Consider the following 54,506-nt stretch of genomic DNA (forward strand, 5'->3'; position numbering starts at 1 on the left):
GGAAAAATATTTGATCCGACCTTGCACGCCGCTTGACGGGGATAACAGTATCTACGCTTCAGCCTTACCCTGCGCAAACACCCAGCACAGCAAACTCACCAGCAGTCCCGCCATCACCCCATACGCCAGGTTCAGCGCGCTGTCGAACAGCAGCGGCGCCACCAGGCCCGATACCAGCGCGAACAGCAGCATCTGGATGAACGATTGCATTGACGAGGCCAGGCCGCTGTTGTTGGGGAAGTGGTTCAGCGCCATCAGGGTCATCGGCGGCATGGCGATGGACAGGGCGAACGAGTAGAAGAACAGGGGCAGCACGGCCCACGGCACTTCGGCGGCAAAGAAGTAGTTATAGCCGATGTTGGCCAGCGCGGCGATGAGCATCAGGATGAAGCCGGCCCAGATCATCTGACGCTGGCTGTAGCGGTGGGCGATCTTCGCCGACAGGGCCGAGCCAAACACCATGCCGCTAATTAAGGGAATGAACAGCCAGGCGAATGCCGTTTCCGGCAAGTGCAGGATGTTGATGATGAAGTAGGCGGCCGAGCCGATGTACAGGGCGAAGCCGCCAAAGGCGGCGCCGATGGCCGTCGACAGCAGCAGGAACTGGCGGTGGCACAGCACTTTCCAGTAATTGACGGCGATGTCGCCCAGGTGGAAGGCGTGGCGCTGCTCTTTCGGCAGGCTTTCCGGCAGCGCGCGCCAGACGACGATGAACATCAGCACGCCGAAGGCCGTGAGGAACCAGAAAATCCAGCGCCAGCCCAGGCCCACCTGCAGCCAGCCGCCCAGCACGGGCGCAATCGCCGGCGCCAGCGCGAACACCATCATGATATGCGAGAGGATTTTCTGCGCGGCGGCGCCCGAATAGCGGTCTTGCACGATGGCGCGGCCGATGACGGAGCCGGCGCCCGCCGAGAGGCCCTGCAGCACGCGCCAGGCCAGCAGCCAGCCCAGCGACGGCGCCAGCGCGGCGCCCACGGAGGCGATCACATACAGCACCAGCGAGACGAGAATCACGGGACGGCGGCCGAAGGAGTCGGACAGGGTGCCGTAAAACAGCATCATGAAGGCGAACGTGAACAGGAAAAAGCTCAGGGTTTGCTGCACCAGCAGGGGGCTGGCATTGAAATCGTGCGCGATGGCGGGGAAAGACGGCAGATAGGTGTCAATTGCAAGCGGTCCGACCATCGCCAGGCCCGCCAAAATCCAGGTTAATAATTTAGTCATGTTGAAGAGTGTTTTTGTTAGTCCGTCATTTTACGCTAGCGGCGGGAATCGGGTCTGGCGCCGCCACTGTTTGTCATTCATATGCGTTTTTCGCATATGAAAACTTGGAATTCTTCGTTTGCATCGCGTGCCGTCACCGTTATGCTTGGGCGACCCGGCCTGTTTGCCGTTTTCTGGAAGTGATACGCCATGCATAGTATTGATCCCGCGGCGCCCGCCGACGACACGGCCCAATGGAACCTGGGGCCCGTGATCCAGGCCTTGCGCAGCTCGCGCGAAGACAAGCACAAGATCCGCCATAACGGCAGGGTGCGCGAACTGCCGTCGCGCGAAGCGCTCACCACCATCGTCAACGGCCTGTCGGCTGCCCTGTTCCCCACGCATTACGGGCGGCCCAATCTGACGGACGAAAGCATCGATTATTTTGTCGGCGATACGCTCAACACCACCCTGAACCGCCTCAGCGAGCAGGTGCGGCGCGGCCTGCTGTTCTCGGCTCCGGCTCACGCCGTGCCGGCCGGCGATGAGGGCGATGGCGCCAGCGACGACGCGGCCCTGGCGCAGCAGGCGCGCGACATCACGCGTGCCTTCGCCGCCAGCCTGCCCGACATCCGCGCCCTGCTGGTGTCGGACGTGCAGGCCGCCTACGCGGGCGACCCGGCCGCCACCTCGGTGGCCGAAATCATGCTGTGCTATCCGGGCACCATCGCCATCTTGTACCACCGCCTGGCGCACCGCCTGCACGCGCTGGGCGCGCCGTTCCTGGCGCGCCTGATCGCCGACATCGCGCACACCCTGACGGGCATCGACATCCATCCGGGCGCGCACATCGGCGCATCCTTCTTTATCGACCATGGCACGGGCGTGGTGATCGGCGAGACGGCCATCATCGGCCAGCGGGTGCGCCTGTACCAGGCCGTCACCCTGGGCGCCAAGCGTTTTCCGGCCGATGCTTCCGGCGCGCTGATCAAGGGCACGCCGCGCCATCCCATCGTCGAGGATGACGTGGTGATCTACGCGGGCGCGACCGTGCTGGGGCGCATCACCATCGGCGCGGGATCGACCATCGGGGGGAATGTGTGGCTGACGCAGAGCGTGCCGCCTGAGAGTAACGTATCGCAGGCGCAGATGCGCAACGACTGAAGCGTGGCCGAGAAAACGTCCATGGCGGCGTTGCAGCGCCTGGCCCTGAACGTTTTTCGGGCACGCTTCACATGCGGGAGTGCGGGTTTTACTTCACCGCCAGCGCTTCATAGCGCGCCACGGGCACGCCATCCTTCAGCAGCAGCAATTCCTGGTCGGCGTAGCGGTAGCCATTGACTTCGCCCAGGGTGGCGAGGAGCAGGCGCTCGAGTTCCATGTCCTGCGGCTGGCACATCATCATGGTGCCGGCCAGCTGCGAGAAGGCCAGGGTGCTGACGCCATCGCTGGTATAGCCGCCCATCATCTGGTTGCAGCCGCTGTTGCCGCTGGCGCGGCCTTCGGCCAGCATCAAGGTCACTTCGCGCTGCTCGGGCGCCTTGCGCACCACTTGCTTGCCCTTCAATTCTTTCAGCTTCCACTGCGTGCCCGCCAGCTTCGGTGCCGGCTTGGCGGGCGACGTGGCGCCGGGCGCGGCGGCGGCAGCGTCGCTGCGCACGGGCGTTTGCGCGCAGCCGGCGGTGATGGCGACGATGGCGGCGAGGGGAATCAGTCTGGCGAGTGTGAACATGGCATTTCCTTCTTTAAATGAATGGCGCCAGCGTAGCAGATCGGCGCCACGCCAGCGTGCACGGTTGACAAGCTCATTCTTGTTTTTCCTGTTCCAGGCGCGCCTCGAGCACGGTGCGCGCCGCCGCTGCGTAGGCGCGGCAGGCCTGCGGGTCGATGAACGCTTCGCTGCCGGCCGTGGCGCTCGCTTCCAGCCTTTCCCACAATTGCGACGCTTCCGGGTGGGCCGAAACGAGTACGTCGCACGGCAGTTTTTCCAGGGTCTCGAAGCTGTGGCGCAAGTCCGCCACCGCGTTCGGATACTCGCTGCTGGCGCTGAACTTGAAGCCGGGACGCGAGACGGCGGTGATGCTGTCCGCGTAGACCATGTTCAGGCAGCGGGGGCCGTCGCACGATTGCCACGTCCAGCTCAGGCCTCCGGGCGTGTGGCCCGGCGTGGCATGCGCCGTCAGGTTGACGGGGCCGACATTGAACTGGCCACCGTCGCGCGCCAGGCGCATGTCCTTGACGGGCGGGTACTTGGGCAGCGCGTGGTATTGCGGATCGTCCGGCCCCACTTCGCCCGAGGCCAGGTCCAGCGCGGCCGACGGACTGGCGGCCACCAGCGCATTGCTGCGCCGCTGCAGTTCGGCCAGGCCGCCCGCATGGTCGATATGGCCGTGCGAATTGAGGATCAGTTTCACGTCTTCGATGCGAAAGCCCAGGGCGGCGATACTGGCGATGATCTTGGGCGCCGATTCCGGCAAGCCGCCATCGATCAGCACGTGGCCCTGCGGCGACGTCACCAGCACGGAACCGAGGCCTTTCACGCCCACGTAATAGGTATTGCCGAAGATGCGGAACGGCGCCTGGTCTGCGTTCCAGGCGGCGCAGGCATCGCAGTTTGGCGTCGGCGGCGTTGCCAGCGCCGGTGAACCATGACCGGCCAGCAGCAGGCCCAGGGCCAGCGCGCGTAGGGGAGTGAGGGGCATTGCGTTCCTTATCCGTGTTGCCAGGGTGGCGTATGCTGACACGGAACGGGGTTGGACGCAAACGCCTACGGGGACGCGGGCGGCGGGCCGGCGCGGACCATGGCCGAAGCCCCTGTGGCGCAAGCTGCCTTCCTCGCAACGGGGGCGATAGCGGCCGCGCTGGAGCAGGCTATCTTGTCGCGGGTGCTGCAACCGACTCCGCCAGCACGATGAAACCATCCGCATCGACGGTTGCCACGATGCTCTCGTAGCTGGCTATGGCGGGGTGGCGCGTGGCCAGCGGGTGGGCATGCGTGGCGGTGACGACGATGACCTTCGCGCCGGCCGCCTCGCCCGCCTCGATGCCGACGGACGCATCCTCGAACACCAGGCACTCAAAGGGCGCCACGCCCAGTTTTTGCGCCGCCAGCAGGTAGCAATCGGGTTTGGGCTTGCCTGCCTTGACGTCTTCCGCCGTCACCATGATGGCGGGAATGGGCATGCCGGCCGCCTTCAGGCGCGCCGTGGCCAATGCACGCGGCGCCGAGGTGACGATGGCCCATTGCGCGGGCGGCAGCGACTGCAAAAAGCGCAGCGCGCCCGCGATTTCAATAATCCCTTCCACATCGATGATCTCCGCATCCGTGATGCCCTGCGACTCGCGCTGCGCGTCGACGCCGGGCAAGCGCAGTTTGGCGATGGTGTCGACCGAACGGGCGCCGTGGATGGTGGGCAGGAAGGCCGCCACGTCGAGGCCCTGGCGCTGTGCCCACGTGCCCCAGATGCGCTCGGCGGCGGCGATGGAATTGATGACGGTGCCGTCCATGTCAAACAGAAAAGCCCGATAGCGGCCGGCGGCCGATGGCAGTGGTGAAGACGACGGCGAGGGCAGTGCGGACATGGCTTCCTTCCAGATGATGGGCTGGAAGCCATTGTAACGGCAGTCGATTTTTATTTCACAGGTAGACCGATTCAAACCTGGCCACGGGCGCGCCATCCTTGAGCAGGACCAGGAACCCGCCTTCGAAGCGGTAGCCCGTCACGCTGTTCAAATTGGCCAATACGGCGTTTTCCAGCTGCATCAGCGGCGGCGGGCAGGCCATGCGCGTGCCGGCCAGCTGTGTGAAGCGCAGGGCCGTGCCGGCCAGCGTGTAGCCGCCCATCACGCGGTTGCAGCCCGTGAAACCATGGACCTTGCCATCGTCGGTAAGAGTGATGCGCACTTCGCGTTCCTGCTGCGGCGCCATCGTCACGGCGGCGCCATCGAGCTGCGTCAGCTTCCAGTAGGTATTCGTCAGGCTGTAGCTGGGCGTGAGGCCAGTGTCCTGCGTGGCGGCGCAGCCGCCGGCCATGGCGATGGCGGCGGCGAGGGACAGGTATTTCAGGCGATGCAGCATGGGATGCTCCTGTGAGGGGGGGAATGTCCGCAGACTAGCAGGTTTTGCGCGCCGCTCAGCGCACGGCAGCGGCGATTGTTTCCATTTTGCCAGTGCTGGCATTACACTCATGCTTTCTGCTGTTTCAACCTTGATCGGGGAGCCGGGCCGATGCTGCAAGCGCAAGCGCTGGATAATCGACTGGTCGCCACCAGTGCCGACGATGTGCTGGTCGACCGCATCGTGCCGGGCGCGCCGCTGGTGATCGCCTTCGGCTTCGTTTCGTGGACCACGCGTCCCGCCTTCGATTTTTACGGCCGCTTGCGCAAGCTGGAGCAGGCCAGCGGGCAGCACCTGAACAAGATCCTCGTGCGCGATTCGGGCAATGCCTGGTACCACCGCCGCATCGCTGGCCTGGGCAACCACGTGGATGAATCGGCGCAAGCCTTGCGCGAGCTGGTGCGCCGCATCGCGCCCAGTCAAACCACCACCGTCGGCCAGTCCATGGGCGCGTACGCGGCCGTCATGTATGGCTTGCTGCTCGAGGCGCAGCAGATCGTCGCCTTCGGGCCGCTGTCCTTCCTCGACGTGCAGCAGGCGCGCTTGTACCACGAGCTGCGCTGGCTGCCCGTGATGGAATCGCTGGCGCAAGACCCGCCGCTTTCTGGCTACTATGACCTGGCGGCCCTGTGCCGCGCCAGGGCGACGGAGCATACGCAGCTGCACCTGGTGTTCGGCACGCGGCCGGACGCGGCCAACGCCGGCGCCAGTGCCAGCGAGTCGGTCAACCTCGACGCCATGCACGCGCAGCGCCTGGCCGCCTTCGGCCGCTGCACCCTGCATCCGTTTCCCCAGTCGGGCCACGCGGTGGTGCAGCACCTGATCGACACGCAACGCATCAATGGTTTACTGGCCGCATGCATACTCGGTCTCACGTTGGCGCCGGAACCGATGCCGGACATCAGCCGCGAGTGGCGCGACTGGGTGGCGGAAAACCTGCGCCTCGGTTGCGCCGGCGAGCAGCTGGTGGCGGTGCTGCAGCAGCACGGCTTTTCGCTGGCCAGCAGCATGGCTGCCGTGGATGCCGCCCGCGCCGCGCCGACAGCGACATGACGCCGCAGTTCGAACTCGACACCCTGAAAATACGCATCGCCGCGCCTGAACTGGCGGCGCTCGACTTGCGCGTGCGGGTGCAGCGCGCGCTGCGCCAGCTGATACTCGATGGCGTGCTGGCGCCCGGCCTGCGCCTGCCGGCCACGCGCGCGCTGGCGCAATCGCTGGGCGTGTCGCGCGACACGGTGGAAATGGCGTACGCGCAGCTGCGCCTCGATGGCTATCTGCGGCGGCAGGCAGGATCGGGCAGTTTTGTCTCGCCGACGATAGGCGCGAGCTTGCTGGGCAAGCCTGCGGCTGCGCTGCCGGCCTTGCCCGCGCAGCCCGTGGCGCTCAGCGCGCGTGGCGCGCACATCCTCGCCAGCGGTGGCGTGGCCGACCAGCAAAGCGTCAACGCTTTCGCCACGGGCTTGCCGGAAACGCGGGCCTTGCCGCTCGACGTGTGGGAGCGCTTGCGGCGCCAGGCGGCCAGCGAACACCATGTGCTGCTGCATGGCGACCCGCAAGGCGTCGAGCCTTTGCGCCAGGCCATCGCCGACTATGTCAATCTGGAACGGGGCGCGCGGGCCACGGCCGGCCAGGTGCTGGTGCTGAGCAGCACGCGCCAGGCCCTGTACCTGTGCGCGCAGGTGCTGGCAGACGCGCATGGCCCGATATTGATGGAGGATCCCGGCTATTTCGGCGCGCGCAAGGCGTTCGAGATGGCGCAATTGCAGGTCGTGCCCGTGCCGGTCGACGCCGATGGCCTGTCGATCGAACACCTGCGGGCGGACCGCAGCGGGGCCAACACGATCTACGTCACGCCGTCGCATCAATACCCGACGGGCGCCACCCTGGCGCTCGGGCGCCGCCTGGCCCTGACTGCCTGGGCCGCCGAGCGCCAGGGCTGGATCATCGAAGACGATTACGACAGCCAGTTTCACTACGCGGGCTTGCCGACGGCGTGCGTGCAGGGGCTGGACACGCAGCAGCGCACGATCTACCTGGGTACCTTCGCCAAGTCGCTGTACCCGGGGCTGCGTATCGGCTACATGGTGCTGCCGCCCGCGCTGGTGAAACCGATGACGTATGCGCGCAGCATCCTTGATGGCCACACGCCGCAGCTGGACCAGCTGACGTTGGCCCGTTTCATCGCCGACGGCCATTTCGCTGCCCATGTGCGCGCCATGCGCAAGGTCTACGCCGTGCGCCGCGATGCGATGGCGCACGCCGTCCACCGGCACTTGCCGCACGTGGTGACGGCGCAGCTGCCGCCGGGCGGCTTGCAGATGCCGTGTCTGCTGCACGAGGGCAGGGACGAGCTGGACACGATACGGCTGGCGGCGCAGGCCGGCATCGTGCTGCCGGGCCTGAGCAGGCTGTACGCGACGCCGCCGGCGCGGGGCGGCTGGCTGCTGGGCTTTGCGGCGCTCACGCCGCACGAGATCGACAGCGGCATCGTCCGCCTGGCCCGCGCGCTGGGGTGACCGCTCAAGTGGTCTGTTAGATGTGTGAAAATTGGCCTGCCTGAGCAGTCCATGTGGGCGCTAAGATGCCCCTTTTGAACCTCAGGCAAGGGCACACGCATGCAGACAAGTTCCACATCCTCGGCGGCAATCGGCAACGGGCGCCAGGCGCGCTGGCGCGACCTGGCGTCCCCCGCCATGGCGGCCTTCATTTCCGTCCTCGTCAACTATGGCGGCACCTTCGTGCTGGTATTCCAGGCGGCCCAGCTGGCCCAGCTCAGCGCCGCGCAGACGGCATCCTGGGTCTGGTCGCTGAGCATCGGTGTGGGCGTGACGGGCATCTGGCTCAGCTACCGCTACCGCGCGCCCATCATCACGGCCTGGTCCACGCCCGGCGTGGCCTTCCTGGCCACCGTCATGCCGCACACGCCGTATGCCGAGGTGATCGGCGCCTACATCGTGTCCGCCATCGCCTTCATTCTGCTGGGCATGTCGGGCGCCTTCGAGCGTCTGGTGCGGCTGATACCGGGCGGCATCGCGGCTGGCTTGCTGGCCGGCATCTTGCTGCAGTTTGGCGTGAACGCGTTCGGTGGCGCCAGTGCCGATCCGCTGCTGGTGGTGGTGCTGCTGCTGTCTTACGCCGTGCTGCGCCGTTTCACGGCACGCTTTGCCGTGGTCGGCATCATGCTGATCGGGCTGGGCCTGCTGCTGGCGCAGGGGCGCATCGATGCGCAAGGCATCGAACTGGCCCTGGCCGCGCCCGTGTTCGAGATGCCGCGCTTTTCCTTGGCGTCGCTGCTGGGCGTGGCGCTGCCGCTGTTCCTGATCACCCTGACGGGGCAATACATGCCCGGCATGCTGGTGCTGCGCAATGACGGTTACCAGGTCAGCGCCAACCCGATTTTGACGGTGACGGGCCTCGGTTCGCTGCTCATGGCCCCGTTCGGCGCGCACGCGTTCAATGTGGCCGCCATCACGGCCGCCATCTGCACGGGCAAGGATGCCCATGCGGACCCGTCGAAGCGCTATGTCGCGGGGCTGGCCTGCGGCGTGCTGTATATCCTGGTGGGCATCTTCGGCGTCACCCTGGCCAGCCTGTTCATGGTCTTGCCGCGCCCCTTCATCACGGCGCTGGCGGGCCTGGCCCTGCTGGGCGCCATCGGCAACAGCCTGGCGCAGGCCATGGCGGACGTGCGCATGCGTGAAACGGCCTTGATTACTTTCCTGGCGACGGCGGCGAACGTGACCTTGCTGGGCGTGGGCGGCGCCCTGTGGGGGCTGGCGGCCGGGCTGGCGGCGCATGGGCTGATGCATGGATGGCGCAAGGCGGCCTGACGGCGGCATCGCCAGACAGCTTGCCCATGGTGCCAGCCGGCGCATACAATTGCTGCGCCCGTGCCCGTTGGCACCGTAATCCGACTTGACCCGAACGATGCCCGAGATCACTTCCCTGGCGCGGTATCTGCTGGCGATCACGCCCGCCTTCCTCGTCTGCGCCGCCTTGTTGCTGGCGTTGCCACGGACAATTCCGCTGCTGCGCGTGCTCGTGCATATGCTGTTTTTCGTGCTGGCGCGCGACGCGATGACGGCGCATGGCTACTGGCAAGTGGCGGCGGGCGGCTTGCGCTTCACGGCGCCGCCGCTGGTCTTGCTGGCGCTGGGCGCCATGTCGCTGGGGCTGGTGGCAAGCACGTGCTGGCTGGAAAGCGAGGCGCGCCGCCAGATCCGCTGGTTCGGCGTGCGGCCGGCCCTGTCCGTGCTGCTGGGCGTGGCGGGCGCCGCGCTGATCATCGCGCTGGTGACGGGCTTGAAAGCCGTGTTTGGCTTGCCCTCGCTGGCGCCCGTCGCGTCATCCGCGCTGCCCTTGCTGCTGGGTTTTGCGCTGGCGGCCAACTGTTATGAGGAATTGCTGTTTCGCGGCTTGCTGCAGCAGCAATTGCGCGCCTGGCTGCCGGCCTGGCGCGCGGCGCTGGTGTCGGGCTTGCTGTTTGGCCTGTGCCACGCTTTTCTCGCCACCACCGTCACGCAGGTGGGCGCGCCCATCCTCGTGTTCACCGTGATCGAAGGCGTGGTGGCGGGACTGGTATATTGCCGTGCCGGCTTGTTGGGTGCGTCCCTGGCCCATGGCCTGGCGATTTTTGCGCTGGCCGCCGGCTGGGTGTGAATGTTTACTATTAATGAAGAGTGAGAAAGCGATGCCAGTCAGTTCCTACCTGAATACCCGCCCCGTCGTGGGCGAGCGCGTCTACCTGCATGACACGGCGCAAGTGATCGGCGATGTGCAGATCGGCGACGACTGCTCCATCTGGTGCAACAGCGTGCTGCGCGGCGACGTCAACCGCATCGTCATCGGCGAGGGCAGCAATATCCAGGACTTTTCCATGGGCCACGTGTCGCACAGGAATGCGGCCAGGCCCGATGGTTCACCGCTGACCATCGGCAAGTACGTGACCATCGGCCATTCCGTGATCTTGCACGGCTGCACCATCGGCGATGAATGCCTGATCGGCATGGGCAGCATCGTCATGGACGATGTCGTGGTGGAAAAACACGTGATGCTGGGCGCGGGCAGCCTGGTGTCGCCGGGCAAGGTGCTGGAAAGCGGGCACCTGTACGTGGGCCGGCCCGCCGCCAAGGTGCGCGCACTGACCGAAGCGGAGATCGCCTACCTGCGCTATTCGGCCGAGCACTACGTGCGCGTCAAAAACAATTACCTGGCCGGCGGCGACGACGCCTGAGCGGCGGCGCCGTCAAGGCGGCGCAGTTCCGGCCGCGGCGCCAGGTCTTGCGGCAGGCGCAGGCCGGACACGAGGCCCAGGCGCTGCAAGAGCAGCAGCATCCACCAGCCCGGGTCCCACTCGCCCGGCAGCAGGCCCAGCTTGGCCGAGCCCGGATAGGCGTGGTGGTTATTGTGCCAGCATTCGCCCATGGTCAGCAGCGACGTCAGGCGGATATTCCTGCCTTGCACGGCGGCGCCATCGACATGAAAATGCATCTGCCCATGCTTGTGGGCGAAGTGGCCGACCAGCCAATGGCCGAGCACGCCGGCGCTGACCCTGGCGCAGACGCCCCAGCAGACCAGACCCCAGCCGCCCCAGGCATAGAACAGCAGCGCCCACGGCAATTGCTGCAGCATCCAGGTTCTTTCCAGAAAACGGTAAAAGCGGGCGTGCGCGATGCGCGGCTCGATGGCGATGTGCGGCGGGTGGTCGAGGTCGAGGCGGCAGTGTAGTTGCCACCATGCATCGCGCCAGAGCCCGGCGCCGTGGCGCAGATAGGGGTGGCAGTCGGGCAGGCGCTGGGCATAGTCGCGCAGCTCGTGCTGGCGCAGCAGGCCCAGCGGGCCGCTGAGGCCCACCAGCACGCCCAGGTAGACGAGCAGGTATTCCAGCCATCGCGGGCATGCAAAGCTGTCGTGGATCAGTTTGCGGTGGCTGCCCAGCGAATGGCCAAACAGCAAGACGATGGCCGTGCCGGCCGCAAACAGCAGCAGGCCGGTCCAGCTGAAGTAGAGCAGGGCGCCAGTCACGGCGCCGGCCAGCATGGCCAGCAGCCACAGCGATTGCAAAGGCGCATAGCGTACTGAACCTTTCAGCACGCTGCCGGCGTGCGTGGCGCGGACGCGGTGGTTGTCCAGGCTGGCTGCGGACATCAACCCTGGGGGGCCGACGACGGTTGCGTGTACTTGTCGAAGTTGGTGATGTAGTCGTTGAAGTTGTCGGTCAGCATGCGCTTGTACTGTTCCGTGAAGAACGCCACGGCGCCTTCTTTCTCTTCCTGCATCTTGGCCACATCGTTGCTCTTGCTGGCGACGAGGAAGGCGTTGAAGCGGGCGGCCGCGTACAGCAGCGAGGTGGCTACCTCATTGCCGCCGCTGTGCATGCATTGTTCGTTGGCCAGGGCGATGACCTGGTCGGCGCGTTCCCAGAATTCCGGGCCCGGTGCCGGTTTTGTCGTTGGTGTGGTCATAAACATCCTTCATGAAAGTGCGCGCCAGTCTACACAGGGGTGCGCGGGCTGTCCAGCCGCGCGCCTGTCACGGCGCTTGCAGGATCTGTTCGACCAGCACGGCCAGCGGCTGGCGGATGTCGAGCACGATGCCGGCCTCGTCCGCCTGCAGGGGCTGCAGCGTGGCCAGCTGGCTGTCGAGCAGGCTGGCTGGCATGAAATGGCTGGGGCGCTGCAAACGACTTTCCAGCACGGCGCGCGGGCCGTCCAGGTGGGCAAAGTGCAAGCCCGGGTCGCCTTCGCGCAGCAGGTCGCGGTAGGCGCGTTTCAGGGCCGAGCAGGAGACGACGAGGCCGCTGTCCTGGGCGCGGGCCGTGGCGATCTGCTGGCGCAGGGCGGCCAGCCAGCCGGCCCGGTCGGCATCGTCGAGCGCAATGCCGGCGGCCATCTTGGCCACGTTTTCCGGGGCATGCACGTCGTCGCCTTCCACGTAGGGTACGCGCAGGGCGTCGGCCAGCAGGCTGCCGACGGCGCTCTTGCCGCAGCCGGATACGCCCATCACGACCCAGCGCGCGGCGGGCACGCCCACCTCAAGGCGCCGAAACGATGACGGTGACGCGGCGGTTTTCCGCCTTGCCCGTCTTGCTGGCGTTCGAGGCCACGGGCTTGCTCATGCCCAGGCCCTTGACACTGATGTTGTCGCGTGGAATGCCCGATGCGCTCATGGCGTCGGCCACCACGTTGGCGCGCGCCAGCGACAGTTTGTTGTTGTACGCTTCCGTGCCTTCGTTATCCGTATGGCCTTCCACGCGCATGTGGGTGATGCCCACTTTCAGCAGGGCGGCGCTGATTTTCTGGATGGCGTTGCGGCTCGGTGGCGTCAGCTTGGCGGCGTCGAATTCGAACAGCAGCTTGTCGGTAAAGCTCAGTTCCCAGCCTTCGTCCGTCTGGTTGAAGCCTTGCTCCTTCAGGGTGGCGACTTGCTCGGCGCTGAACAGCGGTTTGCTCTCTGGCGTGCTCTGGCAGGCGGCCAGCAGCCCCAGCATAAGGATGAAGGGGCCGAGGAAGCCGCGGCGTAATTGTGTGTAGATGAATTGCATGGTGTTGCTCCTTGGTTCAGGGGTGAATGTGGGGTTGCGGCAGGCGCGCCACCTGGCGCGTCCCGCGCTGCGCCTGCTTGGCGCGGTACATGGCTTCGTCCGCCGCGCCGACCAGCGAGACGGCATCGATGGCGTGATCGGGGAAGACGGCCACGCCGATGGTCAGCGAGCTGACGATGCTGTTACCTGTAGGCAATTCAATGGCTTGCGCCATGGCGGCGATGATGTTGTCGGCGATGTGCATGGCGTCGCTGCTGTTGCGCAGCGGTTTGAGCAGGATGGCGAATTCGTCGCCGCCCAGGCGCGCCACCAGGTCGCCTTCGCGCAATTGCTGCTTGATGCGCGCGGCGATCGTCACCAGCACGCGGTCGCCCGAGGCGTGGCCGAAGGTGTCGTTGATGTATTTGAAGCGGTCGCTGTCGAGGAACAGCACGGCCACCTTGCCATTGCCAACCCGCGCTTCGAGGATGGCGCGTTCCAGCTCCGCTTCCATGAAGGCGCGGTTCGACAGGCCTGTCAGGCTGTCGTGGTTGGCGCGGTGCGACAGCGAGGCGTGTTCCTTCTGCAGATGGCTTTGCCACGCTTCCAGTTCGTCGAGCAGGGCGTTGAAGTCGTCATTAATCTGGTTCAGTTCGGCGATGTTGGCCGGCGGCACGCGCAGTTCGAATGAACGGTCGCGCCGCACGCGGTGCGCCGTTTCCGCCAGGTGGCGCAGCGGCGACGTGATCTCCGTTTCCATGCGGCGCGACAGGCGCACGGCGACGACCAGGCTCAGCACCAGGCAAGCGAGCAGGCAGGAGAGGCCGCTCAGCAGGAAAGGCAGCAGGCTGCGGCTGTGCGGCACCAGGGTGATGCTGCCGATGGCCTGTTCATTGCGCATGACGGGGAAGGTCAGGGAGTCGGGCAGCATCCAGCCCGTCAGCGCGCGTTCGATGTAGTAGCGCGTGCCGTGTTCGCCCCGTTCCCAGCGGGCCAGCACATTGCCGGCCTTGTCGCTCACCTGGGCCCGGTCGATATCTTCATTGACGCCGATCAAGGCCAGCGCTTCCTTGGCGACCAGGGCGTCGCCAAAGACGACGGCCCCTTCCACCGTGTAGCTCATCGAGCGGGCCACCAGGCGCAGGTTCTGGTCCGAATACACGCGCAGGGCCAGCAGCGCCACGGCCGTCATGGTCAGGCCGGCCGCCAGCACGGCGATCAGCGAGACGCTCAGGTGGGCGCGCCGCAGCACGCTGTCGAGCGTGGGGCGGGGCTGGCGGGCAGGCTTGTTGCTCATGCGGGCGCTCATGGCGGCGGTCCCTTGCGACGTGCAATTTGCAAGGCGTTCGGATGCACGCGCAGGCCGCTGCGGGCGATGGCGTCGAGGTTGACGTCAAAACCGATCTGCGCCTCGGAGAGGCGCAGGCAGAACATGGTGCCCACGCTGCAGGCCGTGCCAGGTTCGGCGACCGATAAAATCGGCTTGCCGATGATCTGCGCCAGCAGGTACTCGCGTTCGGCTTCGGGCAAGCTGCCCAGGTAGACGACGTCGCATTCGCCGGCAGCGGCTGGCGCCGCCGGGATTTTCACGCGGATGCGCTGGCCCAGGCTGGAGGCGGGCGTGTCGACGATGGCCGCGCCGTAGCGTGGCGCGCCGAGCATGCAGACGCGCACTTCCGGGCGCGCCACGGGCCAGCGCACATAGCTGATGATGCCAAACAGGACCTGGGCCACCTCGGCGGGACGCCTGGCATCGGGTGCCGCGCCCCCTTGCGCCCACGCCGCGCACGGCGCCAGCGCAGTGCAGGCGAGCAGCGAGGCCAGCAGCACGACGGCAAGCAGGACGGGCGGCGCGCAGCGCTGCCGGTGGCGGGGGGAGGAGGGCACGGCGTCAGTGTCTTTATGCAGATCGGGTGGCTATTCAAATAGTTACTCAGCTACACAGACTGTACGGAAGTCCATGCTGAAAGTAAATCACGGCGCTACGCCATCAACCTTGCATTATAAACACGAATGTTAAAACTTGCATTCCTTACCATGAGAATTACTTGTCAACACTGCCGTGGCGGGCCAGAGTGTTGCTATTCTTCCAGTGTCGCTTCCAGCAAGTCGATTTCGCGCAGCAGGCGCAAATGGATGGTGTCGTCCAGTTCGCCCGAAATGCGGCGGCGGAACAGTTCATCGCGTTCCGCATTCAGCGCTTCCAGGCGCAGCGCGCGCTCGGCCTTGGCCAGTTCCTGCAGCCGCATCGCCTCGTCGTTGCTGCTTTCGCCATACGCGAGGCGGCGCCGGTAGGCTTCGATCAGGCGGTTGGCCGCCTCGGTGACGACTTGCTGCTTGTCATTCTTGTCGATGCCTTCGCACACCTTTTCCAGCCGCGCGATGGCCGCTTCGGCGGCGGCGGCGCGGGCATTGCGCTCTTCCGTTGAACGGCGCGCGGGCGGCGCGAACACGAGGCCCTTGGTCAGCAGGGGCAGGGTGACGCTGGCCAGCAGCAGCGACAGCAAAATCACGCCCATGGCCAGGAAGATGACGAGGTCGCGCGCCGGGAAACGATTGCCGTCTGGCAAGAACAGCGGCAGGGTCAGAATGCCGGCCAGGGTCAGCGCTCCGCGCACGCCCGCAAATGACGCCACCAGCAGCAATCGCAGGCTGGGACGCGCCAGCAGCGCCGCATCCTTCGGTTCGCCCGGCATTTTCTTGTGGTGTTTGAACAGGGTCAGCTTCATCGAGATGAAGACCCAGAGGAAGCGCATGAAGGTCAGCCCCACCGTGATGGCGATGACGAACAGGGGCAGTTTCCAGGCGCTGCCGGCGCCCACTTCGGCCGAGGCGGCCGGCAAGCCGGCAACGGTGGTGGGCAGTTGCGCGCCCAGCATGACGAAGATCACGCCATTCAAGACCAGCTGCACGGTATCCCACACGGCCTTGCGCTGGGTGCGCGTGGCCGCCAGCGGGCGGCCGATCAGGTCGGCGTAATGCATGGACACGCCCGCCGTGGCGGCGGCCAGGATGCCGGAGCCGTGGATTTGCTCGGCGCCCAGGTAGGCGGCAAACGGGATCAGGATGCTGATCAGGATTTGCAGGCCCGGCTCTTCGCCGACCTTGCTCACCAGCCATTTGTTTGCCAGGCCCACACCCCAGGAGATGGCCAGGCCGATGATGATGCCGCCACCCGCTTCCTGCAGGAAACTCAGCGAGGCGGCGCCGATGGAAAAGCCGCCCGTCATCATGGCACCCACGGCAAACGTGAAGCAGACCAGGCCCGAGGCGTCGTTGAGCAAGGATTCGCCTTCGAGGATATGCATCAGGCGCGGCGGGATCGGGTTACCGGCGGCAATCGCCGAGACGGCCACGGGGTCGGTCGGCGAGAGGATGGCGCCCAGCGCAAAGGCGACGGCCAGGGGCACGCTGGGGATCAGCCAGTCGATGAAAAAGCCCATGCCCAGCACGGTAAACAGCACCAGGCCGATGGCCAGCATCAGGATCGAGCGCGCATCGGAAAAGAAGGCACCCTTGGGAATGCGCCAGCCATCGAGAAACAGCAGCGGCGGGATGAAGAGCAGGAAGAAAATGTCGGGATCGAGCGGCACTTGCACGCCAAACACGGCCAATCCCGTGCCGCCGGCGATCTGGATCAGGGGCAGCGGCAGCTTGACCCAGCGCGAGCGGGCGAGAAAGCCGCACAGGACGACGGTCAAGACGAGGATGAGGATGATGGTAACGGTATGCATGAAGGAGCGGCGGCGTGCTGAAACGCTGATTATAAGGCGCAGCCCGCCGACAGGCAGCGCCTGCATGCCATTGCGTACATACAACAAGTCACAATCGCGGTAAGATTGTTACTGTGGCCTTGTTGCCGCCGCCGTTGGCCGGCGGCCCATGCACCTTGCTTTTACTCTGGCCTTTACTTTTTATTGGTTCCTGTTTTGCTCAAGAAAATCTTCACCGGCCTGCTGCTGTCGCTGGCATTGCTCATCGTGGCGGCCCTGGCCGCGTATCTGTATTACTGGCGTCCCGCGCTGGCGCCCATCGATCCGCCCGCCGCCACCGCGTTTTCCCCGCAAGTGGTGGAGCGGGGCCGCATCCTGGCCGGCATGGGCAATTGCGCCGCCTGCCATACGGCCGCGGGCGGCGCCGATTACGCGGGCGGCCACGGCCTGGCCACGCCGTTCGGCACGATCTACGCGACGAACATCACGCCCGACCGGCAAACGGGTATCGGCCGCTGGTCGCTGGCCGCCTTCCAGCGGGCCATGCGCGAAGGCGTGGGCCGCGATGGCGCGCATTTGTATCCCGTCTTTCCGTACACCCATTTCAACCTCGTCTCGGACGCGGACCTGACGGCCCTGTACGCGTATGTCATGACGCGCCCGCCCGTGTATGCGGTGGCGCCCGCCAACAGCGTGCCTTTCCCCCTGAATCTGCGCCCCTTGCAGGCAGGCTGGAAGCTGCTGTTTTTCAAGCCGGCCAGCTATCAAATGGATCCTGCGCAAGGGTTGGACTGGAACCGGGGCCGCTACCTGGCCGAGGGACTGGCCCATTGCGCCGCCTGCCACACGCCGCGCAATGCGCTGGGCGCCGAGCTTGCCGGTTCGTCGTATCTGGGCGCGTCCATCGACCATTGGTATGCGCCGGCCTTGACCAGCGCCAACACGGCGCCCCTGCCGTGGACGCAGGATGAACTGTACACTTTCCTGCGCACGGGGGCGACGGCCCTGCACGGCGTGGCAGCCGGCCCCATGTCGGCCGTCGTGCACGAAGGCATGGGCGCTTCGCCCGATAGCGATATCCGCGCCCTGTCCGTGTATTTTGCCGGCCTGGCCGGAGTCGGGCAACGCCAGGTCGATACCGATACCGTGGTCAAGGCGGGCATCAAGCGCTCGCAGCGGGTCAGCCTGGTCGACAACGACCAAGGCGCCAGCCTGTACGTGGCCGCCTGCGCGTCGTGCCACTCGAACAGCGATGGCCGCCCCGTGGCCCTGCGTCCGGAACTGAGCCTGAACAGCGCCGTCAGCGCGCCCGATCCCGCCAACCTGATCCAGGTGATTTTGCACGGCATCAGCAAGGACGAGGCCATGCCCGGCGTGCTGATGCCCGGCTTTGCCGCTTCGCTGACGGACAACGACGTGGCCCAGCTGGCAGCCTATCTGCGCCGCAGCCGCAGCCCCCAGCCCGCGTGGACGAACCTGGAAGCGGCCGTGGCACGCACGCGCGCCGGCAGGTAATCTCTGAAAGCTACTTATGTATAACACTCATGTATAACATTATTGTGAATGGCCAGCCCTTCGGCACCGAGGCCGACGCCGAGACGCCCCTGCTGTGGGTGCTGCGCGACGAAGTCCATTTGACAGGCACGAAGTTCGGCTGCGGCATCGGCATGTGCGGGGCCTGCACCGTGCACGTCGATGGCCGCGCCATGCGCTCGTGCATCACGCCCATTGCCGCCGTGGCCGGTTGCGCCATCACCACCATCGAAGGCCTGTCGTCCGATGGCACGCACCCGTTGCAGCGGGCCTGGCTTGCCACGCAGGCGCCGCAGTGCGGCTATTGCCAGTCGGGCCAGATCATGCAGGCGGCCACCTTGCTGAAAGACTATCCGCAGCCGACGGATGCGAATATCGATGCCGTCATGAGCGGCAACCTGTGCCGCTGCATGGCGTATGTGCGCATCCGCAAGGCGATCAAGCTGGCGGCCGGCATGCAGGAGGCGCCCGGTGTTTAAATTGCCAAAAGAAGGTTCTCCTGCCCGCCCCAGCTTGCTGGGCCGGCGCGGTTTCCTGATCGCCGCCGCCGGCACGGGTTTGACGCTGGCTTTCTTGCGCGCCGACAGCTCATTGGCCGCCGGCAAGGTGACGACCGCGCCGCCGGCCAAGTCTTTCACTGCGCCCGTGTTCGACCCGAGCATCTGGTTTCAGATCGGCCGCGATGGCATCGTCACCGTCAACATCGCCAAGGCGGAAATGGGCCAGCATATCGGCACGGCCCTGGCGCGCATCGTGGCCGAGGAGCTGGAAGCGGACTGGAGCAAAGTACGCCTGCAGTACGTGGACACGGACCCGAAATGGGGCTTGATGGTGACGGGCGGCAGCTGGTCCGTCTGGCAGAATTTCGACCCCCTCAGCCGCGCCGGCGCGGCCGGGCGCCTCGCGCTGGTCGAGGAGGGCGCGCGCCTGCTGCGCGTGCCCGTGTCCGCCTGCCACGCCCGGCTCGGTGTCGTGCATGGCCGGGGACGCTCGATCAGCTATGGCGACATCGTGCGCCGTGGCAAGCTGGCACGCCAGTACACGCCCGGGCAATTGCAGGCCATCGTGCTGAAAACGCCGCGGCAGCGCAGCCTGATCGGCCAGCAGGTGCAGGCGCTCGACATCCCTGCGAAAGTCAATGGCACGGCCGTGTACGGCATCGATGCGGAAATCGAGGGCATGCTGTATGCGCGCCCGAAGATCCCGCCCACGCGCTACGGCTCGAAGGTCGTCTCCATCGATGATACGGCCGCGAAAAAGGTGAAGGGCTACCTGCGTTCGTTCGCCTTGCAGGACCCCAGCGGCACGGTGCCCGGCTGGGTCATGGTGGTGGCCGACACCTATGCGGCCGCCATGCGCGCGGCCGACCTGGTGCAGGTGAAATGGCGGGCCGGGGCGGCGGCCCACGTGGCGGAACAGGATATCCTCAACTATGCTGCCAAGCAGCTGGCCGATGCCAGCCTGGGTGCCCGCGTGGTCGATGATGAAGGCGTGGAGCAAGCGTTCAAGGATGCCAGCCTGCAGCTGGAACGCCACTACACGACCAGCACCGTGCTGCATTTCCAGCTGGAACCCGTGAATGCCGTGGCGCAGGAAATCGATGGCGTCTGGCATATCCATGCGGGCAACCAGTGGCAATCGCTGATCCTGCCCGTGCTGGCGCAGGCCTTGCAGGTGCCTGAAAAAAAGGTGATGCTGCATACCTATCTTCTGGGCGGTGGCTTCGGGCGGCGTTTGAATGGCGATTATTGCGTGCCGGCCGCGCTGGCGGCGCAAGCCGTGGGGCGGCCCGTCAAGATGATTTGCACGCGGGCCGATGATGCCCGTTTCGATTCGCCCCGTTCGCCATCCGTGCAGCATGTGCGCATGGCGTTCGACGATGCCGGCAAGGTGTCGGCGATGGTGCACGAAGCCAGCGCGGGCTGGCCCACGCAAGCGATGATCCCCGCCTTCCTGGCCAAGGATAAGCAGGGCCATCCGTATGACCCGTTCGCCATCGCCGGCGCCGACCACTGGTACACGGTGGGCGCGCAGCGCGTGCGGGCCGTGTCGAACGACCTGGCCAACAGCAGTTTCCGCCCCGGCTGGCTGCGTTCCGTGGGCCCCGGCTGGACGAATTGGGCTGTGGAAAGTTTCATGGACGAGGCGGCGCAGGCGGCCAAGGTCGATCCGCTGGCATTCCGCCTGTCCTTGCTGCAGGCCGCGGGGAGAAATGCGGGCAGCGCGCCGAATGCCGTCGGTGGCGCCGCGCGCCTGGCCCACGTGCTGCAGCGGGTGGCGGACAAGGCGGGCTGGGGCACGGCCATGCCGCCCGACACGGGCCTGGGCATCGCCGCCACGTTCGGCCAGGAACGCGACATGCCGACCTGGACGGCGTGCGTCGCGCGGGTCAAGGTGGACCGCAGCACTTGCATGGTGAAAGTCGAAAAGCTGTTCATGGTGATCGACGCGGGCAGCATCGTCGACCCCGATGGCGCGCTGGCGCAGGCGGAAGGGGGCGCCCTGTGGGGAGTGAGCATGGCCTTGCATGAAGGCACGGCCTTCCTGAACGGCGAAGTGAAGGATACCAACCTGAATACCTACACGCCTCTGCGCATGGCCGACGTGCCCGAGCTCGATATCGAATTCGTGGACAGCACGGCAACGGCGACGGGCATGGGCGAACCGCCAACCACAGCCGTGGCGCCGGCCATCGGCAACGCCATCTTTGCCGCCGTGGCATCGCGCGTGCGTCATTTGCCGATCCGCCCGGAAGCCGTGCTGAAGGGGCTGGACCGGCACGGCGCCGTCTGATGCGGGCGCGTGGCAAATTTGACGTGCGCCGCGCGCGAATGGACGCAGGCTGGTACACTGAGGTTTGCCGCTCAGCGCGCGCAGGCGGCGCCCGGTCCGGCAAAATCAGAGCAAAATCAGCGCGATTTCAGCTTCATTTCAGCTCGATAGCGGAGGCAACCATGCAAGAACAATTTGTCAGCATTACGGCCGATGAACTTCAAATGGATGGCGTGCTTGAAATGCCCGAGCGGCCGGTGGGCATCGTCCTGTTTGCCCATGGCGCGGGCGCCGACAGCGACTACCTGGGCGCCTCCAGCCACGCCACTTCCCAGGATTTTTTACGAGCGGACATTGCCACCCTGCGCTTTGACCAAGGCGGTGTCGGGCCTGGCGGCGGCAGCAATGGCCATGCTTATTTCGTGCGCAGCGATATCGTGCTGCTGGCGCGCCAACTGGAAAAGGCCCTGGGCTGGCTGCAGGTCGACCCATCCACGCGGCGCTTGCCCTGCGGCCTGTACGGCTATGGCACCAGCGCGGCCGTGGTGATGCAGCTGGCGGCCTGGCGCAGCGCGGAACTCGCCGCGCTGGCCGTCTGTGATGGCCAGGTGGAAATGGCGGGCAAGGCGGCGCTGGAAAACGTGCGCGTGCCATCGTTGCTGATCGTGGGCGGGCGCGACCCCGACGTGGCCGGCCTGAACCGCATGGCTTTCGCCACCTTGCGCTGCGACAAACAACTGGAACAGATCGCCTCGCCTGGCGGGCCCGACACGCGGCACCAGGCGGCCTTGCTGGCCACCGACTGGTACACGCGCCATTTCAACGGGCATACCAGCGCGTCGCAATAGCTCAATCAGGCAATGGCACGCAGGTTTTTCGCATGGAAGCGCACATGCTCTTCCATGAAGCTGGCGATGAAGTAATAGCCGTGGTCATAGCCGGCATGGCGGCGCAGCTGCAATGGCTGGCCGGCGTCGCGGCATGCCGCTTCGAAGACGTCAGGGTGCAGTTGCTCGGGCAGGAATGTGTCGGCCAGGCCCTGGTCGATCAAGATGCCGTTAGGAAATAGCGCCGGCTGGCCTTGCAGGCCGCGCATCAGCGCGCTCGCGTCGTATGGCAGCCAGCTGGCTGCATCGCTGCCCAGGTAGCCCGCAAACGCTTTCCTGCCCCACGGACATTGGCTCGGTGCGGCGATGGGGGCGAAGGCGGAGACGGAGCGGAACAGTTCCGGGTTGCGCAAGGCCAGCACCAGCGCGCCATGGCCGCCCATCGAGTGGCCGAAGATGCCCGTGCGTTGCGCATCGATCGCCAGTTCCTGTTCCAGCAGGGCGCGCAGTTCCAGCAGGTAGCTATACATCCGATAATGGCTGCGCCACGGCGCCTCGGTGGCATCCACGTAAAAGCCGGCGCCCACGCCGAAATCCCAGGATTCGCTCTCGCCCGCGATGTTCGCGCCACGGGGGCTGGTGTCGGGGGCGATCAGGATCAGCCCTTCTTCGGCCGCCACGCGCTGCGCGCCGCCCTTGATCATGAAGGTTTCTTCCGTGCAAGTCAGGCCTGCCAGGTAAAACAGGGCGGGGCGCTTGGTGGTGACGACGCTGCCTGGCGCCGTGTCGGGAATGAAGGCCGAGAAACGCATGGGCAAGCCGATGGCTTGCGCGTCGTGGCGATAAAAGCGTTGTACGCCGCCAAAACAGGCGTGTTCACTCAACAGTTCCAGCATGAATTCTCCTCGTTAATCCCACAGTATAGCGAGAGCGGCGCAGGGCCGGCACGGGATCAGCCCAGCATGGCCGCCAATGCAGGAAGGATGTCCTGTGCCGGCGCCTCGGTCTTGAAGGCCAGCAAATGGTCGGCGCGCGTCTTGCCCAGGTTGATGGCGGCCACTGGCTTGCCCGTTTCGGCCGCCATGCGGCACAGGCGAAAGCTGGAATGCACCATGACGGATGAGCCCACCACCAGCAGGGCGCCAGCGTCCATCATCTTGCGCTCGGCTTCGGCCGCGCAGGCGGCGGGCACGCCATCGCCGAAAAACACCACGTCCGGCTGCAGGGTGCCGCCGCAGCGGGGACAGACGGGCACGTGGAAGGTGGCCAGTTGCGACGGCTCCAGCAAGGCGTCGCCATCGGGCGCCGGCGTGGCCGTGGCGCCCAGCAGGTGCGGATTGTCGCGTTCGAGCTGATCCTGGATCAGGCGGCGCGTATGGCGGGCCCGGCAATCGAGGCAGACCACGCCGTGTATGCTGCCGTGCAATTCCGTGACGGCCGGGCTGCCAGCCTGCTGATGCAGGCCATCGACGTTTTGCGTGACCAGGCCGCCTATTCTCTGGCGCTGCGCCAGTTGCGCGATGGCCAGGTGACCGGGATTCGGCGCGGCGCGCGCCAGGGTCGGCCAGCCCACCATGCTGCGCGCCCAGTAGCGGCGGCGCACCGCTTCCTGGCGGCGAAAATCGGGCCCTTGCACGGGCGCGTTGCCGCGCCGCACGCCTTCCGTATCGCGGTAGTCGGGAATGCCGGACGCCGTGCTGATGCCGGCGCCCGTCAGCAGCAGCACGTCGGGATGGCGCTGCAGGAACTGCGCCAGCTGATCGAGAGCGTGGTGGTGAATGGCTGGCGGCTGGCTGGCGAAGGAAAAATTTTGCATGATGCACCATGCTAACCGAAAAGCAGGGCCTTGTTGCAAGGGGGATGTTTACTCCAGCTTCATGCCGAAACGCTGCAGCCGCGGCTGCCAATGCTCCTGGATGTTGGCCGAGACGAGGATGCGCTCGGCCTTGCCGATCAGCAATGCACGGGGCACGAAGCCGAAGTAGCGCGAGTCGGCGCTGTTGTCGCGGTTATCGCCCAGCATGAGAAAATGGTCGGCCGGCACCGTTACGGGGCCAAAACTGCGCGCCGCACCCGTCATCTGCGGCAAGACCTGGATGCGGTGCTGCTCGGTCGGGGTGTGTTCCTGGATGCGCTGCGCCGTCAACTGGCCCACGTGGGCGATGGTTTCCGGCGCCGTATCGAGCGCTGTGTACTGCGCGGGCTGGCCATTGATGACCAGCTGTTCATTGCGCATTTCCAGCGTGTCGCCGGGCAGGGCGATGATGCGCTTGATCAATCGCGTGCCGTCTTTCGGCGAAGAAAAGGTGACGATGTCGCCCCGCTGCGGTTCGCCCAGGCGCTGCAGCACGATATCGGTGAGCGGCACTTTCAGGTTGAAGGCGAGGCGGTTGACGAAGACCACGTCGCCTTCGAGCAGGTTGGGCCGCATCGACGCCGACGGTATGGGATTCCAGTCCGCCACGGCCGTGCGGAACACGCCGAACAGCAGGATAAACATCAAAAAACCTTTGTTGGCGCGCATCCATGTTGTCATCTTGGCTCTTTCGCTGGGCCGTGCCCGTGGTGGTGAAGGGAGGCGCCATTGCCGCTGGCGCCCTATCCACGATGCACGGCGAGGCTGAAGCCAGTCTTAAATCAAGCGCCTGCGCGGCCGATGGCGCGGCCGTTGTTGCGTGCAAGCGTCAGCAACGAGGCTATTTGAACGCCTTGATGACGGCATCGAGCTTGACCTTCAGCGACTTGTCGTGCGCGTGGATGGCCGGCACCTCGCGCTGCACGCCGAGCAGCTGGTAGACGGCCGTCTGCGCCGCGCGCACCGAGTATTCCACGGTAAACACGACATCGTCGGCGAGCTCGACGAACTGGCTGACGAAGGCCAGGTTGACGGAGCTGGCCGGCACGGGCAGCGGGCGGTCGCTCTTCGCGCGGGGCATGAACATGCTGGTGATGTAGGGCATGCGGCAAGGGATGCAATTGGCCGTGGCCATGATGTCGAGGTCGAAGTTCAGATGGCCGCACAGCTCGCGCAGGATGTCCTCGCCGCTGCAGTCGGACATGGGTTTGGCGACGAAGTTGCCGATGCGGTCGGGGTGCAGCGCATAGCCCCAGAACACTTGCACGCCTGCGGGCTGGCCGGCGAAATGGGGCTGGTGCGCCAGCACGATGGACATGAACCAGTTGCTGTCCTTGAAAGTGACGAGGCCGCCCGTACCCGCGCTGTTGCCCGTGAATTGTTCCATCCTGTCAAAGAAGGCGCTGTCCTTCAAGGTGACCGTGTACGACGCCCAGTACGATTCGGGGATGCTGCTGTTGAAGGCGGCGGGGCGCCCCAGTTCCGGCCGGCCCTCGGCCAGCTTTTCCCACAGGCACCAGCCATGGCTGTCGTGCTTCGTGCGCCTGGCCGGCGCGCTGTGCATGCTGCCATAGCTGGATGCATCCGTCATCGAGGCATTCTGGAAGAAGACCAGGTCGCTGGCCGCGACGGGGATCACGTCGGCCAGGCCGTGGCGCTGGCAGGCAATGGCGGTGGCGCGCAGGCGGCCGCCGGATTCCTGCACCTCGATATCGGTCACCGTGCAATCCATGATGACGTTGACGCCTTGCGCCTGCAGCCACGCGACCAGCGGGCGCACCAGCGAATCGTACTGGTTGTAGACGGTGCGCTTGACGCCGGCCAGGGTTTCGATGCGTGAAAACTCCATCATGAAGCGGTGCAGGTAGCGCTTGAACTCGACGGCGCTGTGCCAGGGCTGGAAGGCGAACGTGGTGGCCCACATGGTCCAGAACTTGGTGTCGAAGAATCCGGGCGAGAGCCAGTCCGTGATGGCGCTGCTGCCCAGGGTGTCTTCGTCGGCTTCCGTCAGCTTCAGCAATTCCAGTCTGTCCTGCATGGAAAAGCCCATGCTGCTGACGTCGACCTTGAAGCGGTTGCGGTCGACCAGGCGCGCGCGCGCGTGGGGAATGTGCAGTGCATTGAAGGCAATGGTTTCGTCGTAGACGCTCTGGCCCGCATGTTCGAGCGAGGGGATGCTCTTGAACAAGTCCCAGGTGCACTCGTAATTGTCGGTGGTCAGCATGCGCCCGCCGCGCAAGGTATAGCCATCTTCGGCATTGCCGCCGCCATCGAGGCTGCCCCCCGTCACGGGCGACGCTTCGAAGATGGTGATGTTGCTGCCTTGCATGCCGCCGTCGCGCAGCATGAAGGCGGCCGCGGCCAGCGAGCCGATGCCGCCGCCGACGAGGTAGGCTTTTCTGTCTGTATTGCGCATGTTGTTCCCTGAGTGTGAGCGCATCCGCGTGCGCGAAAGGCCTGCAAGCGCCATATTTGCCTATCTTGCAACACCAGGGGCGAAGCGCCTGCTCAATAGAACGATTGCTCGGTTTTATCGGACGCCAGCGTGCTCGTTGCGCCGTTCAAAGTACAGCAAGTCCGACCAGGCATCCTGGAAGCGCATGGCTTTTCCCGAGCGGCCATACTGGTGAAAGCCGTTGCGCTGCATGACGGCGACCGAGCCCAGGTTTAGCGGCCGCGCCGTCGCTTCCAGGCGCCACAGTTCCAGCGCGCCGAAGGCTTCTTCCAGCAGCAGGGCCACCACGCGCGTGGCGTAGCCGCGCCCGCCGAACCGTTCGCCGATGCGGTAGCCGAGTGTTGCCTTGTTGAAGTAGGGGCGCGTAACGGCCGTCAAGTTGACCCTGCCGATGATCTGTCCGTCCAGTTTTACCAGGTACTGGTAGGCGCGGTCTTGCTGGCGCTCGCGCTGCGCCTGCTCGATGGCGGCGGCGATGGCGTCCTGGTGGTAATAGGATGGCGCGCGCGCCGTGACCCAGTTTTCAAAATAGGCGCGGTTTTCCAGTTCGAAGGCCAGCAAGGCAGCAATGTCGGCGCTGGAGGGGGGGAGCAGCTGAAGGCGGTCGAGGTCTGTCATGGGAGCGTGTGGGAAAACGATGCGCCATTATAATCAGCTGGCGCATTTCGCCGCCCATGCCTGAATTCATGAAGGAGCAACATGCTGTCCCATATCTGCCTCGGCACCAACGACTTTCCCCGCGCCTACGCGTTCTATGCTGCCCTGCTGGGAGAACTCGGTTTGATCGAAAAATTTCATGATGCGGCCAAGCCCTGGGCCGGCTGGATGGCGCAAGGGGCGTCGCGCCCCCTGTTCGTGCTGACGGCGCCGCATGACGGCTTGCCCGCCACAGCGGGCAATGGGCAGATGACGGCCTTGCTGGCGGCCAGCCGCGCCCATGTGGAGCGCTGCCACCAGGTCGTCCTGGCGCTGGGCGCCGCGTGCGAAGGGCCGCCCGGCTTGCGCCCCCATTACCACGCCCATTACTATGGCGCCTACTTCCGCGACCTCGACGGCAACAAGCTGTGCGTCTGCTACCACGCCGAGGAATAGTTCAGCGCTGGCCCCAGATATCTTCCTCTGTCCAGCCCAGTTCCAGAAAATCCTGCGCCCGCTCGTCGGCCTCGCCGGCGCAATAGAATTCGTCGAGCTGGGGCGGTGAGATGCGCGTGCCGGCCAGCATGGCGTGCACCTGCCCCCGGTGGTGGGTCTGGTGCTGGAACAGGTGCGCCAGCATGCGCTGGCGCGTGTCGACTTGCGGCGTGTCGCGCAATATCGTCACGGGCCGCGCCAGGTCCGCGTCGCACAGGCTGCGGCAATGGGCGATCAGGCGCAGGTCCGACGCGCGCTGCGCCGCGTGCAGGGCGGCGCAATCGGTGAACGGTTCATCCTGTTCAAAGAAGACGTAGCAGTCGGCATGGGGCGCTTCGCCGCGCAGCCCGCGCTCGAGCGCGTCGAGATAAAACCAGTCGCACGTCAAAATGTGGTTCAGGGTGAACTGGATGGTGGGGAAAAAGCTGACGCGCGTGGCCTGGAATTCGGCCTGGGTCAGTTCGCCGCAGGCTTTCAGCAGGCGGTGGTTGGCCCAGGCGTTGTTATACGCCTGGCTGGTGATGTAGTGCGCAAGTGGATTGTTCATGATGGATCGCTTGTCGAGCATGGCAGGGTGCATGTCGTGCCACTTTAGCATGTTGCGGCAGATGGACAAAGCGCTCACGCCCGCTGCACCGGCGCTGCTGTCATCAAGTAAAATCACGGAGCGAACTTCGCGATAATGATGCATACAGGGCTTGGGATAGCAAAATGGGCTGGATAGGAAAATTACTCAACGGCGGCGACGAAAAAAACAAGCCTGCGCCGGTTGCGGCAGCGGCGGCGCCCGAGGCGACGCGGCAGCCAGCCACCATCGCCGAAATCGATGCCATGTACTACCGCTGGCTGGCGGCTGCGGCTGCGGGTTCGGCGCAGGCTCCGGCGGAGACTGAACAGCAGATTCTGGACGAATTGGCGCGCCTGGTCCGTGAACCGATCGCTGGCGCCGCGCTGGTGCCGCGCATTCCAGCCATCATTCCGCAGTTGATGCGTACCTTGCAAGATGAAAACATGAGCGCGGCCAAGCTGTCGGCCCAGCTGGCCCAGGATGTGCTGCTGGTCGCCGAGGTCTACCGCGAAGCGAACCGGCCCTGCTACCAGTCGCGCTACAACGCCAGCCCGTCGATCAACAATATGGAAGGCGCCATCATGCTGCTGGGGCAAAACGGCATGCGCATGCTGCTCGCCCGCGTCGCCTTCCGTCCCATCGTCAGCATGCAAAGCGGCGGACTGACCGTGCGCACGGCGCCGCTGATCTGGCGCCAGTCCGAAAAATGCGCGCTGGCGGCCAGCCTGGTCGCGCCGGCAATGCATGCCAACGCCTTCGATGCCTATCTCGCGGGGCTGATGGCCAATGTCGGCCTGGTGGTGGCGTTCCGGCTGATCGACCAGATGCATGGGCCCGATGTCTTTCCGCAATCGGACGCCTTCATTGCGCAAGTGTTTGCGCAAGCGCGCATCTTGTCGGTACGGATCGCCGAATTGTGGGAATTTCCCCAGTCCGTGACCCGCGCCATCGGGCAAGTGGGGCAAGCCGATGCCGATCCGCAGGCGCAAGCGCTGGCGCTGGGCGAGCGCTTGAGCAAGCTGCGCATGCTGGCCGATGCCGGCCGCTTTCCTGCCGACGATCCCTTCGTGACGGCCGGACTGGGCAAGAGTGAGCTGCTGGCGTTTGGCAAACTGGCCGATGACGACGAGTGATGCCAGCCGCGTGCGGCTGATATCACTCAGCGCGCAAAATAGAGTTCGTGCAGGTGTTCGAGGTTGACTTCGGACGCTTTTTGCGACAGCGCCACTTTGCCGCTTTGCATCAGGTAGACGTGATCGGCCACGCCGACGGCGCGCGCCGTGTTCTGCTCCACCAGGACGATGGTGCGCCGGCCATCGTTCAGGCGCGCGAGGATCTCGAACAGTTCGTTGACCACCAGCGGGGCCAGGCCCAGCGAGGGCTCGTCGATGATCAGCAGCGACGGGTCCGACATCAAGCCGCGCGCCATGGCCAGCATCTGCGCCTCGCCGCCGGAGAGCGATCCGGCTAGCTGCTTGCGCCGCTCGTGCAGGCGCGGGAACATGGCGTAGGCGTCGGCCAGGCGCGCCGGCATGTGGCCGCGGTGCTCCTTCGGAAACGCGCCCATGATCAGGTTTTCTTCCACGCTCATGTCGCGAAACGTCATGCGCCCCTCGGGGATCATCGTCACGCGCGCGTCGCTCATCTTCCACGTCGGCGTGCCGTTGATGGTCTGCCCATCGAGCGCGATGCTGCCCGCGCCCACGGGCAGCAGGCCCATGATGGCGCGCAGCAGTGTCGTCTTGCCAGCGCCGTTCGGGCCGATGATGGTGGTCAGCTTGCCCTTCTGGATCGACAGCGACACGTCCCACAGCACATTGATGGCGCCATAGCCGGCGCGCAGTTGACTTATTTCAAGCGTCGTTTCAGGCATCGCTTCAAGCATGGACTGCTCCCGTATAGCTTTCGATGACGGCTGGATCGCGGAACACGGCATCGGGCGCGCCGTCGGCGATCAGCTGGCCAAAATTGAGCACGGCCACGCGCTGGCACAGATTGCTGATGGTTTCGATATCGTGCTCGATCATGACGATGCCCACGCCGAAGGCCGCATGCAATTCCTTCAGCATGCCCATGAAGCGGCGCTTGCCGTTCGTTTCCAGGCCGGCCAGCACTTCGTCGAGCAGCAGCAGTTTCGGGTTGGTGGCCAGCGCCTTGGCTACTTCCAGCGCTTTCAGTTCCGTCAGCGCCAGTTCACTGGCCGCGTCGCGCCCGGCCTTGTCCGCCAGACTGGTGAAATCGAGGATTTCATCGATCTTGCGCGGGTCCAGCTTGCCGGTGCCGAAGCGCTGCGCCACGACGAGGTTCTCGCGCACCGTCAATTCGTGCATCGGTTGCGGAATCTGGAAGGTGCGGCCCAGTCCCAGGCGTGCGCGCTGGTACATGGGCGTGGCCATGATGTCGCGTCCCTCAAAGCGGATGCCGCCGCCGGTGGGGCGCACCAGGCCGGAAATGGCATTGAACAGGGTGGTCTTGCCGGCGCCATTCGCGCCCACCAGGCCGATCACGTCATGGCTGCCCACTTTTAACGTGACGGAATCGACGGCCGTCAGGCCGCCGAAGCGCACGGACACATTATCGAGTTCAAGCATGTGCTTTCTCCTTTGCCTTACCCTTGACCAGCTTGTGCAGCAGCGGCAGCAGGCCGTTCGGGCTGAAGACGATCATCGCCACCAGCAGCACGCCCAGCACCAGCTGGTGCCCGGTGGGAATCAGCGACTTGAAAATCAGCTGGTCGACCAGGTAGACCACCACGGCACCCAGCACGGGGCCGAGTATGGTGCGGTAGCCGCCGAAGATGGCCGCCACGATCGGCAAGGTCACCCACAGGCTGTTGAAGGCGTAATCCGGCTCCAGGAAGTTGATGTAATGGGCGTTGAAGGCGCCGAACAGGCCCGCCATGAAGGCCGACACGAGCAGCATGGCGCCTTTCAGCAAGGTGCTGTTGACGCCGACGACGCGCGTGGCGTCTTCGCTGTCGTGCATGGCGCGCAGGGCGATGCCGTAGTGGCTGGCGCGGATGCGGCTGTAGGCGAAGGCGCACGCCACCACCAGGGTCAGCACCACCAGGTAGGCGCCCGTCTTGCTGGCCAAATCAAAGCCGAGGACGGTGGGCAAGGCCGGGATGTTGTTGATGCCGCCGGCGCCGCCCGTCACCGAGCTCCATTCCGTGGCCAGGATGCGGAAGATGTGGGCGTAGGCGAGGATGGCCAGCGCAAAATACGGCCCGCGCAGGCGCAGCACGGGCAGCATGATCACGGCGGAAAGCGTTGCGCCGACGCCGCCCAGCAGCATGGCCGCAAACACGGGCAAGCCCAGTTTCACGGTGGCCAGCGCGGAGACATACGCGCCCACGCCGAAGAAGGCCGCATGGCCGAAGCTGACCATGCCGCCCAAGTTGCCCAGCAAGGCCCAGGACAGGGCCACGCCGCCGATGATCAGGGCCGCCACCACCATGCTCATCACGTACTGGTTGCCGCCCAGGGCCAGCGGCACGGCGATGTACGCGGCCAGCAGCAGGCCCGCCGTCGATATCCACGTTGAACGCTTCATCCGCGCCTCCGTTGTGCGCCGAACAAGCCGTTCGGCATGATGAACAGCACCAGCAGGAACAGCACCATGCCGGACAATTCCTGCAGCGCGGAGCTGGCCAGGGTGACGGTCAGCGCTTCGGCCACGCCCAGCAGCACGGCGGCGATCAGCACGCCGGGGATCGAGCCGATGCCGGCCAAGACCGTGATGATGAAGGCTTTCACCGTCAGCGCGCCGCCGTAGGCGGGCTGGATCACGCCATAGCTGAACAGGGCGACGCCCGCAAACGCAGCCAGGATGCCGGCGACGAGAAACGACACCAGTTCCGTGCGGCCCGGGTCGATGCCCATCAGTTTGGCCGCATCGCGGTTGCTGGAGACGGCGCGCACGGCGCGGCCATACCAGCTGGTCGACAGCCAGCGCCACAGGGCCGCCATCAGCACCAGGCTGACGCCGAAGAAAATCACTTCGCTGCGCATGCTGAAGAAGGGGCCGATCTCGATGCCTTCCTGCAGCCAGCTCGACGAGGTCGAGCGGATGTCGGCCTTCCAGACCAGCAGGATGACATTGGTCAGAATGACGCCGATGCCGTAGGTGAGGATCAGCGAATTGATTTCGCGGTCTTTCTTGATGCGGCTGACGATCAGGTACACGCCCACGGACGTCAGGCTGACGATCACCAGCGCGATGGGAATGGCGAACATGGGGCCCAGGCCCAGGCCGGATTCGACGCTGTAGGCGATGTAGGCGGCCAGCAGCACCAGTTCGCCGTGCGCCAGGTTGATTACTTTCATGGTGCCGAAGACCAGCGCCAGTCCCAATGCGATCAGGGCGTAGGAGCCGCCCTGCAGCAAGCCCGAATACAGGGCTTGCAAGATTAATTCCGTCATGTCGTCATCCCGTCAGGCGGCCCTGGCGCATGCCTGGAGCGCCGTTCATCGGTGCGCGCCCGGGCGGGCGCGCGCGTGTGCAGGGGGCGGATGCTTACCAGGGCAGCGCCGGGTAGGCCAGCTTGCCCGTCGCGTGTTCCTTGGGCCAGACGATCACCACTTTCTTGTCCTGGTGCTGCGCCATGCGGTGCACGAAATTCAGGTTGTCGCCATTCGCGGCGAACTGCACCCGGCCGATCAGGGTTTCGCGGTCCGTCTTGCGCATTTCTTCGGCCACGCCGCCTTTCTTGAGCGTGCCCTTGTCGGCCGCGCGCGCGATGGCTTCGAACAGCAGCATCGACTGCACATAGCCGAACTGGCCCAGGTAGTCGGGTTCCTTCTTGTACAGCTGCTTGTAAGCGTCGCTGAAAGCCTTGCCGTCGGCCGTCTTGAATTGCGTTGGGAAGGGCAGCAGGGCCGTGCCGAAGACGTTCGGCATCAGGTCGGGGAAGTCGGCCGCCATTTTTGGCGTGGCCAGCGACCACACGCCCACCATCGCCTTGATCTTCGGTTTGAGCACGCGGGCGGCGCGGATGATGCCCACGTAATCGTTTTCGTAGCCGACCATGGCCACCACTTCCGATTTGTCCTGCAGCCGGATCTTGTTGATGATGGGCTTGAAGTCCGTAATGGCCGGGTCGAACGAATGCGTCGTCACTTTCACGCCCCTGGCCGCCAGGGTCTTTTCCACGTCCTTGGCCAGGCCCGTGGTGGCGTCCTTGGTCGAATACACGATGGAGACGGACTTGGCGCCCACGTCGGCAAGCAATCCCAGCATGGCTTTTTCGTAGCCGGCCGTGTTATTGATGCGGAAAAAATTCTTGCGCCCGCTGTTCACCAGGCTGTCGTCCACGCCGCCCGAAGTGATGTAGACGAGGCCCAGTTTGTTTGCCGTGTCCGAGGCGGGCGAGATATTGTTCGAACCATAGCCGCCCGTGATGGCCACCACGCCCTGGCTGGCCAGCTTTTCCACGGCGGCGATGGCCTTGGCCGGCGCCGATTCGTCGTCGACGGTGAGGATCTTGATGGTGTGCTTGCCGTTGGTCTTGTTGAATACCTCGGCCGCGACCATGATGCCTTCCTGCATGCCGGCGCCGACCCGCGCCAGGTTGCCCGTCAGCGGGATTTCCGCGCCGACCAGGAATTCGTCGGCGCTGGCGTGCGCCATCCAGGCGCTGGCAACCAGCGCTGCCATGGCGATGCGTGTGTAGGTGCGTTTCATCGTGTCTCCTCCGGTGATGTGGCTTGGTTTTATTGTCAGGTCTGGTACAGCATGGTCGGCTTATCGGGCATTCTGCGCCATTTGCCGCAACTGCCCCTTTAAAATCTTGCCCGTGGCGGCGGCTGGCAGCGCTTGCATGACGATGATGGCGGATGGGCACTTGTACGGCGACAGGGTCTGCGCCAGCCAGGCCTGCAATTGTGCCACGCTGGCGGGCTGGCGCGGGTCCAGCTCCACATAGGCGATGACGTCCTCGTTGCCATCGGCGAGCGTGCGCCCCACCACGGCCGACTGCACCACGGACGGGTGGGCGTTCAGCGCCGTTTCCACTTCCAGCGGATACACGTTGAAGCCGGAGCGGATGATCAGTTCCTTGGTGCGGCCCACGATGAACAGGGCGCCGTCCGGTTCCTGGCGCGCCATGTCGCCCGTGTTGAGCCAGCCGCCATCGCGCATGGTGGCCGCCGTCATGGCCGGCTCGCGGTAGTAGCCTGCCATGATGTTCGGCCCGCGTATCCACAATTCACCGGGCTCGCCCGGCGCCACGTCCATGCCATCGAGGCTGACCACGCGCACCTCCACGCCGGGGATCGGTGTGCCGACGGAATCGTCCAGGCGGGGCGCTTCCAGGCGCGTCTGGCTGATGGTGGGCGCGCTTTCCGTCATGCCGTAGCCATTGTGCAGCGCGGTGCCCAGCAGCTTTTCCACGTCGCGCTTGAGCGACGGCGCCAGCGGCGAGCCGCCCGCATACGCAAAGCGCAGCCGCGTGGGCAGCGGCGTATCGGCGCCGCCCAGGGCTTGCAGCAGCTTGGCGTACATGGCGGGCACGCCCTGCACGATGGTCAGCTCGTCGTTTTTCAGCGCGGCCAGCAGGCCATCGACGGAAAAGCGCGGCACCAGGTACAGGGCGGCGCCCGCATACAGGGTGCCCAGGGCCACCGAGGCCAGGCCGTACACGTGCGAAATCGGCAGCACGCCCCAGGCGCGGTCGCTGCGCGTCAAGCCCCGCAATGTGCTGGAGACGGCGGCGATGAACAGCAGGTTGCGGTGCGTCAGCATCACGCCTTTTGACTGCCCCGTCGTGCCCGTCGTGTAGATCAGCGCCGCCACCTGTTCGTTGCCGGGCACGCAGGCTTCCGCGATGGCTGTTTCGTTCAAGTCGCCCGCCAGCAGCTCGCCCATGCCGTCGACCTTGGCGCTGGCCGCGCCCAGACGTGCAGCATGCGCAGCCGCTTCCGGCGAGGCGCCGGCCAGGAACAGCACCCGCCGCGCAGCGCAGTGGCCTGCGATGCTGTCGATCTCGCGCGCCGACAGCCGCGCATTGACGTTGACGATCCACGCGTCGATGCTGGCGCAAGCGAAGATCAGTGCCACCTGCAGCGCGCTGTTCTCGCCCACCACCATCAGGCGGTCGCCGGCGCGCACGTCCAGCTGGCGCAGCAGCTGCGCTGCATTTTCCACGCTGTGCTGCAGCTGCGCGTAGGTCCAGTGCCGTCCGCCTTCATGCAGCGCCGGCGCGTCCGGCGCGCGCGCCGCCCAGTCGGCGGGGATGGCCGACAGGCGCGCCGGCAAGCCGGCCAGCAGGGCGGGAATATCCATCGCGGCCGCCTTCACTTTTGCGCTGCCTTGATCATGTTGCGGGCGATGACGATCTGCTGGATCTGCGTCGTGCCTTCGTAGATGCGGAACAGGCGCACGTCGCGGTAGAAGCGTTCGGCCGCGTATTCGCTGATGTAGCCGGCGCCGCCGTGGATCTGCACGGAGCGGTCGGCCACTCTGCCGCACATTTCAGAGGCGAACAGCTTGCAGCATGACGCTTCCGTCGAAATGTCTTCCTTGTTGTCGCGCCGGCGCGCCGCGTCGAGCACCATGCTGCGCGCCGCGTAGATCTCGGCCTTGCTGTCGGCCAGCATGGCCTGGATCAGCTGGAACTCGGCGATGGGCTGGCCGAACTGTTGGCGTTCCATGGCATACGCCAGGGCGTCGGCCAGCATGCGCTCAGCCGCGCCCACGCAGACGGCGGCGATGTGCAGCCGGCCCTTGTCGAGCACCTTCATGGCCGTCTTGAAACCCACGCCTTCCTTGCCGCCGATGAGGTTCGCGGCCGGCACCTTGCAGTTTTCGAAGATGACGTCGCAGGTATGCGCGCCTTGCTGGCCCATCTTCTTATCGATTTTCCCCAGCGAGAGGCCCGGCGTATCCTTTTCCACGATGAAGGCGGAAATGGCCGAGGCGCCCCGCTTGACGGGGTCCGTGCGCGCCATGACGGTAAAAATGCTCGCTTCGGGCGCGTTGGTGATATAGCGCTTGCTGCCGTTGAGGATATAGAAGTCGCCGTCGCGCACGGCGCTCGTGCGCAGGGAGGCCGCGTCGGAGCCTGATCCCGCTTCCGTCAGGGCGAACGAGCCGATGATCTCGCCGGCCGCCAGCTTGGGCAGATAGTATTGTTTTTGCGCTTCCGTGCCGTCGATGACGATGCCTTGCGAGCCGATGCCGTTGTTCGTGCCGATCAGCGAGCGGAAGGCGGGCGAGGTGCGGGCGATTTCAAAGGCGACCCGCACTTCCTCTTCCATGCTCAATTCAAGGCCGCCGTAGGCTTCCGGGATGGACAGGCCGAACAGGCCCAGTTCGCGCATCTGCGCCACGATGGCGGGCGGGATCGCATCCGTTTCGGCCACCAGCGCCTCGTTCGGCACCAGTACTTCGCGCACGAAGCGGGCGATGCTGTCGAGCAGGATGTTCAGGGTTTCTTCGTCGCGTATCATCGGGGTCCTCGAAGGCGATATTGAGAGGGGGTGCGCAGTCTAACCGCGGCCCAGGTTTTTTTCCACTGTCCTGACCAGGGTTGCCAGGCGCGGTCCCAGGTCGGATTCGAGTTTTTCGCGCGACAGCAAAAAGGCGGGGCCGCCGCAATTGAAGGCCATCACCTGTTCGCCGTCGGCTCCCAGCATGGGCACGCCCACGGCATGCACGTCGTTCTGCCACTCGCCGGCGGAGATGCAAAAGCCCCGGTCCTGGTAATCCTTGAAGCCTTGCTCGATGCCGGCCTTGATGCGCGGCCAGCGCTCCGTCTCGTGCACGCGCGCATGGTCCATCAGGTAGTCGCGCTCGGCCTGCGGCAGGATGCACAGCAGGGCCTTGCCCATGGCCGTCGTCATCAGGGGAATGCGCGAACCGACGTCGAGGCGCAGCGTGACGTTGGCGCTGCTGCGGCACGTCTCTACGTAGACCATGCTGAGGCGGTCGCGCGTGCCCAGCGACACGGAGGCCTGCGCGTGTTCGGCCAGCTCCTCCATCAGCGGGCGCGCCATCTTGCGCACGTCGAGGTTCGACAGCATGCGGTAACCGAGGGCCAGCACGCCGGCGCCCAGCTGGTACTTGCCCATGTTGTCCGAGTAATTCAGGTAGCCGAGTTTGGTGAGGGTGTAGGTGAGGCGCGAAATGGTGGGTTTCGGGATGCCCGTGCGCCTGGCCATGTCCGCGTTCGACAGATGGACTTCGCCGGGGCGAAAGCAGCGCAGCACTTCCAGTCCGCGCGCCAGCGCGTTGACGAACTGGCGGTCCTTGCCTTCCTCGTCATCGCCGAAGACGATGAGTTCCGGATCTGCCGCAGCTTGAATATTTGTCATATGTACATTCATTTTCAGGCTCCCTGGAAATCAGTTTGCCTAGCCAAATGGGACGTGTCAACCGTTTTGTGAAACATGCGTTCGCACAGCGAAATGCTGCGGTGCGGGAAAAATGCGTGGAAAATTGACCTGTGCGCGCGCTTTCGGCCTGTCGCTTGAATATCGCTATATACCTCTGTATATTGCGCCTCTCGATGACGGCCGCCGCATGCGTGGCCGCTTTTTTGCATGTCGCTATATAAGATGATATATAACGAAAGAGAACAACATGACGATGGTGAAACAGGTAATGGCGGGCGCCGTACTGCTGGCGCTGGCGCAGCAGGCCGCTGGCAAGGAAGACGCGGACGCGGCGGCGCCATTCGTGCTGGGCACGGTGACGGTGGTGGGCCAGCGCGAGCAGGCAGGAGAAATGGAACAGCAGGTGGGCGCGCAAACAAGCCGCGCCGAGATGCGCCGTTTTAACCGCGACAACGTGGGCGACGCCTTGAACCTGCTGTCGGGCGTGTCATTGTCGACCAATGCGCGCAACGAGAAAACCGTCGCCATCCGCGGCTTCGACTCTCGCCAGGTGCCGCTGTACATCGACGGCATTCCCGTCTACGTGCCGTATGACGGCTATGTCGATTTCAACCGCTTCACGACGGCCGACCTGGCCGCCATCCAGGTGGCCAAGGGCTACAGCTCCGTCGCCTACGGCGCCAATACCCTGGGCGGCGCCATCAACCTGGTGTCGCGCAAACCGTCCGCGCGGATGGAAGGCGATACGTCCATCGGTTTCGGCTCGGGCAGCGAGCGCCAGCTGTCGGCCAACGTGGGCACGAACCAGGGCTTGTGGTATCTGCAGGCGGGCGTGTCCTACATCGACAGCGACGGTTTCCCCCTGTCGTCCGACTTCCGCCCCACTGCCACGGAAGACGGCGGCATGCGCAACAACGCCTACCGCAAGGACCACAAACTGTCGTTCAAGGTGGGCTACACGCCCGCAGGCGGTGATGAATACGCCCTCAGCTACTACAAGCAGCATGGCGAGAAGGGCCAGCCGCCGTCGACCCATCCCGTCGGCGCGCGCTACTGGCAATGGCCGTACTGGAACAAGGAAAGCGTGTATGTCGTCTCGCAGACGCGTCTGGGCGCCGCTGAGCGCCTGAAACTGCGCCTGTACCACGACAGCTACGACAATGAAATCGCGTCCTATACGAACGGCAGATACGCGACCCTGAAGACGAGCGGCCAGGGCAGCGTCAGCGGCGGGCGCAGCATCTATAACGACCGCACGAACGGCGGCGCGGTGGAACTCGAATCGTTCCGCCTGGCCGCGCACAGCCTGCGTTTCGTGGCCAGCTACAAGGCCGACGAGCACCAGGAGCTCGACGCAAAAGGCGTGCGCACCACCTGGTACAAGGATGCCCTGTGGACCCTGGGCGCGGAAGACAGCATTACCCTCAATGCGACGACGGAATTGTCGCTGGGCGTCTCGCGCAACGCACTGCGCCCGGACACCGTCTACAGCGCCGGCAATGCCTACACCTTGCCCGCGAATCAATCGGCTACCGACCTGCAGGCGGGCCTGTTCCACAAGATCAGCGCCGGCGCGCGCGTGTACGCCACCGTGGCGCGCAAGTCGCGCCTGCCGACCCTGAAGGACCGCTATTCGCAGCGCCTGGGCACGTACATCGAGAATCCGGCCTTGCGCGCGGAAGAGGCGATGAATTATGAGCTCGGGTATCAAGGAAACGCGCTGGGCGCCAAGGTGGAAGCGGCGCTGTTCTACAGCGACGTGAAGGACAAGATCCAGAGCGTGGCGAACGTCTCGGGCGTGCGCGCGCAGATGCGCAACGCGGGCAGGGCGCATATCAGCGGCGTGGAGCTGGGAGTGCGCGGCAGCGCCGGCGCCTGGCTGGAGTGGGGCGGCAACTACACCTGTACCGACATGCAGAATGTCAGCGACCGCGCCACGCGCCTGACGGACGTGCCGTGCCACAAGCTGACGGCGCACGCCGTGCTGCACGCGGCGCGCCAGGTCGACCTGGCGGCCATCGCGGAAGCGAACAGCGGGCGCTGGGTGTCGAACACCTTGGAACTCGGCGGTTTTACGACGCTGAACCTGAAGGCCGTGTACCGCCCCATGCCGGCCTTGAGCCTGGAAGCGGGCGTGAGCAACGCGGCTGACCGCAACTACGCGCTGGCCGACGGTTTCCCCGGCGCGGGCCGCACCTGGCTGGCCAATGCGCAATACCAGTTCTGATTTTTTGATTGTTCCATGAAAGGACACAGCATGTTGAAGACCATACTGACCAGCCTCGTTTCGGCGGCACTGCTGGCGGCGGCGCCCGCGTGGGCCGACCCGGCGCCGGCAAGCGAGAACATGAGCCACGCGCTCGCCGTGACGGGCAAGGTGGCAACGCCATTGATCCTGACGGTGGCGGACCTGCGCCAGCTGCCGCCAGCGAATGGCGGGGAGCTCGCCGTCACGCGCCACAATGGCGACAAGGCCGAGACCATCACCAGCTATCGTGGCGTGCGCCTGCGCGATATCCTCGACAAGGCGGCACTGGACGCGCCTGGCCACAACGATGTCAAGAAGCTCGCCATCATCGCCACGGCCACGGATGGCTATGCGGTGGTGTTTTCCTGGGGCGAGCTGTATAACGCGCCGGCCGGCGAGGGCGTCATCGTCTACTACGAAAAAAACGGCAAGGCCCTCGGCGACAGCGATGGCGAGATCGGCCTGATCTCGGCCAAGGATATCCGCACCGGTCCGCGCCACGTGAAGTGGCTGAACGCCATCGAGGTGCGCAAGCTGGTGGAGTAATGACGTGAAGAGGTCTGCCGCCGTGGAGCCATCCCCGGCGGCGGATTTTCCTACATCGCCAGCGCTTTTTTCAGCGCCTGGCCCGCCACGTCGAACAACCCGCGCGCCTGTGGCGCCAATCCCAGCATATGGATCGATGCGTGGATCATGCCGTCGAGCTGCACGCACTCTGCCGCCACGCCGTCCTCGCGCAGGCGCTGCGCATATGTAATCCCCTCGTCATGCAGCGGGTCGTACTCGCAGACCAGCACGGTTGCCGGCGGCAAGTCCTTCAGCGAGGCGGCCCGCAGCGGTGCCGCGTAAGGCTGCATGCCGTCGGCCGGCTCGTTCAGATACGCCGACCAGCAAAAACGCATGGCCTCCCTGGTCAGCGAATGGCCGTCCGCATAGCGCTGGTAGGACGGCGTGTCGAAGGCGAAATCGAGCGCCGGGTACAGCAGCAACTGGTGCGCCAGCGCGGGGCCGGCCTGGTCGCGCGCCATCAGGGCGGCGGCCGCCGCCAGGTTGCCGCCCGCGCTGTCGCCGCCCACGGCGAGGCGATTCGCGTCGATGCCCAGTGCCGCCGCATGCTCGGCGACCCAGCACAGCGCGCCGTAAAAGTCGGCTAGCGGCACGGGGAACTTGTGCTCGGGCGCCAGCCGGTAATCGACGGAAAAGATCACGCAGCCGGTGGCGTTGGCCAGCGCGCGGCATGGATTGTCGTACAGGTCCAGCGAGCACAAACACCATCCTCCGCCATGCGCAAAGACGATGGCCGGCAAGGGCTGGCCTATCTGCGCGCCGGCCGGCACATAGGCGCGCACGGTCAGTGCATGCTCGCCGGGCAGCACATAATCCCTGACCGACGCGACGTCTTCCAATGGCCCGTGCAGCTGGCGCAAGCCCGTTTCCGTGGCGGCGCGCAAGTCCGCCAGCGAGGCGGGCGGCGGCGCATCCCTTGTCTGTTCCAGCCAGGCGGCGATCAGCGGATCGAGGCTCATGCGGGCTCTCCCGCCAGGAAGGGCAGCAGGTGGGCGATGAACGCTTCCGGCTGTTCTTCCATGATGAAGTGGCCGCACTCGGCGACGATGGCGCCTTGCAGATGCTCCGCCTTGCCCTGCATGGTCAAGAGGGGCGCGTCGTTCGTCGCGTGGTCGGCGCCGATGGCCAGCACGGGCATGGCCAGGCGCGTTTTCGCCCGCTCGAGGTTTTGCCGGATGGTTTCGGGAATCGCCCGGTAGTAGGCGAAACCGGCGCGCAAGGCGCCCGGCGTGGCATAGGCGTCCGCATACACGTCGACGGCCACCTTGTCGCGGCGGTACGACCAGCGGTCGAAAATGAAGCGGATGTATTCGCGCTCCTTGCCCGCCGTGAGCATCTCCGGCAAGTCCAGCACCTGGTTGAACATGAAGTGCCACAGGAAGATATTGTCGGACGGCGCGACGAAGATGGGCGGCGCAGGCGCCAGGCCGGGAATCACGGCTTCCGTCAGCGCCAGCTTCGTCACGGCCTGCGGGAAGTCGCTGGCCAGCGCATAGCCGACCCACATGCCGATGTCGTGGCCGACGACATCGTACTGCGCGTGGCCCAGGGCCAGCATGGCGCGGTGCAGGGTGGTCGCCACGGCGCCCGTGTCGTAGCCGCAGGCCGGGCGGTCCGAGTGGCCGCTGCCGGGCGGATCGATGGCGATGGCCTGGTAGCCCTGGGCGGACAGCGCCGCCATCACGTGGCGCCAGGCGTACCAGGTTTGCGGCCAGCCGGGGATCAGCAGCACGGGCTTTCCTGCACCGGCGATCACGCAATGCAGGCGCTGGCCGTCGATGCGGACGTAATCATGTGTAAATTCGTGGGTAAAATCGTTCATGGTGCTTCCTTGTTCAGTTGTGCTGGATGCCCAGCAATTGATGGATCTGTTGTGCGCTGACGGGGGCGCCGGCGAAGTCGTCGAAGATCTTGTCGGTCACGGCAATGATGTGGGCGTTGATGAAGGCCACGCCTTCGCGCGCGCCCACTTCCTGGTCCTTCAGGCAGCATTCCCATTCCAGGGTGGCCCAGCCCGCGTAATCGTTCTGCGCCATCTTCGAGAAGATGGCCTTGAAGTCGACCTGGCCATCGCCCAGCGAACGGAAACGCCCGGCGCGGTTTTCCCACGACTGGTAGCCGCCATAGATGCCTTGCCGCCCCGTCGGATTGAATTCCGCATCCTTCACATGGAACATGCGGATATGGTCCTTGTAGATGTCGATGAATTCCAGGTAGTTCAGCTGCTGCAGCACGAAGTGGCTGGGGTCGAACAGCATCTTGCAGCGCGGGTGGCGGCCCACGCGCTCGTAAAACATCTCGAAGCTGATGCCGTCATGCAGGTCTTCGCTCGGGTGGATTTCGTAGCACAGGTTGACGCCCTGTTCCTCGCACACGTCGAGAATCGGCAGCCAGCGGCGCGCCAGTTCGTCGAAGGCCGTCTCGATCAGGCCGGGCGGGCGCTGCGGGAACGGGAACAGGTAGGGCCAGGCGAACGAGCCGGAAAACGTGCCCATCTCCGTCAGGCCCAGGCGCTTCGACGCCATGGCCGCCAGTTTCACTTGCTCGATGGCCCACTCGGTGCGCGCCGCCGGCTGGCCGTGCAGGTGGGCCGGCGCGAAGCTGTCGCACAGCGCGTCGTAGGCCGGGTGCACGGCCACCAGCTGGCCGAGGATGTGCGTCGTCAGTTCGCTGATGACGAGGCCATGGCCGGCCAGCATGGCGACCAGGTCATCGCAGTATTGCTGGCTGTGGGCCGCTTGCGCCACGTCGAACAGGCGCGCATCCCAGGCGGGAATCTGCAGGGCCTTGAAGCCCATGCCGGCCGCCCACTCGGCGATGGCGGGCAGGGTGTTGAAGGGTGCCGTGTCGGCGGCGAATTGTGCCAGGTGCAGGCTCGGTCCTTGGATGGTTTTCATATCGGCTCCTATTGTTTGTCGATCGACAAAGAATAGGCGAAATCATTGGCGCGGTCAAGACGCTGATGCAAAATAAATCGCGAATGCGCTTGGCTTGCCAGGCGTTATACTGGCCGCCACTTCGCAAGCAGAGGATCAAGATGGCAGGAAGACCGAGGGAATTTGACCGCGCGCTGGCGCTGGCAAAGGCGCGCGACGCGTTCTGGACGCGCGGCTACGAGGGCGTATCGATGGCCGACCTGGTGGCGGCGCTGGGCATCGCCTCGGCGCGCATCTATGCGGCGTTCGGCTCGAAGGAGCAATTGTTCCGCGAAGCCGTGGAGCTGTATGAAACGGGAGAAGGCGCGTTTGCCGTGCACGCGCTGGCCGCCAGCCTGAACGTGCGCGACGCCGTGGCGCGCATGCTGGAAGAAGCCGTGCTGCTGTATACGCGCAGCGGCCAGCCGCAAGGCTGCATGGTGGTGACGGCCGCCACGAACACCAGCGCGGAAAACGCGGGCATCGCCGACTGGCTGGCGCAGCACCGCCGCGCGCGCACGCAAGCCGTCATCGAGCGCCTGCGCGCGGCGCAGCTGGCGGGAGAATTGAAAGGGGAGGCGGACGTGCAGGCGCTGGGCGACTACTATGCGGCCTTGCTGCACGGCTTGTCGGTGCAGGCGCGCGACGGCATTCCCGCCGAGCGGCTACTGGCGCTGATTCAGCCGGCCATGGCGCCGCTGGCGCTGGAAGTGAAAATGTAAACTATCTTGTCGATAGTTGCCGTGTTCAAGTCTTGACGTCGATCAGGCTGCCCAGGGCCTGGTCGGCGGCCTTGACGACATTCGCCGATAAATTGAAGCCGACCTTGTAGACGAGGTTATCTGTCAGTTCGGACGCGAGGCCCACGCCGTTCGGCCGGCTTTCCGCCGCCTTGGCCGCATTCGCGCTGGCGCCGCTGACGCTTTCGCTGGCGGCCAGCTTGCGCCCTTCGACGGAGAGGGTGACGCCCGTGCCGGCCGGGCTGGCTTCCTGGAACTCGGCTTTCTGCGGCTGGAAGCCCGGCGTATTCGCATTGGCGACATTGTTGGCGGCCACATCCAGCGCGCGCTGGTTGGCGGTCAGCCCCGAGGTGCCGGTGGTGAGGGCGGAGATGGACATGGCGACTCCTTCAGAATACGCCCAGTTTACTCCTTCCAGCGGGAAAAGGGGCGGATGGTGGTTGGTGCAAGGCAACAATTTTTTCCGCAGGTGCTTGCCGCAAAAAATAAGTGCATCACGTACATTTTCATATTGCGCCGTGGCATTTCACTGTCTAGACTGGCAGGGAAATCCTCCACGGAGTCCGCCATTTTTCCCCTGCGTCGCCCTGTTTTCCTGGGTTTTTTGCTCAGTCTGCCGTGCCTGCCCCTGCAAGCCCAGCTTGTTTCTTCCCAGTTGCCGCTCGATGCGCGCCTGAACGAGCAGGTCATCATGCTGCCGGCCGGCGACGGCGTGCGCGAAGCGCTGGAGACGACGGTGTTCCGTCCCGCCGGCCCAGGCCCGTTTCCCCTGCTGCTGATGAATCACGGCAAGCAGGCCGGCCCGGCCCGGCTGCAGCAGCGCGAGCGCTTTATCTATATGGCCACCGAATTCGTGCGCCGCGGCTATGCGGTGATGCTGCCCATGCGCGCCGGCTTTGCGCGTTCCATGGGCGCCTACCGCGATTTCGGCTGCGACATGCTGGGCAACGCCCAGGGTCAGGCGCGCGACATGCTGGCCGCGCTGGCGTATGCGCGCCGCCAGAGCTGGGTCGACCCGCAGCGCATCGTCGTCGCGGGGCAGTCGTATGGCGGCATGGCGGCGCTGGCGCTGGCCACCCGGGCGCTGCCCGGCGTGCGCGGCGTGCTCAATTTTGCCGGCGGCCTGCGCGTCGACATGCCCGGCTGCGACTGGCAAGGGGCGCTGGCCAAGTCCTTCGCCACCATGGGCGCCTACAACCACATCCCCAGCCTGTGGCTGTATGGCGCGAACGACTCGTACTTTTCGCCGGCCCTGGCGCGGCGGCTGTTCAATTCCTTTACCGGATCCGGCGGCCGCGCGCAACTGCTTGCGTATGGCCCGTTCAAGCGCGACGCCCACCTGACTCTGGGCAGCCGCGACGGGGTGGCCGTGTGGCTGCCCGCCACGGAGCGCTTCCTGCAGAAAATCGGCATGCCGGTGCGCCAGGTCTACCGCGTGGCCGAGGCGCCGTCGCCGCCCGCCACGCATTTCGCGCCGCAGGACGATATCGCCGCCGTGCCCTATCTGGAAGAACAGGGCCGGGCCGCCTATCGCGTCTTCCTGGAGAAAACCGCGCCGCGCGCCTTTGCCCTGTCGGCCAGCGGCGCCTGGGGCTGGGCCGAGGAGGGCGAAAGCCCCGATGTGCGCGCGCTCGCTTCGTGCCAGCGCCGCAGCAGCCTGCCGTGCCAGCTGTATTCGGTCGATGAAAGCGTTGTTTGGCCGCTCGCCGGCGCCAGCACGAGCGCCGCCGGCGGCGCACAATAGGCTGCCGCGCACGATAGTTGTCGCCGAAACGGGGGATGGGCGAATATACTAGGCGAAAAGGGAGGCGTTGCGCTTCCCGTCCGCCCTTATCATCAGCGAGAATTCACCCTTATGGCGTCATCCCCAGAAAACCTCAGCATGGCCGTGTTTTGCGACTTCGAGAACGTCGCGCTCGGTGTGCGAGATGCAAATTACGAAAAATTCGATATCAAGCCCATCCTCGAACGCTTGCTGCTCAAGGGCAGTATCGTTGTCAAGAAGGCATATTGCGACTGGGACCGTTATAAAAGTTTCAAGGGCACCATGCATGAGGCGAACTTCGAACTGATCGAAATTCCCCACGTGCGCCAGTCCGGCAAGAACTCGGCCGACATCCGCCTGGTGGTCGATGCGCTGGACCTGTGCTACACCAAGGCCCATGTGAACACCTTCGTCATCATCAGCGGCGATTCCGACTTTTCGCCTCTCGTGTCGAAACTGCGCGAAAACGCCAAGCAGGTGATCGGCGTGGGCGTCAAGCAGTCGACCTCCGACTTGCTGGTGGCCAACTGCGACGAATTCATTTTCTACGATGACCTGGTGCGCGAGAGCCGCCGCACGGCCGCCAAGCGCGACGCGCGCGACACGCCTGCGCCGAAGCGTTCGGCCGACGAGGAAGTGCGCCGCAAGGAGAAGTACGAGTCGCGCAAGACGGAAGCGATCGAGATGGCCGTCGAGACGTTCGACGCGCTGGTCTCGGAGCGCGGCGACAGCGGCAAGATCTGGGCCTCGATGCTGAAAGAAGCGATCAAGCGCCGCAAGCCGGACTTCAGCGAATCGTATTACGGTTTCCGCACCTTCGGCAACCTGCTGGAAGAAGCGCAGACGCGCGGCTTGCTGGAATTTGGCCGCGATGAAAAATCGGGCGCCTATGTCTACCGCAGCAGCGGCCTGGTTCCCGTGGCTGCGCCCGTGAACGGGGAAGCCGCCAGCGACGTCGTCGCCAGCGAGACCGGCGCGACGGCGGAAGAGGGCAACAGCCGCGAAGGCGGCAGCCGCCGCGATTCGCGCCGCAACGGACGTGGCGGCCGCAAGCAGAACGAGCAACGCCGTGGCGAGTCCGCGCCGCAGGCCTTCGTGCCGGTGGCCGACGCGGAAGCCGTCGTCGTCGAGCAGTATGCGCCGGCGCCGCAGCCGGAAGTGCAGCACGAGGTGGCCGAGGCGGTGGAACTGGTGGCCGAGGTGGCGGCCGAAGAAGGCAACGCCAAGCGCGGTTCGCGCCGCAATGGCCGTGGCGGCCGCAAGAATGGCGATGGCGGCCGCGAAGCGCGCGCCGAAGCCGTCGAGGCAGCGCCGGTGGAAGCCGTGCCTGCGCCAGTGCCCGAGCCGGTAGCCGACGTGGTCGTGGAAGCCGTCGCCGAAGCGAAGCCCAAGGCCAAGCCGCGCACGCCGGCCCGCAAGGCGGCAGCGGCGAAGAAACCGGCCAGGAAGGCGGCGGAAGCTGTTGTTGAAGCGGCGCCTGTCGTCGAAGCGGAGCCGGTGGAAGCGGTTGCCGTGACCGAAGACCAGCCGGCCAAGGCGCCACGCAAGACGCCGGCACGCCGTCCCGCGCGCAAGAAGGCGGAAGAAGCTTGATTGAAACCCCAAAGCAAGAACTGGGGTCAGACCCGGCGGGTCTGACCCCGGAATTTTGCTGCGTTTCCGTGGGCGGGGCTTAGCCATGTATCACGGTGAACGGTTCAACAGCATTTCCCATACGGTGGGCGCCGCCCTGGCGGCCATCGGCGGCGTCATCCTGATCGTCGTGGCGGCCCGCACGGGCGACGCCTGGAAAATCGTCAGCTGCAGCGTGTATGCGGCCATGCTGCTGACCTTGTACCTGACTTCCACCCTGTACCACAGCGTGCGCGGCAAGGCCAAGGCCATACTGCAGCGGCTCGACCACTGCGCCATTTACCTGCTCATCGCGGGAACCTACACGCCCTTCATGCTGGTGACCCTGCGCGGACCGTGGGGCTGGTCGCTGTTTGGCGTCGTCTGGGGCCTGGCCCTGCTCGGCATCGTGCAGGAATATGTGTACGCGAAAGGCGCGCGCATCCTGTCGCTGGTGATCTACGTGGCGATGGGCTGGCTGATCGTCGTCGGCATCAAGCCGCTGCTGGCGGCGCTCGAGTGGAACGGTTTCCTGTGGCTGGTGGCGGGCGGCCTGTGCTACACGGGCGGCATCGCTTTCTATGCCACCGACCACAAGCTGCGCCATGGCCACGGCATCTGGCATCTGTTCGTGCTGGCCGGCAGTATCTGCCATTTTATCGCCATTTTGTTCTACGTTGCCTGACGTAGCGCGCAGCCCGGTCAGCCTCGCTGACTATTGCCTGCAATCCATTATAATGCCTTGATCTGTGAAACAAGGGCAAGAATGGACATCAATTCGGACGACCTGAAAATCTTCGTCACCGTCATCGACAGCGGCACCCTGAGCGCGGCCGCCGTGCACCTGGGACAAACCACCTCGGGCGTCAGCCGCGCCCTGTCGCGCCTGGAAGACAAGCTGGCCACCTCGCTGCTGACGCGCACCACGCGGCGCATGGAGCTGACGGAGGAGGGGCAGCTGTTCCTGGACAAGGCGCGCGCCATCCTCGCCTCGATGGAAGACGTGGAAGAGTCGATCCGCATCCGCCGCCAGAAACCGGCCGGGCGGCTGTGCGTCGATGCCGCCTCGCCCTTCATGCTCCATTGCGTGGTGCCCCACGTGGCCGAGTTTCGTGCCATGTACCCGGACATCCGCCTGGAGCTGACCAGCAACGACCAGATCGCCGACCTGCTCGAGCACCGCACCGATATCGCCATCCGCATCGGCGCCCTGGTCGACTCGACCCTGCATGCACGCCCCCTCAGTGCCAGCCCGCTGCACGTGCTGGCCACGCCCGCCTATCTGGCGCGCCACGGCACGCCGGCCACGCCGGAAGCGCTGTCCGGTCATGCGCTGCTGGGCTTTGCGCAATATGAACTGGGCAATCAGTGGCCGCTGCGCCACGAGGCGGGCAACAGCCTGCAGATCGTGCCCGCGCTGGCAGCCTCCAGCGGCGAAACCCTGCGCCAGCTGGCCCTGCACGACCAGGGCATCGTCTGCCTGTCCGATTTCATGACGAAGGACGACATCGCGGCCGGCCGCCTGGTGCAGGTGCTGCAACCGTTCTATACGGGCTACCGCCAGCAGATCCACGCCGTGTATTACCGCAACACGCAGCTGGCGCAGCGCATCAGCTGCTTCCTCGAATTCCTGCAACAGAAGCTATAAGGCCGGGCATGTAGGCGAAGAGCATGGAGTGCCCCACCTGCGGCGAATATGGCGACCTGCTGCACGCAACGGTCAAGAAAACGGGGCAGGCGGTGATCGTTTGCACGGAATGCGATTTCGTATGGCCGCATCCTGAGCAGGACATTGATACGGCGCATGCCACGGATGTGGCTTTCCTGCTGGCGCAAGCCGGCCTGGCCGACGACTGGGCCGAGCTCGAGCTCGGGGCAAGGGTGCCGCCGCCGGCTACAGCATGACGTGCGTTTCTTCCGCCCGCAGCCGGATTTCCACCTCGTGCGCGGGCAGCGGGTGGCTGAAGTAATAACCTTGCGCTTCATCGCAGCCATGGCGGCGCAGGTAATCGAGCTGCTCCGCCGTTTCCACGCCTTCGGCCACCACGCGCAGTTTCAGATTGTGCGCCAGGGCGATGATGGAGACGACGATGGCCGCATCGTCCGCGTCGCGCGCCACGTCCCCGACGAAACTGCGGTCGATCTTCAGCACGTCGATGGGGAAGGTGCGCAGGTAGGCAAAGCTGGAATAGCCGGTGCCGAAGTCGTCGATCGACAGCTGCACCCCCAGCGCCTTCATGTCGTGCAGCTGGCTGACGGCCAGCGCCACGTCGTGCATGAACAGGCTTTCCGTCAGTTCCAGTTCCAGGCAGGCGGGCGGCAAGCCCGTTTCCAGCAGCACTTCGGCGATCGAGGCCACCAGGTTCGGCTCGTTGAACTGGCGTGCCGACAGGTTCACGGCCAGGCGCAGTTGGCCCAGTCCAGCCGCATGCCAGGCCTGCATCTGCGCGCACGCCTGGCGCATGACCCACGCGCCGATCGGCACGATCAGGCCCGTGTCTTCGGCCAGCGCGATGAAGCGCTGCGGCGCCACCATGCCCAGCTCCGGATGCTGCCAGCGCAGCAGCGCTTCCACGCCGACGATGCGCCCGCTGTCCAGGTCCACCTGCGGCTGGTAATGCAGCACGAACTGCTCGCGTTCGAGCGCGTTGCGCAGCGCCGTCTCGATGCGCAGGCGCTCCAGCGTGGCCTGGTTCATGGCCGTCGTGTAGAACTTGATGTTGTTGCGGCCCTGTTTCTTGGCGCAGTACATGGCGATGTCGGCCTGCTCGATCAGGTTCTGCGTCTCGCCATGCAAGGTCACGTCGCCGGGCGCGTCGTAGCGCGACATGTCGTAGACGGCCACGCCGATGCTGCAGGTGACGAAAAATTCCTTGCCATCTAACAGTACCGGCTGCGCCACGGCATCCATCACGCGCTGCACGATGGCGCCGCTGAGCACTTCGTCGACCTGTTCGCACAGGATGGCGACGAATTCATCGCCCGACAGGCGCGCCACCGTATCGCTTTCCCGCAGGCTGGCCTGCAAGCGCGTGGCGATGGTTTTCAGCAGCAGGTCGCCGGCCTTGTGGCCCAGGCTGTCGTTGACGAACTTGAACCGGTCGAGGTCGATCAACAGCACCCACAATGCGCGGTTCTTGCGGCGCGACAGCGCCATCGCCTGCGCCAGGCGGTCGCGCAGCAGGGCGCGGTTGGGCAAGCCCGTCAGCACATCGTGGTGGGCGATGTGCTGGATTTGCTGCTCGGCCAGCTTGCGTTCCGTGATTTCCGAACCCGTGCCCCGGTAGCCGCGAAATTCGCCCAGCTCGTTGAACAGCGGTTCGCCATTGATGCTGAACCAGCGCAGCTGGCCGTCGCGGTCCTGCATCGCATATTCGAGGTTGGAAAAGGGCAGGTGTGCTTCCAGATTGGCGATGTGCTGCTTGCCCCAGCGCGAATTGCGCATCTCCGGGTTGTTTTCCCAGCGCGTCATGCCGATGAAGCGTTCCAGCGGCATGTTCGACTTGTCCGTGAAACCGCTGGTGATGTGGGTGAAGCAGAAGTTGGCATCCTGTTCCCAGTACCAGTCCGAAGACAGGGCCAGCAGGCGGCGGAAGCGCTTCTCGCTTTCCTGCAGGGCGCGCTCCGTGCGCTGGCGCGCCCGCACGTCGGCGCTGAGCAGCTCATTGCTGCGTTTGAGGTCGGCCGTGCGCTGCTCCACCAGCAGTTGCACGCGGCGCGAACGCTGCGTCAGCGATTGCACGAAGGCGGCCGTCAGTGCGCTGAACAGCAAGCCCGTGATCAGGGTAAACAGGGAGCCCAGATGGTCGGCCAGGAAGGGGCGCGGATGGGCCACCACGCGCACGTGCCAGGGCCGGCCGGCGGAAGCAAAGGCCCGGTCATACTGGTTGTGGTAGGCAAAGTGCAGCCAGCGGGGCAGCGATTCCCAGGCGCCGCCCGGTTCATCGGCAGGCGCCTGGCCATGCCGGAAGATCAGTTGGCGCGGGTCGGCGCCGGCGTCCGCGTAGACGCTCAGTTCAAGCTGGGAGTCGTCCAGCAGGTCGGCGCCGGCGAGGATTTTCTGCACCAGTTCCCCGGCGCGCACGATGACCGCCGTATCGCCGATCAGCGCCGCGCGCCGCTGCTGGACCGTTTGCAGGGGCACGCCATGGCGGTACACGGGACGCACGATGACGAAGCCCTGTTGCGGTCCCTGCGCCAGGGCCAGCAGGCCGGTGGCGGTGGTCTGGCCGCTGATGATCGCCTGTTCCAGCGCGCGCGCCAGCACGCCGCTCGGGCTGACGTTCAGGCCGAAGGCGGGGCGGTTGCCTTGCAAGGGGACGAGGTAGTCCACCACCAGGTAGCTGGCGCGCGCCGTGGCGGGCACGACGACGCCATCGCGCATTTCCGTCATGGCGTAGTCGGGCACGATGCGCCGCAGCTCGGCCTCGAATGCCGCGCGCTGCGCATGCGGCACGATGCGGTGGAAATTGAAGGCCTGGATGAATGGGTGGCGCTGCAGCAGCGGCGTGGTGAAGTCGTGGAACTGCTCCCGTGTGACGGGCACGACGGCTGCAAACAGCTGGTTCGTCGTGGTCAGCACTTCGACCGCGTCGTCCAGCCCCTGCTCGATGGCGGCGACGCGCGCGCCAGCGCGCTGCTGCAGGCTCAGGCTCATCTTGTCGTACTCGAGCTGGCTGATGGCGGCAAACAGCACGGCCGTCACGCTGACGCCGCTGGCAAAGGTCAGCGCGGCCGCAGCGGAAATCGACAATGGCAGGCGGCCACGCAGCATGGTTTTTCCTATCTCACTTCATCGACACATGGGTTCGGCAGCGCCTGCCGGCCCCACGCAGGCCGTAGTTTGTCATAAACCACATCCATCATGCGGATTTTGCACCAAATCACTGCTAATAAGCAACAATATCTATGGCCGGGCAAGACGACTTTCAGTCGCTGTCCGCGCCTGAATGGCGGCGCAAGCGCCACAACTGCCAGGCCGGCAGCCAGCGGTTCAGGAAAGCCAGGCCGGCCATCCGCCGCCAGCGCACCAGGCGCACCACGCGCACGGCGCGGCCGCCGGCGCCCTGGCCTTGCTCCGGCTTGGCGGCGAAGATGATGCGGTTATTGCCCGCGATGCCATCGAAGTGGCAGACGGCGCCGCGGAAGGTGAGCATCAGGCGCGCCAGCATGGCGGGATAGTGCTCGTCATAACTGAACAGGTTGGCCACCAGCACGCCGCCGGGCAGCAGGGCGCGCAGGCAGTCCGCATAGAAGCGCGCGCTGCCCAGGGCGGGCGGCAAGCCCGTTTCGTCGTAGCCATCGAGCAGCAGCACGTCGGCGCAGCCCGGATGCAGGCGGATATAGCTGACGGCGTCCGTTTCGATGATGCGCAGGCGCGCGTCGTCGGGCGGCAGCATGAACTGCTCTCGCAGGGCGATCACGTCGGCGCGCAATTCCAGCACCGTGATGCGCGTGTCGGGCAAGTGGCGGTGGCAGAATTTCAGCAGCGAGCCGCCGCCCAGGCCCACCATCAGGATGTGCCGCGGGCGCGGCACGAACAGGGTGAAGCACATCATGGCGCGCGCATAGCGCAGCAGCAGATGGTCGGGGCGCGACAGCAGCATTTCGCTCTGGATCATGCCGGGCTGGAATTCCAGCCGGCGCCGGTCGCCACAGGTATGCACCTGCGGGGCAAGTGGGGTGGTGCTTCTGTTTTCCGGCATGGGGCGACTTCGCTGAGTGGACTGGGGGAGATGCTTTGTTGCATTCAGAGAAATCTGATAAGCTCCCGTGAGCATACTCGATTAATCCGCGCCGAGCATGCGTATACGATGTATATGGCGCGCGGCGGCACGGCCGCGCAGTCGGGCACCATGGAGACAAGCATGTTTTTGGATCACCCCATTATTACGGCAACGAACAGTTTTACGGAGCCTGACCGCATCGAGCGGCTGACGCGCGTGTATGGCTACGCGGCGGCGCTGGCCGACCAGGCCGAGAATGTCGGCTTCATTGAAAAAGTGGCGCAAATCCACGATCACAAGGGTACCCTCATCGTGTTCTGGCACGAGGCGCCCAGCGACGTGGAAAAGCAGTATTTCGTGCAGGCGTGGGCCAGCAAGATCGGCGACGGCAGCACCAATGTCGAGCACGAAATCTGACCTGGCGCGCCGCGCCTGCGCAGCGATAGCGTAGCCCATGGATATCAAGACCCTGGTACTGGCCCTGGCGCTCGGCAACCTGAGCCTGTGCGCGGCCCTGTTCTTCTTCGAGTACGAGCGCAAGAAGTCGCTCAGCATGTCCACCTGGGCGGTGGCCAAGCAATGTCAGGCCGTGGCCTGGTGCCTGCTGTACTTCCGCGGCGTGCTGCCCGATTTCCTCTCGGTCTTGCTGGGCAACAGCCTGCTGTTTGCCGGCATGGCGCTCGACGCGGGCGCGCTGTGGCAGGCGGCCGGACGCAGCGGCTGGCGCCGCTATGTCTTGCCGGCGCTGGGCCTGTCGGTGGCGCTGTTCGCCGCCTGCTATCTGTTTGACGTGGCGCCGCTGCTGCGCAGCGCCGGCGGTTCGCTGATCGTGGCCGGTTTCTTCCTGGCCGGCGTGGCCGCGCTGTGCCTGAAATGGCGCGAGGCGAGCATGCTGCGCCGCTTCCTCGTCGTCAGCATGGGCCTGCTGTCGCTGCTGATCGCCGCGCGCGGCGTGCTCGCTGCCGCCGTCCCGGCCTTCGACGCGGAACTGCTGCAGCTGGCCGGTTTTGGCGCCCTGTACCTGATGATGTTGACGAACGCCTTCGGCTACCTGCTGCTGTCGCGTGAAAAACTGGGCGGCGAGCTGGCGCGCCTGGAAGTGCTCGACGCGGCCACGGGCGTGCCGAACCGGCGCGGCTTTTACCAGGCGCTGGCGCCATGGATGGCGCTGGCGCGCCGGCCCGGCTTGCCGACGGCGCTGGTGGTGCTCAATATCGACCACTTTAAAAGAGTCAATGACAGCTATGGCCATCCGGTGGGCGATGCGGTGCTGAAAACCATCGTCGACACGTGCCGCCAGCAACTGCGCGACAGCGACCTGATGGGCCGCCTGGGCGGCGCCGAATTCGCCATCCAGCTGCCGCGCACGACCCTGGCCGATGCGCTGATGGTGGCCGAGCGCATCCGCGCCGCCGTCGAAGTGTTGCCCGTCAAGACGGAACGCGCCGTGCTGCAGCTGACGGCCAGCCTGGGCGTGACCACCATCCGCGCCGAAGACAGCACCGTCAGCCTGTTCAAGCGCGCCGACGAGGCGCTGCAGGCGGCCAAGCAGGCCGGCCGCAACAGGGTGGTGGAAGCACGCGGCGCCAGCACCCTGGACATTTAAGCCGGCTTACTTCTTGCGTGAGCCCAGCCAGCTCGGTTCCTTGCCGCATTCCTTGCTGAGGAACAGGGCGTCGAGGCCGGGATCGCAGCGCCGGTCGGGCGTTTTCATCGGCTCGACGCTGAGCCATTCGCTCTTGGGCAGGATCTTTTCTTCGCGTGGCGCCACGGGCGGCGCGGGCGGCAGGCTGTCTTGCCAGCGTGATTCTGCGGCAGGCGCGGGCGGGGTGGCCCAGTTCGCGTCTACCTGCGCCGCCTGCGCTGGCGGCGTGTCCGCGTGTGCGGCGGCGCAAAATAC

General features: G+C 65.5%; 55 protein-coding genes (1 of these 55 running past the window's edge). 22 read left to right on the plus strand and 33 right to left on the minus strand.

Annotation, left to right across the window (positions count from 1 at the left end):
* Nucleotides 1-51: 51 nt before the first annotated feature.
* Nucleotides 52-1,227, minus strand: a complete 1,176-nt coding sequence (locus tag AC54AF_RS14525) for a multidrug effflux MFS transporter (RefSeq protein WP_496637088.1) — start codon at nt 1,225-1,227, stop codon at nt 52-54.
* Nucleotides 1,228-1,416: 189 nt separating this feature from the next.
* Between AC54AF_RS14525 and epsC the strand changes: the two genes are divergently transcribed.
* Nucleotides 1,417-2,370, plus strand: a complete 954-nt coding sequence (gene epsC / locus AC54AF_RS14530) for a serine O-acetyltransferase EpsC (RefSeq protein WP_496637089.1) — start codon at nt 1,417-1,419, stop codon at nt 2,368-2,370.
* Nucleotides 2,371-2,458: 88 nt separating this feature from the next.
* On the opposite strand, the gene AC54AF_RS14535 is transcribed toward epsC, so the two are convergent.
* The 4 genes from AC54AF_RS14535 to AC54AF_RS14550 form a co-directional block, all read right to left on the minus strand.
* Nucleotides 2,459-2,938 (minus strand): META domain-containing protein, encoded by a 480-nt coding sequence (locus AC54AF_RS14535; RefSeq protein ID WP_496637090.1) that lies wholly within the window; start codon nt 2,936-2,938, stop codon nt 2,459-2,461.
* Nucleotides 2,939-3,011: 73 nt separating this feature from the next.
* The gene (gene bla, locus AC54AF_RS14540) at nt 3,012-3,908 is read right to left on the minus strand and encodes a subclass B3 metallo-beta-lactamase (protein WP_496637091.1); all 897 of its coding nucleotides are present in this window, start codon (nt 3,906-3,908) and stop codon (nt 3,012-3,014) included.
* A 169-nt stretch (nt 3,909-4,077) separates the two neighbouring features.
* Complete coding sequence (locus AC54AF_RS14545; RefSeq protein ID WP_496637092.1) at nt 4,078-4,788, minus strand: HAD-IA family hydrolase; 711 nt, start codon at nt 4,786-4,788, stop codon at nt 4,078-4,080.
* Nucleotides 4,789-4,843: 55 nt separating this feature from the next.
* A complete protein-coding gene (locus AC54AF_RS14550; protein WP_496637093.1) occupies nt 4,844-5,284 on the minus strand; it encodes an META domain-containing protein in 441 nt (146 codons plus the stop codon).
* Between the two features lie 150 nt (nt 5,285-5,434).
* Between AC54AF_RS14550 and AC54AF_RS14555 the strand changes: the two genes are divergently transcribed.
* The 5 genes from AC54AF_RS14555 to AC54AF_RS14575 all read left to right on the plus strand — a co-directional run bounded on the left by AC54AF_RS14555 (nt 5,435) and on the right by AC54AF_RS14575 (nt 10,559).
* A complete protein-coding gene (locus AC54AF_RS14555) occupies nt 5,435-6,376 on the plus strand; it encodes a hypothetical protein (protein ID WP_496637094.1) in 942 nt (313 codons plus the stop codon).
* Nucleotides 6,373-7,842, plus strand: a complete 1,470-nt coding sequence (gene pdxR, locus AC54AF_RS14560) for a MocR-like pyridoxine biosynthesis transcription factor PdxR (RefSeq protein WP_496637095.1) — start codon at nt 6,373-6,375, stop codon at nt 7,840-7,842. Before AC54AF_RS14555 ends, pdxR begins: the two co-directional genes overlap by 4 nt.
* A 177-nt stretch (nt 7,843-8,019) precedes the next feature.
* A complete protein-coding gene (locus AC54AF_RS14565) occupies nt 8,020-9,156 on the plus strand; it encodes a benzoate/H(+) symporter BenE family transporter (RefSeq protein ID WP_496637164.1) in 1,137 nt (378 codons plus the stop codon).
* Between the two features lie 97 nt (nt 9,157-9,253).
* A complete protein-coding gene (locus AC54AF_RS14570) occupies nt 9,254-9,985 on the plus strand; it encodes a CPBP family intramembrane glutamic endopeptidase (protein ID WP_496637096.1) in 732 nt (243 codons plus the stop codon).
* Between the two features lie 31 nt (nt 9,986-10,016).
* Entirely contained in the window at nt 10,017-10,559 is a 543-nt protein-coding gene (locus tag AC54AF_RS14575; protein WP_496637097.1) for a gamma carbonic anhydrase family protein, read from the plus strand.
* Here the strand turns inward: AC54AF_RS14575 and AC54AF_RS14580 are convergent.
* From AC54AF_RS14580 to AC54AF_RS14610, 7 genes are all read right to left on the minus strand, one after another.
* On the minus strand, nt 10,532-11,473 hold the full coding sequence (locus AC54AF_RS14580) for an acyl-CoA desaturase (RefSeq protein ID WP_496637098.1): 942 nt from the start codon (nt 11,471-11,473) through the stop codon (nt 10,532-10,534). The two genes, AC54AF_RS14575 and AC54AF_RS14580, sit on opposite strands and share 28 nt — an antisense overlap.
* Entirely contained in the window at nt 11,473-11,790 is a 318-nt protein-coding gene (locus AC54AF_RS14585) for a DUF3144 domain-containing protein (protein ID WP_496637099.1), read from the minus strand. The genes AC54AF_RS14580 and AC54AF_RS14585 overlap by 1 nt, the downstream gene beginning before the upstream one ends.
* A gap of 67 nt (nt 11,791-11,857) precedes the next feature.
* Nucleotides 11,858-12,352: a gluconokinase gene (locus AC54AF_RS14590; protein WP_496637165.1), complete on the minus strand. Its 495-nt coding sequence runs from the start codon at nt 12,350-12,352 to the stop codon at nt 11,858-11,860.
* Between the two features lie 7 nt (nt 12,353-12,359).
* Nucleotides 12,360-12,869, minus strand: coding sequence for an outer membrane lipoprotein YfiB (gene yfiB / locus AC54AF_RS14595; RefSeq protein WP_496637100.1), 510 nt, complete (start codon nt 12,867-12,869; stop codon nt 12,360-12,362).
* A gap of 16 nt (nt 12,870-12,885) precedes the next feature.
* Complete coding sequence (gene dgcN, locus AC54AF_RS14600; RefSeq protein WP_496637101.1) at nt 12,886-14,145, minus strand: diguanylate cyclase DgcN/YfiN; 1,260 nt, start codon at nt 14,143-14,145, stop codon at nt 12,886-12,888.
* Between the two features lie 8 nt (nt 14,146-14,153).
* A complete protein-coding gene (gene yfiR / locus AC54AF_RS14605; RefSeq protein ID WP_496637102.1) occupies nt 14,154-14,735 on the minus strand; it encodes a regulatory sequestration protein YfiR in 582 nt (193 codons plus the stop codon).
* Between the two features lie 194 nt (nt 14,736-14,929).
* Nucleotides 14,930-16,582: a Na+/H+ antiporter gene (locus AC54AF_RS14610; RefSeq protein ID WP_496637103.1), complete on the minus strand. Its 1,653-nt coding sequence runs from the start codon at nt 16,580-16,582 to the stop codon at nt 14,930-14,932.
* 195 nt (nt 16,583-16,777) lie between these two features.
* Between AC54AF_RS14610 and AC54AF_RS14615 the strand changes: the two genes are divergently transcribed.
* From AC54AF_RS14615 to AC54AF_RS14630, 4 genes are all read left to right on the plus strand, one after another.
* Nucleotides 16,778-18,076 (plus strand): c-type cytochrome, encoded by a 1,299-nt coding sequence (locus tag AC54AF_RS14615; protein WP_496637104.1) that lies wholly within the window; start codon nt 16,778-16,780, stop codon nt 18,074-18,076.
* A gap of 29 nt (nt 18,077-18,105) precedes the next feature.
* Entirely contained in the window at nt 18,106-18,573 is a 468-nt protein-coding gene (locus AC54AF_RS14620) for a (2Fe-2S)-binding protein (RefSeq protein ID WP_496637105.1), read from the plus strand.
* On the plus strand, nt 18,566-20,887 hold the full coding sequence (locus tag AC54AF_RS14625) for a xanthine dehydrogenase family protein molybdopterin-binding subunit (RefSeq protein WP_496637106.1): 2,322 nt from the start codon (nt 18,566-18,568) through the stop codon (nt 20,885-20,887). Before AC54AF_RS14620 ends, AC54AF_RS14625 begins: the two co-directional genes overlap by 8 nt.
* A 161-nt stretch (nt 20,888-21,048) precedes the next feature.
* Nucleotides 21,049-21,714: a dienelactone hydrolase family protein gene (locus tag AC54AF_RS14630; RefSeq protein WP_496637107.1), complete on the plus strand. Its 666-nt coding sequence runs from the start codon at nt 21,049-21,051 to the stop codon at nt 21,712-21,714.
* 5 nt (nt 21,715-21,719) lie between these two features.
* On the opposite strand, the gene fghA is transcribed toward AC54AF_RS14630, so the two are convergent.
* The 5 genes from fghA to AC54AF_RS14655 all read right to left on the minus strand — a co-directional run bounded on the left by fghA (nt 21,720) and on the right by AC54AF_RS14655 (nt 26,621).
* Entirely contained in the window at nt 21,720-22,589 is an 870-nt protein-coding gene (gene fghA, locus AC54AF_RS14635) for an S-formylglutathione hydrolase (protein WP_496637108.1), read from the minus strand.
* Nucleotides 22,590-22,645: 56 nt separating this feature from the next.
* A complete protein-coding gene (locus AC54AF_RS14640; RefSeq protein WP_496637109.1) occupies nt 22,646-23,509 on the minus strand; it encodes an NAD-dependent protein deacetylase in 864 nt (287 codons plus the stop codon).
* Between the two features lie 48 nt (nt 23,510-23,557).
* Nucleotides 23,558-24,229 carry a signal peptidase I gene (lepB, locus tag AC54AF_RS14645; protein WP_496637110.1) on the minus strand — a complete coding sequence of 224 codons (672 nt, stop codon included), beginning with the start codon at nt 24,227-24,229 and terminating at the stop codon, nt 23,558-23,560.
* 160 nt (nt 24,230-24,389) lie between these two features.
* Nucleotides 24,390-25,964 (minus strand): oleate hydratase, encoded by a 1,575-nt coding sequence (locus tag AC54AF_RS14650; protein WP_496637111.1) that lies wholly within the window; start codon nt 25,962-25,964, stop codon nt 24,390-24,392.
* A gap of 114 nt (nt 25,965-26,078) precedes the next feature.
* Nucleotides 26,079-26,621 carry a GNAT family N-acetyltransferase gene (locus AC54AF_RS14655; RefSeq protein ID WP_496637112.1) on the minus strand — a complete coding sequence of 181 codons (543 nt, stop codon included), beginning with the start codon at nt 26,619-26,621 and terminating at the stop codon, nt 26,079-26,081.
* Nucleotides 26,622-26,702: 81 nt separating this feature from the next.
* On the opposite strand from AC54AF_RS14655, the gene AC54AF_RS14660 reads away from it, so the two are divergent.
* Nucleotides 26,703-27,095, plus strand: coding sequence for a VOC family protein (locus tag AC54AF_RS14660; protein ID WP_496637113.1), 393 nt, complete (start codon nt 26,703-26,705; stop codon nt 27,093-27,095).
* 1 nt (nt 27,096) lies between these two features.
* On the opposite strand, the gene AC54AF_RS14665 is transcribed toward AC54AF_RS14660, so the two are convergent.
* Complete coding sequence (locus tag AC54AF_RS14665) at nt 27,097-27,681, minus strand: DinB family protein (RefSeq protein WP_496637114.1); 585 nt, start codon at nt 27,679-27,681, stop codon at nt 27,097-27,099.
* Nucleotides 27,682-27,845: 164 nt separating this feature from the next.
* Between AC54AF_RS14665 and AC54AF_RS14670 the strand changes: the two genes are divergently transcribed.
* Entirely contained in the window at nt 27,846-28,835 is a 990-nt protein-coding gene (locus AC54AF_RS14670) for an HDOD domain-containing protein (protein ID WP_496637115.1), read from the plus strand.
* A 26-nt stretch (nt 28,836-28,861) separates the two neighbouring features.
* Here AC54AF_RS14670 and AC54AF_RS14675 read toward each other — a convergent pair whose 3' ends face one another.
* The 8 genes from AC54AF_RS14675 to AC54AF_RS14710 all read right to left on the minus strand — a co-directional run bounded on the left by AC54AF_RS14675 (nt 28,862) and on the right by AC54AF_RS14710 (nt 37,013).
* Nucleotides 28,862-29,587 carry an ABC transporter ATP-binding protein gene (locus tag AC54AF_RS14675; protein ID WP_496637116.1) on the minus strand — a complete coding sequence of 242 codons (726 nt, stop codon included), beginning with the start codon at nt 29,585-29,587 and terminating at the stop codon, nt 28,862-28,864.
* Entirely contained in the window at nt 29,580-30,293 is a 714-nt protein-coding gene (locus tag AC54AF_RS14680; protein WP_496637117.1) for an ABC transporter ATP-binding protein, read from the minus strand. Before AC54AF_RS14680 ends, AC54AF_RS14675 begins: the two co-directional genes overlap by 8 nt.
* On the minus strand, nt 30,286-31,254 hold the full coding sequence (locus AC54AF_RS14685) for a branched-chain amino acid ABC transporter permease (protein WP_496637118.1): 969 nt from the start codon (nt 31,252-31,254) through the stop codon (nt 30,286-30,288). Before AC54AF_RS14685 ends, AC54AF_RS14680 begins: the two co-directional genes overlap by 8 nt.
* Nucleotides 31,251-32,123 (minus strand): branched-chain amino acid ABC transporter permease, encoded by an 873-nt coding sequence (locus AC54AF_RS14690; RefSeq protein ID WP_496637119.1) that lies wholly within the window; start codon nt 32,121-32,123, stop codon nt 31,251-31,253. Before AC54AF_RS14690 ends, AC54AF_RS14685 begins: the two co-directional genes overlap by 4 nt.
* A gap of 94 nt (nt 32,124-32,217) precedes the next feature.
* Nucleotides 32,218-33,384 carry an ABC transporter substrate-binding protein gene (locus AC54AF_RS14695; protein WP_496637120.1) on the minus strand — a complete coding sequence of 389 codons (1,167 nt, stop codon included), beginning with the start codon at nt 33,382-33,384 and terminating at the stop codon, nt 32,218-32,220.
* A 60-nt stretch (nt 33,385-33,444) separates the two neighbouring features.
* Nucleotides 33,445-34,983, minus strand: a complete 1,539-nt coding sequence (locus AC54AF_RS14700; RefSeq protein WP_496637121.1) for a class I adenylate-forming enzyme family protein — start codon at nt 34,981-34,983, stop codon at nt 33,445-33,447.
* Between the two features lie 11 nt (nt 34,984-34,994).
* Complete coding sequence (locus AC54AF_RS14705; RefSeq protein ID WP_496637122.1) at nt 34,995-36,149, minus strand: acyl-CoA dehydrogenase family protein; 1,155 nt, start codon at nt 36,147-36,149, stop codon at nt 34,995-34,997.
* Between the two features lie 39 nt (nt 36,150-36,188).
* Nucleotides 36,189-37,013, minus strand: a complete 825-nt coding sequence (locus AC54AF_RS14710) for an IclR family transcriptional regulator (protein ID WP_496637123.1) — start codon at nt 37,011-37,013, stop codon at nt 36,189-36,191.
* 268 nt (nt 37,014-37,281) lie between these two features.
* On the opposite strand from AC54AF_RS14710, the gene AC54AF_RS14715 reads away from it, so the two are divergent.
* Together AC54AF_RS14715 and AC54AF_RS14720 are read left to right on the plus strand one after the other, a co-directional pair.
* Nucleotides 37,282-39,261 carry a TonB-dependent receptor plug domain-containing protein gene (locus AC54AF_RS14715; protein ID WP_496637124.1) on the plus strand — a complete coding sequence of 660 codons (1,980 nt, stop codon included), beginning with the start codon at nt 37,282-37,284 and terminating at the stop codon, nt 39,259-39,261.
* A 30-nt stretch (nt 39,262-39,291) separates the two neighbouring features.
* On the plus strand, nt 39,292-39,828 hold the full coding sequence (locus AC54AF_RS14720; protein ID WP_496637125.1) for a molybdopterin-dependent oxidoreductase: 537 nt from the start codon (nt 39,292-39,294) through the stop codon (nt 39,826-39,828).
* A gap of 50 nt (nt 39,829-39,878) precedes the next feature.
* On the opposite strand, the gene AC54AF_RS14725 is transcribed toward AC54AF_RS14720, so the two are convergent.
* Genes AC54AF_RS14725 through AC54AF_RS14735 form a run of 3 tightly spaced genes read right to left on the minus strand, consistent with a single transcriptional unit; the run spans nt 39,879 to nt 42,746 of the window.
* A complete protein-coding gene (locus AC54AF_RS14725) occupies nt 39,879-40,808 on the minus strand; it encodes an alpha/beta hydrolase (protein ID WP_496637126.1) in 930 nt (309 codons plus the stop codon).
* Entirely contained in the window at nt 40,805-41,671 is an 867-nt protein-coding gene (locus tag AC54AF_RS14730; RefSeq protein ID WP_496637127.1) for an alpha/beta fold hydrolase, read from the minus strand. The genes AC54AF_RS14725 and AC54AF_RS14730 overlap by 4 nt, the downstream gene beginning before the upstream one ends.
* A gap of 13 nt (nt 41,672-41,684) precedes the next feature.
* The gene (locus AC54AF_RS14735) at nt 41,685-42,746 is read right to left on the minus strand and encodes a sugar phosphate isomerase/epimerase family protein (RefSeq protein WP_496637128.1); all 1,062 of its coding nucleotides are present in this window, start codon (nt 42,744-42,746) and stop codon (nt 41,685-41,687) included.
* Between the two features lie 140 nt (nt 42,747-42,886).
* On the opposite strand from AC54AF_RS14735, the gene AC54AF_RS14740 reads away from it, so the two are divergent.
* On the plus strand, nt 42,887-43,486 hold the full coding sequence (locus AC54AF_RS14740) for a TetR/AcrR family transcriptional regulator (protein WP_496637129.1): 600 nt from the start codon (nt 42,887-42,889) through the stop codon (nt 43,484-43,486).
* Nucleotides 43,487-43,511: 25 nt separating this feature from the next.
* Here AC54AF_RS14740 and AC54AF_RS14745 read toward each other — a convergent pair whose 3' ends face one another.
* Nucleotides 43,512-43,883, minus strand: coding sequence for a flagellar basal body protein (locus AC54AF_RS14745; RefSeq protein ID WP_496637130.1), 372 nt, complete (start codon nt 43,881-43,883; stop codon nt 43,512-43,514).
* Nucleotides 43,884-44,108: 225 nt separating this feature from the next.
* Between AC54AF_RS14745 and AC54AF_RS14750 the strand changes: the two genes are divergently transcribed.
* From AC54AF_RS14750 to AC54AF_RS14770, 5 genes are all read left to right on the plus strand, one after another.
* On the plus strand, nt 44,109-45,248 hold the full coding sequence (locus tag AC54AF_RS14750) for a dienelactone hydrolase family protein (RefSeq protein WP_496637131.1): 1,140 nt from the start codon (nt 44,109-44,111) through the stop codon (nt 45,246-45,248).
* A 111-nt stretch (nt 45,249-45,359) separates the two neighbouring features.
* A complete protein-coding gene (locus AC54AF_RS14755; RefSeq protein ID WP_496637132.1) occupies nt 45,360-46,862 on the plus strand; it encodes an NYN domain-containing protein in 1,503 nt (500 codons plus the stop codon).
* Between the two features lie 85 nt (nt 46,863-46,947).
* Nucleotides 46,948-47,565 carry a PAQR family membrane homeostasis protein TrhA gene (trhA, locus tag AC54AF_RS14760; protein WP_496637133.1) on the plus strand — a complete coding sequence of 206 codons (618 nt, stop codon included), beginning with the start codon at nt 46,948-46,950 and terminating at the stop codon, nt 47,563-47,565.
* An 81-nt stretch (nt 47,566-47,646) separates the two neighbouring features.
* A complete protein-coding gene (locus tag AC54AF_RS14765; protein ID WP_496637134.1) occupies nt 47,647-48,528 on the plus strand; it encodes a LysR substrate-binding domain-containing protein in 882 nt (293 codons plus the stop codon).
* Between the two features lie 23 nt (nt 48,529-48,551).
* On the plus strand, nt 48,552-48,785 hold the full coding sequence (locus AC54AF_RS14770; RefSeq protein ID WP_496637135.1) for a hypothetical protein: 234 nt from the start codon (nt 48,552-48,554) through the stop codon (nt 48,783-48,785).
* Here the strand turns inward: AC54AF_RS14770 and AC54AF_RS14775 are convergent.
* Entirely contained in the window at nt 48,775-51,654 is a 2,880-nt protein-coding gene (locus AC54AF_RS14775) for a bifunctional diguanylate cyclase/phosphodiesterase (RefSeq protein ID WP_496637136.1), read from the minus strand. The genes AC54AF_RS14770 and AC54AF_RS14775 overlap by 11 nt on opposite strands.
* Nucleotides 51,655-51,808: 154 nt before the next feature.
* Nucleotides 51,809-52,585 carry a spermine/spermidine synthase domain-containing protein gene (locus tag AC54AF_RS14780; RefSeq protein ID WP_496637137.1) on the minus strand — a complete coding sequence of 259 codons (777 nt, stop codon included), beginning with the start codon at nt 52,583-52,585 and terminating at the stop codon, nt 51,809-51,811.
* Nucleotides 52,586-52,747: 162 nt separating this feature from the next.
* On the opposite strand from AC54AF_RS14780, the gene AC54AF_RS14785 reads away from it, so the two are divergent.
* Nucleotides 52,748-53,023 carry a hypothetical protein gene (locus tag AC54AF_RS14785; protein WP_496637138.1) on the plus strand — a complete coding sequence of 92 codons (276 nt, stop codon included), beginning with the start codon at nt 52,748-52,750 and terminating at the stop codon, nt 53,021-53,023.
* A 37-nt stretch (nt 53,024-53,060) separates the two neighbouring features.
* Nucleotides 53,061-54,212, plus strand: a complete 1,152-nt coding sequence (locus AC54AF_RS14790; RefSeq protein WP_496637139.1) for a GGDEF domain-containing protein — start codon at nt 53,061-53,063, stop codon at nt 54,210-54,212.
* Between the two features lie 6 nt (nt 54,213-54,218).
* Here the strand turns inward: AC54AF_RS14790 and AC54AF_RS14795 are convergent, their stop codons facing one another.
* Nucleotides 54,219-54,506, minus strand: partial view of a hypothetical protein gene (locus tag AC54AF_RS14795; RefSeq protein ID WP_496637140.1) — the 3' portion only. The gene runs 51 nt beyond the window's last position; only the last 288 of its 339 coding nucleotides appear in the window; its start codon lies beyond the right edge, outside the window — the gene reads right to left on this strand; the stop codon is at nt 54,219-54,221.

Source organism: Janthinobacterium sp. JF4 (genome assembly GCF_059617925.1).

What these genes read in the sequence shown, in the direction of transcription:
- AC54AF_RS14525 (WP_496637088.1), bottom strand. Translation starts at nt 1,227, where the DNA reads ATGACTAAATTATTAACCTGGATTTTGGCGGGCCTGGCGATGGTCGGA.
- epsC (WP_496637089.1), top strand. Translation starts at nt 1,417, where the DNA reads ATGCATAGTATTGATCCCGCGGCGCCCGCCGACGACACGGCCCAATGG.
- AC54AF_RS14535 (WP_496637090.1), bottom strand. Translation starts at nt 2,938, where the DNA reads ATGTTCACACTCGCCAGACTGATTCCCCTCGCCGCCATCGTCGCCATC.
- bla (WP_496637091.1), bottom strand. Translation starts at nt 3,908, where the DNA reads ATGCCCCTCACTCCCCTACGCGCGCTGGCCCTGGGCCTGCTGCTGGCC.
- AC54AF_RS14545 (WP_496637092.1), bottom strand. Translation starts at nt 4,788, where the DNA reads ATGTCCGCACTGCCCTCGCCGTCGTCTTCACCACTGCCATCGGCCGCC.
- AC54AF_RS14550 (WP_496637093.1), bottom strand. Translation starts at nt 5,284, where the DNA reads ATGCTGCATCGCCTGAAATACCTGTCCCTCGCCGCCGCCATCGCCATG.
- AC54AF_RS14555 (WP_496637094.1), top strand. Translation starts at nt 5,435, where the DNA reads ATGCTGCAAGCGCAAGCGCTGGATAATCGACTGGTCGCCACCAGTGCC.
- pdxR (WP_496637095.1), top strand. Translation starts at nt 6,373, where the DNA reads ATGACGCCGCAGTTCGAACTCGACACCCTGAAAATACGCATCGCCGCG.
- AC54AF_RS14565 (WP_496637164.1), top strand. Translation starts at nt 8,020, where the DNA reads ATGGCGGCCTTCATTTCCGTCCTCGTCAACTATGGCGGCACCTTCGTG.
- AC54AF_RS14570 (WP_496637096.1), top strand. Translation starts at nt 9,254, where the DNA reads ATGCCCGAGATCACTTCCCTGGCGCGGTATCTGCTGGCGATCACGCCC.
- AC54AF_RS14575 (WP_496637097.1), top strand. Translation starts at nt 10,017, where the DNA reads ATGCCAGTCAGTTCCTACCTGAATACCCGCCCCGTCGTGGGCGAGCGC.
- AC54AF_RS14580 (WP_496637098.1), bottom strand. Translation starts at nt 11,473, where the DNA reads ATGTCCGCAGCCAGCCTGGACAACCACCGCGTCCGCGCCACGCACGCC.
- AC54AF_RS14585 (WP_496637099.1), bottom strand. Translation starts at nt 11,790, where the DNA reads ATGACCACACCAACGACAAAACCGGCACCGGGCCCGGAATTCTGGGAA.
- yfiB (WP_496637100.1), bottom strand. Translation starts at nt 12,869, where the DNA reads ATGCAATTCATCTACACACAATTACGCCGCGGCTTCCTCGGCCCCTTC.
- dgcN (WP_496637101.1), bottom strand. Translation starts at nt 14,145, where the DNA reads ATGAGCAACAAGCCTGCCCGCCAGCCCCGCCCCACGCTCGACAGCGTG.
- AC54AF_RS14610 (WP_496637103.1), bottom strand. Translation starts at nt 16,582, where the DNA reads ATGCATACCGTTACCATCATCCTCATCCTCGTCTTGACCGTCGTCCTG.
- AC54AF_RS14620 (WP_496637105.1), top strand. Translation starts at nt 18,106, where the DNA reads ATGTATAACATTATTGTGAATGGCCAGCCCTTCGGCACCGAGGCCGAC.
- AC54AF_RS14630 (WP_496637107.1), top strand. Translation starts at nt 21,049, where the DNA reads ATGCAAGAACAATTTGTCAGCATTACGGCCGATGAACTTCAAATGGAT.
- fghA (WP_496637108.1), bottom strand. Translation starts at nt 22,589, where the DNA reads ATGCTGGAACTGTTGAGTGAACACGCCTGTTTTGGCGGCGTACAACGC.
- AC54AF_RS14640 (WP_496637109.1), bottom strand. Translation starts at nt 23,509, where the DNA reads ATGCAAAATTTTTCCTTCGCCAGCCAGCCGCCAGCCATTCACCACCAC.
- lepB (WP_496637110.1), bottom strand. Translation starts at nt 24,229, where the DNA reads ATGACAACATGGATGCGCGCCAACAAAGGTTTTTTGATGTTTATCCTG.
- AC54AF_RS14650 (WP_496637111.1), bottom strand. Translation starts at nt 25,964, where the DNA reads ATGCGCAATACAGACAGAAAAGCCTACCTCGTCGGCGGCGGCATCGGC.
- AC54AF_RS14655 (WP_496637112.1), bottom strand. Translation starts at nt 26,621, where the DNA reads ATGACAGACCTCGACCGCCTTCAGCTGCTCCCCCCCTCCAGCGCCGAC.
- AC54AF_RS14660 (WP_496637113.1), top strand. Translation starts at nt 26,703, where the DNA reads ATGCTGTCCCATATCTGCCTCGGCACCAACGACTTTCCCCGCGCCTAC.
- AC54AF_RS14665 (WP_496637114.1), bottom strand. Translation starts at nt 27,681, where the DNA reads ATGAACAATCCACTTGCGCACTACATCACCAGCCAGGCGTATAACAAC.
- AC54AF_RS14670 (WP_496637115.1), top strand. Translation starts at nt 27,846, where the DNA reads ATGGGCTGGATAGGAAAATTACTCAACGGCGGCGACGAAAAAAACAAG.
- AC54AF_RS14675 (WP_496637116.1), bottom strand. Translation starts at nt 29,587, where the DNA reads ATGCTTGAAGCGATGCCTGAAACGACGCTTGAAATAAGTCAACTGCGC.
- AC54AF_RS14680 (WP_496637117.1), bottom strand. Translation starts at nt 30,293, where the DNA reads ATGCTTGAACTCGATAATGTGTCCGTGCGCTTCGGCGGCCTGACGGCC.
- AC54AF_RS14685 (WP_496637118.1), bottom strand. Translation starts at nt 31,254, where the DNA reads ATGAAGCGTTCAACGTGGATATCGACGGCGGGCCTGCTGCTGGCCGCG.
- AC54AF_RS14690 (WP_496637119.1), bottom strand. Translation starts at nt 32,123, where the DNA reads ATGACGGAATTAATCTTGCAAGCCCTGTATTCGGGCTTGCTGCAGGGC.
- AC54AF_RS14695 (WP_496637120.1), bottom strand. Translation starts at nt 33,384, where the DNA reads ATGAAACGCACCTACACACGCATCGCCATGGCAGCGCTGGTTGCCAGC.
- AC54AF_RS14700 (WP_496637121.1), bottom strand. Translation starts at nt 34,983, where the DNA reads ATGGATATTCCCGCCCTGCTGGCCGGCTTGCCGGCGCGCCTGTCGGCC.
- AC54AF_RS14705 (WP_496637122.1), bottom strand. Translation starts at nt 36,149, where the DNA reads ATGATACGCGACGAAGAAACCCTGAACATCCTGCTCGACAGCATCGCC.
- AC54AF_RS14710 (WP_496637123.1), bottom strand. Translation starts at nt 37,013, where the DNA reads ATGACAAATATTCAAGCTGCGGCAGATCCGGAACTCATCGTCTTCGGC.
- AC54AF_RS14715 (WP_496637124.1), top strand. Translation starts at nt 37,282, where the DNA reads ATGACGATGGTGAAACAGGTAATGGCGGGCGCCGTACTGCTGGCGCTG.
- AC54AF_RS14720 (WP_496637125.1), top strand. Translation starts at nt 39,292, where the DNA reads ATGTTGAAGACCATACTGACCAGCCTCGTTTCGGCGGCACTGCTGGCG.
- AC54AF_RS14725 (WP_496637126.1), bottom strand. Translation starts at nt 40,808, where the DNA reads ATGAGCCTCGATCCGCTGATCGCCGCCTGGCTGGAACAGACAAGGGAT.
- AC54AF_RS14730 (WP_496637127.1), bottom strand. Translation starts at nt 41,671, where the DNA reads ATGAACGATTTTACCCACGAATTTACACATGATTACGTCCGCATCGAC.
- AC54AF_RS14735 (WP_496637128.1), bottom strand. Translation starts at nt 42,746, where the DNA reads ATGAAAACCATCCAAGGACCGAGCCTGCACCTGGCACAATTCGCCGCC.
- AC54AF_RS14740 (WP_496637129.1), top strand. Translation starts at nt 42,887, where the DNA reads ATGGCAGGAAGACCGAGGGAATTTGACCGCGCGCTGGCGCTGGCAAAG.
- AC54AF_RS14745 (WP_496637130.1), bottom strand. Translation starts at nt 43,883, where the DNA reads ATGTCCATCTCCGCCCTCACCACCGGCACCTCGGGGCTGACCGCCAAC.
- AC54AF_RS14755 (WP_496637132.1), top strand. Translation starts at nt 45,360, where the DNA reads ATGGCGTCATCCCCAGAAAACCTCAGCATGGCCGTGTTTTGCGACTTC.
- trhA (WP_496637133.1), top strand. Translation starts at nt 46,948, where the DNA reads ATGTATCACGGTGAACGGTTCAACAGCATTTCCCATACGGTGGGCGCC.
- AC54AF_RS14765 (WP_496637134.1), top strand. Translation starts at nt 47,647, where the DNA reads ATGGACATCAATTCGGACGACCTGAAAATCTTCGTCACCGTCATCGAC.
- AC54AF_RS14770 (WP_496637135.1), top strand. Translation starts at nt 48,552, where the DNA reads ATGGAGTGCCCCACCTGCGGCGAATATGGCGACCTGCTGCACGCAACG.
- AC54AF_RS14775 (WP_496637136.1), bottom strand. Translation starts at nt 51,654, where the DNA reads ATGCTGCGTGGCCGCCTGCCATTGTCGATTTCCGCTGCGGCCGCGCTG.
- AC54AF_RS14780 (WP_496637137.1), bottom strand. Translation starts at nt 52,585, where the DNA reads ATGCCGGAAAACAGAAGCACCACCCCACTTGCCCCGCAGGTGCATACC.
- AC54AF_RS14785 (WP_496637138.1), top strand. Translation starts at nt 52,748, where the DNA reads ATGTTTTTGGATCACCCCATTATTACGGCAACGAACAGTTTTACGGAG.
- AC54AF_RS14790 (WP_496637139.1), top strand. Translation starts at nt 53,061, where the DNA reads ATGGATATCAAGACCCTGGTACTGGCCCTGGCGCTCGGCAACCTGAGC.